The sequence below is a fragment of the Pelagibius sp. Alg239-R121 genome (genome assembly GCF_947331435.1).
Lineage (GTDB): Bacteria > Pseudomonadota > Alphaproteobacteria > Kiloniellales > Kiloniellaceae > Denitrobaculum.
The window spans coordinates 342083-399753 of the sequence record NZ_CAMZOF010000008.1; the positions used below are offsets into that span (position 1 = coordinate 342083).

General features: G+C 56.2%; 53 protein-coding genes (2 of these 53 running past the window's edge). 15 read left to right on the forward strand and 38 right to left on the reverse strand.

Going from position 1 to position 57671, the window contains the following annotated elements:
• On the reverse strand, positions 1-603 hold the 5' portion of the coding sequence (locus QMZ18_RS25850) for an ornithine cyclodeaminase (protein ID WP_282609264.1). The gene continues 456 nt to the left of window position 1, outside the view; only the first 603 of its 1059 coding nucleotides appear in the window; the start codon lies at positions 601-603; its stop codon lies off the left edge, out of view.
• A 214-nt stretch (positions 604-817) separates the two neighbouring features.
• On the opposite strand from QMZ18_RS25850, the gene QMZ18_RS25855 reads away from it, so the two are divergent.
• From QMZ18_RS25855 to QMZ18_RS25865, 3 genes are all read left to right on the forward strand, one after another.
• Complete coding sequence (locus QMZ18_RS25855) at positions 818-1261, forward strand: Lrp/AsnC family transcriptional regulator (protein WP_282609265.1); 444 nt, start codon at positions 818-820, stop codon at positions 1259-1261.
• Positions 1262-1350: 89 nt separating this feature from the next.
• A complete protein-coding gene (locus QMZ18_RS25860) occupies positions 1351-1983 on the forward strand; it encodes a 2-hydroxychromene-2-carboxylate isomerase (RefSeq protein WP_282609266.1) in 633 nt (210 codons plus the stop codon).
• Between the two features lie 58 nt (positions 1984-2041).
• A complete protein-coding gene (locus tag QMZ18_RS25865; protein WP_282609267.1) occupies positions 2042-3061 on the forward strand; it encodes an isopenicillin N synthase family oxygenase in 1020 nt (339 codons plus the stop codon).
• Positions 3062-3129: 68 nt separating this feature from the next.
• Here the strand turns inward: QMZ18_RS25865 and QMZ18_RS25870 are convergent, their stop codons facing one another.
• From QMZ18_RS25870 to QMZ18_RS25910, 9 genes are all read right to left on the reverse strand, one after another.
• Positions 3130-7518 carry a translocation/assembly module TamB domain-containing protein gene (locus QMZ18_RS25870; protein ID WP_282609268.1) on the reverse strand — a complete coding sequence of 1463 codons (4389 nt, stop codon included), beginning with the start codon at positions 7516-7518 and terminating at the stop codon, positions 3130-3132.
• Between the two features lies 1 nt (position 7519).
• Entirely contained in the window at positions 7520-9433 is a 1914-nt protein-coding gene (locus QMZ18_RS25875; protein ID WP_282609269.1) for an autotransporter assembly complex family protein, read from the reverse strand.
• 279 nt (positions 9434-9712) lie between these two features.
• Entirely contained in the window at positions 9713-10243 is a 531-nt protein-coding gene (gene ppa / locus QMZ18_RS25880; RefSeq protein ID WP_282609270.1) for an inorganic diphosphatase, read from the reverse strand.
• Positions 10244-10356: 113 nt separating this feature from the next.
• Positions 10357-11010 carry an isochorismatase family cysteine hydrolase gene (locus QMZ18_RS25885; RefSeq protein WP_282609271.1) on the reverse strand — a complete coding sequence of 218 codons (654 nt, stop codon included), beginning with the start codon at positions 11008-11010 and terminating at the stop codon, positions 10357-10359.
• Between the two features lie 2 nt (positions 11011-11012).
• Positions 11013-11825, reverse strand: a complete 813-nt coding sequence (locus tag QMZ18_RS25890; protein ID WP_282609272.1) for an N-formylglutamate amidohydrolase — start codon at positions 11823-11825, stop codon at positions 11013-11015.
• Positions 11826-11828: 3 nt separating this feature from the next.
• Positions 11829-12725, reverse strand: a complete 897-nt coding sequence (locus tag QMZ18_RS25895) for a branched-chain amino acid ABC transporter permease (RefSeq protein WP_282609273.1) — start codon at positions 12723-12725, stop codon at positions 11829-11831.
• A gap of 3 nt (positions 12726-12728) precedes the next feature.
• Positions 12729-13436 (reverse strand): ABC transporter ATP-binding protein, encoded by a 708-nt coding sequence (locus tag QMZ18_RS25900; protein WP_282609274.1) that lies wholly within the window; start codon positions 13434-13436, stop codon positions 12729-12731.
• A gap of 23 nt (positions 13437-13459) precedes the next feature.
• Entirely contained in the window at positions 13460-14626 is a 1167-nt protein-coding gene (locus QMZ18_RS25905) for an ABC transporter substrate-binding protein (protein WP_282609275.1), read from the reverse strand.
• Positions 14627-14654: 28 nt separating this feature from the next.
• Positions 14655-16469, reverse strand: a complete 1815-nt coding sequence (locus QMZ18_RS25910; protein WP_282609276.1) for a branched-chain amino acid ABC transporter ATP-binding protein/permease — start codon at positions 16467-16469, stop codon at positions 14655-14657.
• 165 nt (positions 16470-16634) lie between these two features.
• On the opposite strand from QMZ18_RS25910, the gene QMZ18_RS25915 reads away from it, so the two are divergent.
• The 3 genes from QMZ18_RS25915 to QMZ18_RS25925 all read left to right on the forward strand — a co-directional run bounded on the left by QMZ18_RS25915 (position 16635) and on the right by QMZ18_RS25925 (position 19428).
• Positions 16635-17510: a MurR/RpiR family transcriptional regulator gene (locus QMZ18_RS25915; RefSeq protein ID WP_282609277.1), complete on the forward strand. Its 876-nt coding sequence runs from the start codon at positions 16635-16637 to the stop codon at positions 17508-17510.
• A 4-nt stretch (positions 17511-17514) separates the two neighbouring features.
• A complete protein-coding gene (locus tag QMZ18_RS25920) occupies positions 17515-18828 on the forward strand; it encodes a glutamine synthetase family protein (RefSeq protein WP_282609278.1) in 1314 nt (437 codons plus the stop codon).
• 144 nt (positions 18829-18972) lie between these two features.
• Entirely contained in the window at positions 18973-19428 is a 456-nt protein-coding gene (locus tag QMZ18_RS25925; protein ID WP_282609279.1) for a polymer-forming cytoskeletal protein, read from the forward strand.
• Between the two features lie 43 nt (positions 19429-19471).
• On the opposite strand, the gene fghA is transcribed toward QMZ18_RS25925, so the two are convergent.
• The 4 genes from fghA to QMZ18_RS25945 all read right to left on the reverse strand — a co-directional run bounded on the left by fghA (position 19472) and on the right by QMZ18_RS25945 (position 25152).
• The gene (gene fghA, locus QMZ18_RS25930; protein ID WP_282609280.1) at positions 19472-20320 is read right to left on the reverse strand and encodes an S-formylglutathione hydrolase; all 849 of its coding nucleotides are present in this window, start codon (positions 20318-20320) and stop codon (positions 19472-19474) included.
• Positions 20321-20364: 44 nt separating this feature from the next.
• Positions 20365-21474, reverse strand: a complete 1110-nt coding sequence (locus QMZ18_RS25935) for an S-(hydroxymethyl)glutathione dehydrogenase/class III alcohol dehydrogenase (protein WP_282609281.1) — start codon at positions 21472-21474, stop codon at positions 20365-20367.
• 231 nt (positions 21475-21705) lie between these two features.
• Positions 21706-23643 carry a methyl-accepting chemotaxis protein gene (locus QMZ18_RS25940; protein WP_282609282.1) on the reverse strand — a complete coding sequence of 646 codons (1938 nt, stop codon included), beginning with the start codon at positions 23641-23643 and terminating at the stop codon, positions 21706-21708.
• A 540-nt stretch (positions 23644-24183) separates the two neighbouring features.
• On the reverse strand, positions 24184-25152 hold the full coding sequence (locus tag QMZ18_RS25945) for a RimK family alpha-L-glutamate ligase (protein ID WP_282609283.1): 969 nt from the start codon (positions 25150-25152) through the stop codon (positions 24184-24186).
• A 234-nt stretch (positions 25153-25386) separates the two neighbouring features.
• Here QMZ18_RS25945 and QMZ18_RS25950 point away from each other — a divergent pair, with 234 nt between their 5' ends.
• Positions 25387-26190, forward strand: coding sequence for an alpha/beta hydrolase (locus QMZ18_RS25950; RefSeq protein ID WP_282609284.1), 804 nt, complete (start codon positions 25387-25389; stop codon positions 26188-26190).
• Between the two features lie 19 nt (positions 26191-26209).
• On the opposite strand, the gene QMZ18_RS25955 is transcribed toward QMZ18_RS25950, so the two are convergent.
• From QMZ18_RS25955 to QMZ18_RS25985, 7 genes are all read right to left on the reverse strand, one after another.
• Positions 26210-27133: a polysaccharide deacetylase family protein gene (locus tag QMZ18_RS25955; RefSeq protein WP_282609285.1), complete on the reverse strand. Its 924-nt coding sequence runs from the start codon at positions 27131-27133 to the stop codon at positions 26210-26212.
• Between the two features lie 22 nt (positions 27134-27155).
• Positions 27156-27539 (reverse strand): RidA family protein, encoded by a 384-nt coding sequence (locus QMZ18_RS25960; RefSeq protein WP_282609286.1) that lies wholly within the window; start codon positions 27537-27539, stop codon positions 27156-27158.
• A 106-nt stretch (positions 27540-27645) separates the two neighbouring features.
• Positions 27646-29043, reverse strand: a complete 1398-nt coding sequence (locus QMZ18_RS25965) for a TRAP transporter large permease (protein ID WP_282609287.1) — start codon at positions 29041-29043, stop codon at positions 27646-27648.
• Between the two features lie 21 nt (positions 29044-29064).
• Positions 29065-29613 (reverse strand): TRAP transporter small permease, encoded by a 549-nt coding sequence (locus QMZ18_RS25970; RefSeq protein WP_282609288.1) that lies wholly within the window; start codon positions 29611-29613, stop codon positions 29065-29067.
• Between the two features lie 133 nt (positions 29614-29746).
• Positions 29747-30739, reverse strand: coding sequence for a TRAP transporter substrate-binding protein (locus QMZ18_RS25975; RefSeq protein ID WP_282609289.1), 993 nt, complete (start codon positions 30737-30739; stop codon positions 29747-29749).
• Between the two features lie 303 nt (positions 30740-31042).
• The gene (locus QMZ18_RS25980; protein WP_282609290.1) at positions 31043-32413 is read right to left on the reverse strand and encodes a sigma-54 dependent transcriptional regulator; all 1371 of its coding nucleotides are present in this window, start codon (positions 32411-32413) and stop codon (positions 31043-31045) included.
• A 2-nt stretch (positions 32414-32415) separates the two neighbouring features.
• A complete protein-coding gene (locus tag QMZ18_RS25985) occupies positions 32416-34446 on the reverse strand; it encodes an ATP-binding protein (protein ID WP_282609291.1) in 2031 nt (676 codons plus the stop codon).
• Between the two features lie 253 nt (positions 34447-34699).
• On the opposite strand from QMZ18_RS25985, the gene QMZ18_RS25990 reads away from it, so the two are divergent.
• The 4 genes from QMZ18_RS25990 to QMZ18_RS26005 all read left to right on the forward strand — a co-directional run bounded on the left by QMZ18_RS25990 (position 34700) and on the right by QMZ18_RS26005 (position 38586).
• Positions 34700-36163 carry a sodium:proton antiporter gene (locus QMZ18_RS25990; RefSeq protein WP_282609292.1) on the forward strand — a complete coding sequence of 488 codons (1464 nt, stop codon included), beginning with the start codon at positions 34700-34702 and terminating at the stop codon, positions 36161-36163.
• Positions 36164-36356: 193 nt separating this feature from the next.
• On the forward strand, positions 36357-37574 hold the full coding sequence (locus QMZ18_RS25995; protein WP_282609293.1) for a serine hydrolase: 1218 nt from the start codon (positions 36357-36359) through the stop codon (positions 37572-37574).
• A 92-nt stretch (positions 37575-37666) separates the two neighbouring features.
• A complete protein-coding gene (locus QMZ18_RS26000) occupies positions 37667-38158 on the forward strand; it encodes a MarR family winged helix-turn-helix transcriptional regulator (RefSeq protein WP_282609294.1) in 492 nt (163 codons plus the stop codon).
• The gene (locus QMZ18_RS26005) at positions 38155-38586 is read left to right on the forward strand and encodes a GFA family protein (RefSeq protein ID WP_282609295.1); all 432 of its coding nucleotides are present in this window, start codon (positions 38155-38157) and stop codon (positions 38584-38586) included. Before QMZ18_RS26000 ends, QMZ18_RS26005 begins: the two co-directional genes overlap by 4 nt.
• Positions 38587-38607: 21 nt before the next feature.
• Here QMZ18_RS26005 and QMZ18_RS26010 read toward each other — a convergent pair whose 3' ends face one another.
• From QMZ18_RS26010 to QMZ18_RS26045, 8 genes are all read right to left on the reverse strand, one after another.
• Positions 38608-39141, reverse strand: a complete 534-nt coding sequence (locus tag QMZ18_RS26010; protein WP_282609296.1) for a GNAT family N-acetyltransferase — start codon at positions 39139-39141, stop codon at positions 38608-38610.
• Entirely contained in the window at positions 39111-39767 is a 657-nt protein-coding gene (locus QMZ18_RS26015) for a CDP-alcohol phosphatidyltransferase family protein (protein ID WP_282609297.1), read from the reverse strand. Before QMZ18_RS26015 ends, QMZ18_RS26010 begins: the two co-directional genes overlap by 31 nt.
• 3 nt (positions 39768-39770) lie before the next feature.
• Complete coding sequence (locus QMZ18_RS26020) at positions 39771-40160, reverse strand: hypothetical protein (protein WP_282609298.1); 390 nt, start codon at positions 40158-40160, stop codon at positions 39771-39773.
• Positions 40157-41104, reverse strand: a complete 948-nt coding sequence (locus QMZ18_RS26025) for a phosphatidate cytidylyltransferase (protein WP_282609299.1) — start codon at positions 41102-41104, stop codon at positions 40157-40159. The genes QMZ18_RS26020 and QMZ18_RS26025 overlap by 4 nt, the downstream gene beginning before the upstream one ends.
• Positions 41101-41742, reverse strand: a complete 642-nt coding sequence (locus QMZ18_RS26030) for a 1-acyl-sn-glycerol-3-phosphate acyltransferase (RefSeq protein ID WP_282609300.1) — start codon at positions 41740-41742, stop codon at positions 41101-41103. Before QMZ18_RS26030 ends, QMZ18_RS26025 begins: the two co-directional genes overlap by 4 nt.
• A 12-nt stretch (positions 41743-41754) precedes the next feature.
• Positions 41755-42582 (reverse strand): universal stress protein, encoded by an 828-nt coding sequence (locus QMZ18_RS26035; protein WP_282609301.1) that lies wholly within the window; start codon positions 42580-42582, stop codon positions 41755-41757.
• 242 nt (positions 42583-42824) lie between these two features.
• Positions 42825-43571 (reverse strand): ABC transporter permease, encoded by a 747-nt coding sequence (locus QMZ18_RS26040; RefSeq protein ID WP_282609302.1) that lies wholly within the window; start codon positions 43569-43571, stop codon positions 42825-42827.
• The gene (locus QMZ18_RS26045; RefSeq protein WP_282609303.1) at positions 43568-44392 is read right to left on the reverse strand and encodes an ABC transporter ATP-binding protein; all 825 of its coding nucleotides are present in this window, start codon (positions 44390-44392) and stop codon (positions 43568-43570) included. The genes QMZ18_RS26040 and QMZ18_RS26045 overlap by 4 nt, the downstream gene beginning before the upstream one ends.
• A 422-nt stretch (positions 44393-44814) precedes the next feature.
• On the opposite strand from QMZ18_RS26045, the gene QMZ18_RS26050 reads away from it, so the two are divergent.
• A complete protein-coding gene (locus QMZ18_RS26050; protein ID WP_282609304.1) occupies positions 44815-45942 on the forward strand; it encodes an acetoin utilization protein AcuC in 1128 nt (375 codons plus the stop codon).
• A gap of 34 nt (positions 45943-45976) precedes the next feature.
• Positions 45977-46441: a DUF192 domain-containing protein gene (locus tag QMZ18_RS26055; RefSeq protein WP_282609305.1), complete on the forward strand. Its 465-nt coding sequence runs from the start codon at positions 45977-45979 to the stop codon at positions 46439-46441.
• 17 nt (positions 46442-46458) lie between these two features.
• On the opposite strand, the gene QMZ18_RS26060 is transcribed toward QMZ18_RS26055, so the two are convergent.
• Both QMZ18_RS26060 and QMZ18_RS26065 read right to left on the reverse strand, forming a co-directional pair.
• Positions 46459-46920, reverse strand: coding sequence for a DUF6882 domain-containing protein (locus QMZ18_RS26060; RefSeq protein ID WP_282609306.1), 462 nt, complete (start codon positions 46918-46920; stop codon positions 46459-46461).
• The gene (locus QMZ18_RS26065) at positions 46917-47582 is read right to left on the reverse strand and encodes a class I SAM-dependent methyltransferase (protein ID WP_282609307.1); all 666 of its coding nucleotides are present in this window, start codon (positions 47580-47582) and stop codon (positions 46917-46919) included. Before QMZ18_RS26065 ends, QMZ18_RS26060 begins: the two co-directional genes overlap by 4 nt.
• Positions 47583-47818: 236 nt before the next feature.
• Between QMZ18_RS26065 and QMZ18_RS26070 the strand changes: the two genes are divergently transcribed.
• Positions 47819-49432 carry a peptide chain release factor 3 gene (locus tag QMZ18_RS26070; protein WP_282609408.1) on the forward strand — a complete coding sequence of 538 codons (1614 nt, stop codon included), beginning with the start codon at positions 47819-47821 and terminating at the stop codon, positions 49430-49432.
• Positions 49433-49491: 59 nt separating this feature from the next.
• On the opposite strand, the gene ehuA is transcribed toward QMZ18_RS26070, so the two are convergent.
• From ehuA to QMZ18_RS26090, 4 genes are all read right to left on the reverse strand, one after another.
• The gene (ehuA, locus tag QMZ18_RS26075; RefSeq protein WP_282609308.1) at positions 49492-50301 is read right to left on the reverse strand and encodes an ectoine/hydroxyectoine ABC transporter ATP-binding protein EhuA; all 810 of its coding nucleotides are present in this window, start codon (positions 50299-50301) and stop codon (positions 49492-49494) included.
• A gap of 25 nt (positions 50302-50326) precedes the next feature.
• A complete protein-coding gene (ehuD, locus tag QMZ18_RS26080) occupies positions 50327-50995 on the reverse strand; it encodes an ectoine/hydroxyectoine ABC transporter permease subunit EhuD (protein WP_282609309.1) in 669 nt (222 codons plus the stop codon).
• Between the two features lie 18 nt (positions 50996-51013).
• Positions 51014-51679 (reverse strand): ectoine/hydroxyectoine ABC transporter permease subunit EhuC, encoded by a 666-nt coding sequence (gene ehuC, locus QMZ18_RS26085; RefSeq protein ID WP_282609310.1) that lies wholly within the window; start codon positions 51677-51679, stop codon positions 51014-51016.
• Between the two features lie 174 nt (positions 51680-51853).
• On the reverse strand, positions 51854-52708 hold the full coding sequence (locus QMZ18_RS26090) for a transporter substrate-binding domain-containing protein (protein ID WP_282609311.1): 855 nt from the start codon (positions 52706-52708) through the stop codon (positions 51854-51856).
• A gap of 323 nt (positions 52709-53031) precedes the next feature.
• Here QMZ18_RS26090 and QMZ18_RS26095 point away from each other — a divergent pair, with 323 nt between their 5' ends.
• Positions 53032-53499, forward strand: a complete 468-nt coding sequence (locus QMZ18_RS26095) for an Lrp/AsnC family transcriptional regulator (protein WP_282609312.1) — start codon at positions 53032-53034, stop codon at positions 53497-53499.
• 34 nt (positions 53500-53533) lie between these two features.
• Here the strand turns inward: QMZ18_RS26095 and QMZ18_RS26100 are convergent, their stop codons facing one another.
• The 3 genes from QMZ18_RS26100 to QMZ18_RS26110 form a co-directional block, all read right to left on the reverse strand.
• Positions 53534-55900, reverse strand: a complete 2367-nt coding sequence (locus QMZ18_RS26100; protein ID WP_282609313.1) for a molybdopterin-dependent oxidoreductase — start codon at positions 55898-55900, stop codon at positions 53534-53536.
• Between the two features lie 34 nt (positions 55901-55934).
• Entirely contained in the window at positions 55935-57023 is a 1089-nt protein-coding gene (locus tag QMZ18_RS26105; RefSeq protein ID WP_282609314.1) for a diaminopropionate ammonia-lyase, read from the reverse strand.
• A 105-nt stretch (positions 57024-57128) separates the two neighbouring features.
• Positions 57129-57671, reverse strand: partial view of an SIMPL domain-containing protein gene (locus tag QMZ18_RS26110; RefSeq protein ID WP_282609315.1) — the 3' portion only. The gene runs 207 nt beyond the window's last position; the window shows 543 of its 750 coding nt (coding positions 208-750); its start codon lies beyond the right edge, outside the window — the gene reads right to left on this strand; it ends in the stop codon at positions 57129-57131.

The following is a 57671-nucleotide window of genomic DNA, read 5'->3' on the forward strand; positions in this document are numbered from 1 at the left end:
GACCGCTTCCTGTGCGGATGCGCAACGCACGATCTCGAAACCCTTGGCGCGGAGATTGCTTGCACATTTTTCGGTCGCAGCCGGATCGACATCGAAAAGGCGCAGTTTGTCGACACCGAGTACGGCCTTGAAACCGAGAGCCTGGAACTCGGACTGTGCACCGTTGCCGATAATTGCCATGCAGCGCGAGCCTTCCGGCGCCAGATATTTTGCCGCGAGCGCGGAGCTTGCCGCGGTCCGCAGGGCGGTCAGAATAGTCATCTCCGACATAAGGACCGGATAGCCGCTGTTGACGTCCGAAAGAACGCCGAAAGCGGTCACCGTCTGCAAGCCTTGCTGCATGTTTTTCGGGTGGCCATTGACATATTTGAAGCCATAGACCTCGCCGTCGCTGGTTGGCATCAATTCAATCACGCCTTCCGTGGAATGAGAAGCAACGCGTGGCGTCTTATCAAACAGTTCCCAGCGTTTAAAATCTTCTTCCAGATAGGCAGCAAGCCCAAAGAGGAAGGGCTCAATCCCAACGTCGAGTGCGATTTTCATCATGTGATCGACGCTGACGAAGGGAACGAGATTGAGATTTGGTAGTGCTGTATGTGTCATGGGATTGGCCGTTTTAAATCTGAAAATCACTGGGAGAGGGCGCTTTGCCCAAGGTAAGCGCAGCGTAAAATGGAATGGTGTTAGAAAAAATGGCAGTTTATTATAAAAAAATGAGCCAAAATTATCGATATGACAGAATAAATTGACGTTTCGTCAGATTCCGTAGAACTCTGCTCGTTAAACTCGGTTCAATGTGGGGCTTTCAGGGACAGCGATGAAGAGAAATCCGTCCATGCACATTTACGATGGGCTCGACCGCGAGCTCATCTCCCTATTGCGGAACGACGGTCGGGCACCGCTTTCAAAGTTGGCTGATGCGCTCGGTGTGTCGCGGGGAACGGTACAAAACCGGCTCGACCGCTTGTTGGAAAATGGAACGCTGCACGGCTTCACAATTCGGGTGCGCGAGGATTATGAAGCTGACGATATTCGTGCGGTCATGATGATCGAGGTTGCGGGGAAGTCGACCTCTCAAGTGATTAAGAAACTACGCGGCATGCCGGAGCTCCAAAAACTGCACACGACAAACGGTTCCTGGGATCTCGTCGCCGAAGTTCTGACAACCAATCTTAGCGAATTTGATCGGGTTCTTCGTGAAGTGCGAATGATCGACGGCGTTTTGAACAGCGAAACCAGCATCTTGCTAAGTTCGGTTTAGATGAATCCAAACGACTATGTAGTGAGCGGCCTCGCCGCGGTTTTCAGGTCTTCTTCGAACCTTCTTAAATTGCCAAGCGAGATTGAACGATGACTCAGCCCTTGGTTCCTTTCTATTTTGGCCTTGGAAGCCGTTACTCATACCTGGCATCAACTCAGCTAGAGCGAATTGAGCATCAAACGGGCTGTCGGTTCGAATGGTTCTCTTTGCAGTCAGGCGAATTAATTCGGCGCGCCAATGGCGGCCATTCCCCCTTTGGAGAGGCGGCCCCCTCGGGCCAGTACGACTGGGATTACCGCCAACGAGATGCCGAAGCCTGGGCCCGCTACTACGACGTTCCCTACCGTGAGCCTCGTGATTTCCGGATGGATCCGGCCGACCTCGCCAGAGCCTGCTGGGTAGCGGATCGCCATGGGCAGCTTCAAAGTATGAGCCGCCGCATCTTCGAGGCCGTTTTTGTAGAAAATTTGGCTGTTTCCAGAGACCTGCTGACTGATTTTGCAATGGCCATCGGACTCGATCGCCAAGACTTCATCAACGCTCTCGATAGCTCTTCTGTGATTACCAAACATGAGGCTGTTTTGCAGAGGGCAATCGGAAATGGTGTCTTTGGGGTGCCAAGTTTTCTCGTTGATGGCCAGTTGCTTTGGGGTAACGATCGATTGCCTCTGTTGGAGCACGCCCTGAAACGTCTAAGCGATAGTGAAGACACAGTGGTTTGATTGCTCAAAAAGCGAGAGCCGGCTTTGTAAGCTGAGGTTTTCACGCTAGAATCATCCCATGTTTAACTCTGCCAAAGATCAAAAAGGCTCTGCGCTTCCGATTATCGATATGGCGCCATTGTTCGGCGATTCCGACCAAGAGCGCGCCGAAGTTGCTGGGACCATTCAGACAGCCTGCCGCGATAGCGGTTTCTTTTACGTCACGGGCCACGGGATAGCGCAAAGGACATTGGACGAATTGGACGTTGCCAGCCGGCGTTTCTTTGCGCTGCCCACGAAGCGCAAGATGGCCATTGCCATGTCTGAGGGTGGGTTGGCTTGGCGCGGATTTTTTCCGGTTGGGGGAGAACTCACATCAGGACAGCCCGATATCAAGGAAGGACTGTACTTTGGGAGCGAACTGGCCTCGGATCATCCCAGGGTAAAGGCTGGCTTCCCATTGCACGGTGCGAACCTTTGGCCGGATGAAGTGCCGGAGCTGCGAAAAACAGTCACTGATTACATGGAGGCGACGACCCGTGCGGGGGCAGCGCTCTTGGAGGGAGTCGCACTCAGCCTTAATCTGGAGCCCAGCTATTTCGCCGCCCATTATACTGCGCAGCCCACGGTACTGTTTCGAATCTTCCATTATCCGGCGCCACCTGCCGAACGGGTCAATTCCTCCTGGGGCGTCGGCGAACACACCGACTATGGACTGCTTACGTTGCTTGCTCAGGACCGCCACGGTGGTCTGCAGGTGAAAACCCCTCACGGCTGGATCGATGCTCCGCCGATCCGGGGAACACTTGTCTGCAACATCGGTGACATGCTGGACCGACTCACTGGTGGTTGGTTCCGTTCCACACCACATCGTGTCCGTAATGTCAGCGGCGAAGATCGCCTGTCGTTCCCGCTGTTTTTCGACCCGGATTTTGTTGCCGAGATGCAGCCACTTCCGCAGCAGGCCGCCAGACCTGCTGAACAGGATGTCGCGCGGTGGGACGGCGCCGATCTTCAAGCCTTCAAAGGAACCTACGGCGATTATCTGATCGGAAAGGTCTCAAAGGTATTTCCAGAGTTGGGCGAGAAGGTCCTCTAGCTCCGGGAATTAATGGCTGACTCATGCTGCGCGTTGGGCACTGACGCACAGTAACAAACGTTCTCGGCTTAGTAGTCGAATTTCCAGAACACACCGACTCGCCCACTGGCGTCCTGTCCGACGTCGCTTTCGACCGAAATGTTCGGCGTGACTTCGACCTCAACCGTTACCTTGGTGCTGGTAGGGTCCGCCCCTTGGGTGACGCCGACGAAAACATCGTCGGTTACATATTTTCCGGCGCGGACTTCGACTTCGCCGCTTTCCTGGTTGGTACCGGCGGTCAGAACGTCCACGCCAACCGTCTTGCGCACCAGACCGATAATACCTTCGCCTGACCCAAGTTTTCCTGAAACCGACGCAACCGCTTCTGCGAGCTGAAGCGCCTCAACGGGAGACAGCTGCCCAGTCGACTTGCCGAACAGGACCTGAGCAAGGATTTCGTCCTGAGGCAGCTCAGGTTCGGAGGAAAGATTGATCTCAGGGCTTGATGCAGTCCCCGTAATCGCGACGATTGCCTTTAAGCCGTCTGCTTCGTAGACGGCCGACAGGTCCAGATCGGGATCAATTTCCTTGCCGCCAGCCAGAGAGACCTTGCCTTTTTGAAGGGCGAAGCTCTTGCCGGCGAAGGTAAAGTCACCGCGCACAGGACTCAGATCACCTTCAATGACCGGAGCGTCGGCTGTGCCTTTAATCTTGAATTGACCGGACCATTCGGATTCCAGGCCACGCCCACGGATGAAGACACGTCTGGGCATGGAGAGAGTCAGATCGAGATTTACGGTCGCTGGCGGGGAGGAAGATTCTTCGGTTTTTTCGGCTGCCTCAGGGTTGGTTTCGCCGGGGCGATTGCGCTCTTCCACCGGCAGATCGACAATCGAGGGAGGCAGAGCACCGCCAATGTTGATTTCAACGAGATCGGTGGTGACATCTCCATTGACGGATAGCTCGCTCGGCGTTCCAGACAGATTAATCGTGCCGCCGGCCTGAGCAAGAATATCGTCCCGACGTAGCAGGCGTGCCTTTGCCAGATTGGTCGTGAGTTCGATGCCGGGGTTGGTGCCGTCCCTCAGATCAATCTCGCCCTCGGCGGTAATTGTTCCGTCTTCAGAGTCCTTGGCAGAAAGTGACAGCACCACCTTTTCCGGTCCGCTCAAGGCTGCAGTGAAACTTAAATCCGTCAACAGCGTGCCCAATTCAAGGTTTTCGTACCGGCCTTCGGTCAGTGTCGCGGTTCCATCAAGCTGGGGACCTGAAATGCTGCCCGCCACCTTTACGTCGGCCGCGATTTTTCCGGCCAACAGATGCTCATCGATCGCGAGAAGTGGCCAGAGTGCCGCCAGATCGCCGCGTAGCGTCAGGCTCGCATCCATCGGCTGATTTTCCGGAATCCGCGCTACGACAGGATCGAGCGCAACATCCACCGGAACGGAACCTTTGGTCTTGATTGCCGTGTCTTCGAGGCCGGCGATGTCGCCAGAAAAAGTGAGACGACCGTCGGTCAGGTCACCCGCAAGCGTACCGTTCAGCGCAGGCAAATCCACAAAATCTTCTCCCCTTGGCTTCACATTCACCGCGGCGATCTGAAACTTTCCGCTGGCTTTGCCGGCCGCGAACCCGAAGCGAACCTGTCCGTCAAGCACGCCATCCGTGGCCAGCTGAGGATCAGCGAGCGCCAAAAGGGTGAGGGGCAGTTGGGTGAGCGAAAGATTGGTGTCGGCGGATGTTGCTCCGAGTTCAGCCGCTGCGTTGATCTCTCCCCCGTCAACGTTGAGTTTCAAGCCCTCCAAAAGCATTCCCTGTTCGTTCTGACGCAGGAGCAAAGGCTGAAGCAGTTCAATGGCCATATCTTCGAAACTTCCGTTCAAGCTGGCCAGCATGACGGTCGTAGACTGGGGCAGGAGTTCCACTTGACCGTTGCCCGAAAATTCCAGGGCAGGGGATGCAGATTTATTGATATCAAAACCGAAGGACACTGCTTCCGCGGTACCCCCGGCTTTCAGTTCCAGCGCATCGAGTCCGAACCCGCCGGCCTGGAAGTTGCTCCCAGTCGCGGTTGCTTCAAAGATCGGAGCACCCAAGAGATCTCGGGCTCGTGCCTGTGCCTTCAGATTTGCAAGCGACGGAGCGGCGCTATCACTTGGGTCAAGCCGCAAGCCTGTCGCATCCAATGTAATCGAGGCATCTTGCCGGGCGCCATTTGCAGCGAGCGTTGCAGAGAACTCGATCGCCCCAGAAGCGGCCTGGCCGGCGAGGCGGGCAAGACTGGTCAGATCCGGTATCTGACCGTCAAATGCTCCACTAACCGGGGACCCGTCCAGTGGAACAGAGACCTTGCCGGCGATCCGGTTTTCGGCATGCGTGAGGGTTAGGCCTGAAATATCGAGACGGTCACCATCAGCGAGCGCAAAGTTCGTCGCAAGCTCGACGGTCGCTTCCGAGTTTATAAGCCGGCTCTCTAAGCTGCCCTGAGGAGCAGACAGGAGCTGTGATACTGCGTACTCGCTTTCCAGTACACCGAGCGCAATACCATCCAGACTAAAGCCGGTTAGTTTCGTAGTGCCGGAAAGTCCAGGGTCTTCCAGAGTGCCTTCCAATTGACCGGCGATTCCGGCGGTACCGGCTAGAGCAACACCTGCTATATCGTTAAGCGCTGCCAGGTCCGGAACATGGGTTTCAAAACTGGCTTGGAGATTTTCAAGAGACAGGGGGATATGAGCAGTCGCCGTTGCTTTTGCGAATGCCGTGTTGAGTTCAAGCGCCGATATCCTCAGATCTTCAGGTGTTGCTTCAATCGCGGCCTGCAGGTCAACGACTTCTCCGATCAACTGCTTTAATTGAGCATCACCCGGGTCGAGGTCACCTGTTACGGCCTTGAGCTGAAGTGAGGCACTCTGCTCAAAGTCTTCGGTTGCTACGTCGGCGTCTAATTTGAGTTGGCCGGTCACAGGCCCGAGCAGAGACAGATCGTTGAGCAGGAGTGCAAACTTGGCATCTGCTTTGCGGCTTCGAAGCCCCGCTGTTCCTGCCCCTGACAATGTAAAACCAGCTCCAGTGGCTTCTATCTGCCGAGCCTCTGCGTGCTGATCAGGAACATCCAAGAGTAGGTCGAAATCGACGTTCAGGCGCTCCCCAAGGAGCGCGGAGGCTTCGGTTGGCAAACCGTTGATGTCTTCGATTCTTGCTGTACCTTGCAGAGGCAGGCGTTCGAGCTGTTCGAGGGAAACTGTGGTCTGGGCGTCACCCGCAAACTTGCCGAAGGAAACTTCCGGTGTGACCGAAAGACCTTCGGCCTGAAGAGCGAGCTCAGCCGAGAGCTTCTGCAGATTACCTGTAAAAGAAACATCGATTTGCGCAGTTTCGAACTCTGCAGGCGCTATCAGTGGGGTGATTGCCGCGTTGTCCGCGGTTACAAGCTTAATCTTCCCGGCGATAGCTTCGTCGGGTACCGCGAAGGTACCTTCGGCGTCGAGCCGGAAGGCTGATGACTGAACCGTCGCCGACTCTATCCCGATTTCTTGGTCTTTTCCCGACCAGGACAGAGTTGTTTCGATGTCCAAACGGGGCTCAGCCAGGGGCGCCATATCTTTGGGCAGGAGCCCGGTAACGCGCGTGCTGCCCTGCAGATCCAACTGGAAGCGCTCATTCTCTGTCAAGCCGCTGGCCTGCGTCGTCACCAAGAAGTCGGCGCTGACCTGGTCACCGGCCGTGCCGAGAATCTGTCCCTGCCAGGACGCGATAGAGCCGTCACCCAAGATCGAGAGCTCGACAGGAGGGACACCCGGAATTTGGAGCGTCCGTGCGATAAGGCCGTTTTCAGGCTCTGACAGGGCGATATCTACCCCGAGCGTTTCCTTCACAGGATGGAACTCGACCAGGCCTGTTAAGGATGCCTCGCCGCCTTCCAACTGCTGCAGGTCCAGTTTGCTGCGAACACTCTCCTCACTGGCGGCGTTCAAGGTCATCGCAAGACGGAATATGGCTTCCTGCCCGGCAAGCTCTTCTGTAAGTCGGATACGCGAGATTTCCAGGGAATTCAGGCTGACATCGACAGGAAGACTTGGGATGCCATCGGCACCACCGACATCAGGGCTTGGCGGCAATCTCGGTTCACGCAGGACATCCAGGCTCTGTAAAGCTACATCGCCGATCGTGACTCGTTTGTTCAACAGGTCGGACGGAGACCAGGACACAGTCAGATTTTCGGCGATCAACCAGTCGCCAGTTGGATCAGCTAAGGTGATTCTTGCTATTTGAAAGCTGGAAAAGAGACTGCCCTCGATCTTTCCGAGCGACAGTTGCAATCCACCTTCCTGGGTAACGGCGGTCTCGATCTGTTGCCGAAGCGCCTCGCGGCCGAAATCGGTTTGTGTTGCGCCGAAAAGTAACCCACCGGCAATCAGCACGAGCAGTAGGGGGGCCGCAAGCAGCGACAGGACGATGAGGCGACGGCGCGACATTCTAGAAGGCTTGGCCGAGACTGATGTAGAACTGGAAGGCGTCATCGATGTCGCTGCTGCGGCGGTTTACCGGTACGGCTACGTCGAGCCGTAACGGACCGACCGCGGTATAGTAGCGGAAACCGAGCCCCGCCGCCCACTGAAGCTCTTCCCCGAGGTCTGGCACTTCGTCATCGAAAACGTTGCCACCCTCGACGAAGGGCACGATGCCGATATCCTCAGCGACTTTGATCCGGGCTTCAAACCCGAGTTCCACGACCGAACGCCCGCCCAGCGGGTCGTTGTCATTGTCCAGGGGGCCAAGCGTGCGGAACTCATAACCACGGACCGAGCCGCCGCCACCGGCGTAAAAGCGCTTGGTGGCCGGAATATCGTCGGTTTCCTCGCCAGCAATGGAACCAAGCTTGCCGCGTGCGGCCAGAATCAGGCGATTATCGTCGATAACGGAGTAATAGGTGGAAGCATCGATTTCACCGCGTACAAAGTTCGTCGATTCAGTAAGAACTCCGACATAAGGCGTGATGGCGGTGCCGATGCGGAACCCGCTGGTTGGGTCCAGCAAATCATCGCTGGAATCGTAGCGCGCGGTCAGAGGCAGGCCGACCAGAGCAAAGGTGTCTTCGCCATCCTGATCGTCGATGATCGAGTATTCGAACGAGGTCCCCGCACCGAGCGTCCAGTTGTCCCGCCATTTTCTCTCAAGACCGATAAAACCATTAATTGTCTGTTCTTCGAAGGCATCGCTGTCTTCATGTTTGATGCCGGCGCTGGCCTTGAGGTCCTGGTCGAGCTGCCAGATATCAGGCTTGATAAAGCTGCCGGAGAGCTCCTGCCGAAGTTCGGCAATGATGAGATCTCCGCGCAGGCGTTCGGCCCGGCCGAAGATGTTTCTGTGTTCCCAGTAAAAGCGGGTTCCGGCGCCTTCACTGGACGAGTATTCGACACCGGCACCGATCGAGCGCCGCTCCCGCTCAACGGTCTCGACAATGACCGCAAGCTCACCGTCCGCGCCGACGTTTTCTGCTTCGCGGACCTTCACGGATTCGAATAAACCGGTTCCTGAGAGCTTGCGCCGCAAAACCGCCATGCGGCCGCGGTTAAAGATCTCGCCGCGAGGCCATTCGGCGAGACGGCGGAGGTAATCCTCCTCGACCTGTTCAAGGCCTTCGAAACTCAGAGCGCCGAAACTGGCAGGGGGACCGCCATCAATTGAGAGCGTGACGCTCATGGTCATAGTCGCATGGTCGACGACTGCCTTCTGATCCAGAACTTCAGCGCGCGGGAAGCCCAGGCTGCCCAACAGGCGGATCGCCTGGCGTTGTGCAGCGACAATGCTCTCGGCACGCGCTGCCATTCCCGGTTTGATGCCGAGTGCCACGGGATCGATAGGCGCGGGGTCAGGCCGACCGGCGACCGTCTGAAAATCGACCTTATAGCTTTCCAAATGAAACAGAGGACCCGGGGTTACGGTTATGGTGACCTGAGGCGCGGTTGAGGCTTCCTCAATCCGGGACGTGATCTCGTTGGCGTAGTGTCCCTCTGAACGCAGGACTTTGTCGAAAGCCTCGAGGTCTTTTTCGACGCGCCGTTCGAGGGCCGCAAAGCTGGCCGGGGGTTTCTCTTTCAATCTTTCCAGCTGGGAGGCTTCAAGCAACAGGGAAATGAGCGCATCATCTTCGGTACCGTCGATTTCGAGCTCATAGGCCAATGTATCTTCATCGGCTGTTTCGCCGCCCCCTTTCACGGCCTTGCCGGTCTCATCCGTGGCTTCGGGCCGATACCCATCCGAGGCATGTTCACCGGCCTTCTGTGCCAACGCCGGAAGGGTTCCATAGGCCGTCCCCGTCAGCATCGCTGTCAGAACCATCAAGAGTGGAAACTGCGGATGACGGGGTGAGAGAAGCGCGCCAAACAAGATAAAGCGCCTCAAGCGACGGTACAGAGAGCCGCAGCCCGATCCGTCAATTTGTTTCCAAATGACAAGATCATGCTCTAGGCGCCTGATTTGACGGAATTTTTATGTTTGGCGAACGAAGTCATTATCGCCAATGTAGCGATTAAGCCAGCTCGGGTACATACTATTGGTGTACGTGATTTTACGGATGCGCGAGGGCGCGACCGTCAGTCTTGCACCGGAAAGCCTGTCACTTTCCGGTGGTTGCCTTTGGTGGAAAAGCGAGAATTCAGATCAGCTTTATGATTCGCTTACGCGTTGAATGGCAGTTTCAATCATGCGGCTTGCTTCTTCGGCTTCTCCCCAACCCGTTACCTTGACCCATTTCCCCTGTTCCAGGTCCTTGTAGTGCTCAAAGAAGTGCGCGATCTGCTCGCGCAGGATCTGCGGCAGGGAACGATAGGATGTGACGTTCGAGTAGAAGGGATGCAGCGCGTCGACGGGCACAGCCAGAATCTTTTCGTCCTGGCCGGCTTCGTCTTCCATGATCAGCACACCGATTGGGCGCGCACGCACGATGGCGCCAGGCACAACGGCGTGGGTGCCGGCCACCAGCACATCGATGGGATCGCCGTCGTCGGAGAGCGTATGCGGCACGAAACCGTAGTTGCAGGGGTAGCTCATCGAGGTATGGAGGAAGCGATCCACGAACATGGCGCCCGACTCCTTGTCGAGCTCATATTTGACCGGTTCTCCGCCAAGCGGCACTTCGATAACGACATTTACGTCCCACGGCGGGTTTTGGCCGACCGAGACTTTTTTGAGATCCACGCTGCTTCTCCATCGGATCGAGAGAAATGTTGCAGTGCAATATGACGTTTTTCGCGAAGAATACAAGCTTCTCGAGCGCTGTAGGAGCCGCAGGTAGTGCTCAGGAGTGAAATTCAGCCTACGGCGAGCTCTTCAAGCAGGTCCGCAGTCGTCAACTGCCGGCAATAGCCCTTGATCGTCCGCAGAGAGTTGTCGTGACGCTCCTGATTGTATGTGGCACAGGCGTCCGGAACCAAGGTGACAAGATATCCCAGGTCGCAGGCGTCTCGGATTGCGGATTCCACGCATTGATCGGTGATCAAGCCGGAAATCACAAGTTGGCGGACCCCGAGATTGCGGAGGATGTAGTCGATGTGCGTAGACACGAAGACGCTGGAAGAGGTTTTGGGAAGCACGATCTCGTCCTCGCCAGGGGCAATCTCATCGATGACCTTGCCGTCCCAGGCACCCTTGGGGACATGAAAGCCGGTGATCTTATAGTCCAGGCTACGATCCCGTCCGTCCTTGGTCAGGCTTTCGATCGTGGTATAAAGCACCTCCAGTCCCGCGGTTCTGCAACCAGCCTGAAGCTTTTGCATATTCGGAATTGCAAGGCTGTGCAGCCGGTCGAAATAGTAGCCGTATTTGCCTGCCATTTCTTCGTCGGTGAGATCTTTGAACTCGCCGCCGTCCCGGCGTACGCACCAATTCTGAACATCAATGAACAGCAAAGCCGACTGATTTGCGATCAATGGTACGTCGCGGCTCAATGCCTGGGGTTGCGTCACAGTCAGACCGTCCTTTCTTTGATCGCATCGCCTATTATGGCTGCGAAAAGTCGAGCGAAGTAATTCTGGCCAACGGCCTCGGCGATCAAATCGTTGCGGATTTCCAGCAAAACGTGAGGAATGCCTCGTCCTTCGCCATGAACTGGAATGGTATAATCCGAACGATCGTCGATCCGATAGGGCTCGTTGAAAGCCGCGTGCAGCGTCGCATCATGGCGGTTCAGTCCTTGCATAAACTGTTCAGCCAATTCGTCGCTGCGGTTGTACAGCAGACCGATATGCCAGGGACGGGGCCCATCCCTACTGCGTAGCTGTGGCGTGAAAGAATGGACGGCGACGAGCAGTACCTCGCGGCCGGCAGCAGTTCGGGTCTCTATCTGCCGGCTGATTTCCTGATGGAAGGGGCGGTGGATGGCATCGAAGCGAGACTGTCGGGCCGTCGCATCGAGACCACTGTTGCCCGGTATTCGCGTTCCATCGCTGATCTCGGGCACAGAGTCGGGCGCCTCTACCGGCCGATTGCAATCGATCACAAGCCGGCTGAAAGACTGCAGAATCAGGACGGCGTTCAATGCCGTGTTGAGCCGTCTTGCAACCTGCGCAGCGCCGATGTCATAGGCGATATGACGGTCCATTTCTGTATCGGCGACGCCGAGATCGCCGAGAGCCCTCGGGATTTTCCGGCCAGCGTGTTCGCAGGTCAAAACCACGGGCGAAGAACTATCCGGATTGACCACCTCGAAAGGGGCAGGATCGCCTGTACCCAAGAGGCCATCTGACTGAGATGCGTCCCTGTGGTTTGCTCCTGCGGCCATCGATCAGACCTTCTGCGATCCAATGGCAGCCGCCGGTATCAGGCCATTCGGCCGCCAAAGTAACATCAAAACCACAATGCCAAGCCCGATCGGCTCCTTAAATTCGAGCAGATGCTCGGGAAGGAAAGCGGTTAGGTAAATCTCGATGAACCCCAGCATGAACCCGCCTGCTACGGCACCGGTCAGCGAGCCGAGGCCGCCCAGGATGGCGGCGATAAATGCCTTTAGAACCGGCACGAAACCCATTAAGGGATCGACGGATGCGCGCTGCGACACCCAAAGCACCGCTGCGACACCTGCCAGCATTCCGGAAAGGGCAAATGCGCCCGCAATGACCGCATTGGCCTGGACCCCCATCAGCTGCGCAATGGGGAAATCCTCAGCGGCGGCCCGCATGGCGATACCGACATCGGTGCGCTTAAGAAACCAGTTCAAAAACAGCAGCATCGCGATAGTAGTCGCAATTGCGAGTAGCTTGTTGATCCCGATCAGAAAATCGCCGAAAGCGATGCTCTCGGACAAAACGTCGGGGATCATCACCGGCTTGGAGCGTTTGGCGATTAGGTTCTGAAACAGGATCTGCAGAATGGCTGCGACCGCAAAGCTGGTCACCAGCATAGTGGCTGCAGAGGCATTGCGGACCGGGCGGAAGGCAACGCGTTCCATCATGACGGCCGCGCCTGCTGCCGCCAAAATGGCAAGCGGTGCGGAAATGACAAATGGAACCCCGGCAAGACCACAGTACATCAGGGTATAGCCGGAGATGGTCATCAGTTCGCCATGAGCAAAGTTGATCATGCCCATGATTGAAAAGACGATGGCAAGGCCGAGCGCGAGGAGCGCATAGGTACCGCCAAGGGCCACGGCGTTTATGGTCTGTTGAAGGATCAAATCCAGCACGTTTCAACCCGTTCCCAAATAGGCGTTTTCAACAACGTTCGAGGCCTTGAGTTCCTGTGCGGAACCGGCAGCAACGATTTCCCCTCCGGCCATAACGTAGCCGCGGTCAACGATATCGAGCGACATGGCCACATTCTGCTCCACCATCAGAATGGTGATGCCACGGTCACGCAGAGCGGAGATCAACTCAAAGATCGTTTCGACAATCTGTGGCGCCAGGCCGAGAGAGGGCTCATCCAGCAGCAGCAATTTCGGGCCGATCATCAGTGCCCGGCCGATGGCCAGCATTTGCTGCTGGCCGCCGGACAACGTGCCCGCGAGTTGTGTCTCGCGTTCTTTCAGAATCGGAAACAATGCAAAGACCTGATCGTAGGCCTCGTCGAGCTGATCCCGTTCGGCCCGGCCATAGGCGCCAAGGCGTAGGTTTTCGGCCACGCTCAGGCTTGCAAAGATCCGGCGTCCTTCGGGCGACAGAGTGATACCGCGCCGAACCAGAACCTCGGTCGGCAGCTTTGCGATATCCTCCGACAGAAATTCAATACGACCGGCTTTAAGTGGTGACAAACCTACCAGTGCGTTCAAGGTCGACGATTTGCCTGCCCCGTTGGCGCCGAGCAGAGCGACCAATTCGCCCTGCTCGACATCAAGATCGACCCCTCTGACCGCCTCGACGGCGCCATAGGCGACCTTCAGACCGGAGACCTTCAACATAACCGATGGCCCCGCGTTCCGGCCTACTGCATCCGGGGGGCGGGAATGAGATCAGCGTTCGGTGCCGGTTGGCCCACCAATTCACGGTCACCGCCTTTGACCCGCACCAGCGAAACTTCACGCACCGGCATACCTTGTGTGCCTTTATAGGTGATCAGGCTGGTGGCGCCCTGGACGTTTTCCAAGCCCGCAATAGCATCGCGAATTGCCGTCGGGTCCGTGCTGCCGGCGCCTTCGACTGCCGCCGCGATCACCTTGACCAAATCATAACCGATCGCATTAAAAACCGTCTCAGAGTCCTTGCCTGTCTTTTCCTTAAAGAGACTGTTGAACTTCTCCAGTTCGCTGCCAGGTGTTGCGTGACCGGCTGTCGTGAAGACGACGCCTTCGGCTACTTCACCCAACGAAAATGTCGTGGGGGAATCGATACCGTCGGATCCAATCACCTGCGACGTTACACCGGCGGCCCGAAGCTGTTTGATGAATGCAGGAAAATTGGGTTCGTAGGCCGCGGTCATGATGACGTCCGGCTGTGGCTTTAGCGCTTTGATCTTGGTGACTTCAGCCGAAAAGTCTTGCTGCTCGAGCTTATAAGTTGCTTTGCCGGAAATTGTGCCACCCAGCTTTTCGAAGACGTCACCGAAATAGAGCGGCAGGGTCGTATACTGGGAATCGGGCGAATAGAGCAGGTAGACACTGCGGTGGCCCTGATCATGAGACCACTGTGCCGAAACAGTCGCCTGGACATTGTCACCGGGGAAATTCGCGAACATGTAGTCGCCACCCATGATTGGCAGGGTTGGCGAAGAAGCACAGGTCGAAAAGGCCGGAATCTTGGCCGCATCGGCAATCGAAGCCGCGGCGAAGGCCGGATCGGCGTCACAAGGCAACACCAACACATTAACATCGGCGTCAACCAGTTCCTGGGTCGCGATCGAGGTTTGTGCGGCATCGGACCGCACGTCCTTGTCGATCGTCTCGATCATGATCTTACCGCCGATCCCGCCGGCCGCGTTGATCTCGTCAACTGCGATCCGAAAGCCTTCGACAACCGGTCCGTCGTAGGGCGCGAGACCACCGGTTTGAGCGGTGGCAACACCTATGGTTATTTTGTCTGCTGCCGCCGCGCCGGCGGCCAGTGCGGCGGTCATTGCCGTCCCGATTAAAAGTGAGTTCAAGAATCTATGCATAGCTAACGACTCCCTATTTTGCGTCTATTCAGGCCACATTCTCTTCGCGATGCTTTCGGCCAAGATACGCCGTAATGACAGCCGGATCGGATTGAACCTCCTCCGGTGTGCCTTCGGCAATGAGTTGTCCTTCGTTCAAAACGGTTACCCGGTCGCAGAGACTGACGATGAGTGGCAGGTCGTGGTCGACGATCAGAATGCCCAGTCCAAGTTCATCACGCAGGCGCCTCAGGATCTGCATGAGGGCGTCGGTTTCCTCACGGTTCATGCCAGCCGCCGGTTCATCTAAAAAGAGGTAGTTGGGACCGAGTGCGAGGGCGCGGGCGATCTCGACCCGTCGCTGATCGCCGTAGGACAGGGTATCCGCCTTCAATTGCGCCTTGTCGGTCAGCTCCATCCAGTCAAGTGCCGCCGTGGCGCGCGCCTGCGCCTGTGAAACCGGTTCCCGCGGCCAGTTGCTTAAAGCCGCCGCCAACACGTTCTGCCGTACGCTCAATCGCTCGAAAAGGCGGATGTTTTGAAAGGTGCGTGCGATACCCAGACCAGAGAAACGGTGTACGGGAAGACCGCTAATGATCTTTTCGCCCAAGCGGACACCGCCGGAAGAGACCGGAAGGACGCCAGAAATCATGTTCAAGAGAGTGGTCTTGCCGGATCCGTTAGGGCCGATCAGCCCGAGGATTTCACCAGGCCTCAGTGAAACCGACACCTGGTCCACGGCGACCAGTCCGGAGAACCGTTTGGTGAGGCTGTCGGCCTTCAGAGTTCCTGCTGAGCGCGTGGGTTCAAGCACAGAGGTGTTTATCTGCCCCGCGTTGGAGTTGAACTTGAGCAAACGGGGGAGAATCCGTTCATCCCATTCATCGATGCCTGCAAGTCCTTCCCGCTGTTTGAACATAACAAGCAGAATGATCAGCCCGATGCCAATCTGGGTTAGGCCGAAGACTTCCGGCAACTGGATGCCGAGTAACTGTACGCCCCCCTCAAGCCGCCGTAACACTTCGGTGACTACTGTGATGGTGACCGCGCCGACAACAGCGCCGGTCATCGTCGTCATACCACCAACAATCAACATTGCCAGCAAGGCAAAGGTGTCGACGAAATAGAATTTCTTGGGAGAAAAAGCGCCCAGAAAGTGCCCCAAGGCGACGCCGGCCAGTGCCACAAGACCAGCGCTTAGGACCCAGGCGAGCAAACGCTCTCGCTTGATGCCGATGCCGCTTGCCCCTGCAGCAATGGGATCTTCGCGCGATGCCCGCAGGCGCAAGCCTGGCACAGAATCCCGAAATAGGCGGGTCACCACCAGGGCAATTATGCACACTGTTGCGGCTACCCAGATTCCGGTTTCGCGCGGCACACCGAAAAAGGACTGGCTGCCGCGGGTGATGTCGCGCGCACCGATGATTACGCCATGGACGATGATCAATAGTGCCAGGGTGGCAATGGTTGCCGCCGAACCTTCGAGCCGGGAAATAATCAGACCGGTCAATAGCGCAACTGCCATCGCAAACAAGACAGCGAGGATCATTGCGGGCAAGAAGTCGAAATGCGCGTCGGCGAGGAAGGCGGGGAGGTTGGGCAGAGTCAGCTTCTTCATCTGCAGGGGGAGGGTGAGAACGGCCGAGGCGTAGGCCGCCAATCCCATGAAAGACAAATGGCCGAAACTCAGGATACCGGAATTTCCGCTGTAGAGTCCCATACCCGCAACTGCGGTCAGGCTGATGAAGAAGACAATCATCATCCGCTCGACGCCGCCACCGGCGGTACTTGCCAAGGCTGCGGTGGCGAACACAAGTAAGGTCGGCACGAGCAGGGAAAAGGTCAAAAACCTTCGAGGCAGCATACCCTAATCAAATCCCCCAAACTGGCAGGCGCGAAGCTAATTTTCTCGAGGCACCTTACGTCAACTGCAATGAAAAAATTGCTCTAAGTCAACGAAAATATTCTTTATTGACAAAATTTTTTCATTGGCAATGATGCTCCTTAACACGAGAGTTGGAGTGCAGGTTTGGCTTTTCTGCGCGATAAAATCGAGGAATTAGGCGCAAACTTGACGTCGAGCGAACGCAAGGTCGCGAGCGTTGTGCTCGCCGACTATCCTTTCGCCGGTCTGCAAACCATTCAGGAACTCGCCAAACTGACTAGCGTTAGTGCGCCCTCCATTACGCGTTTCGTCTCAAAACTCGGCTGTAACGGATATCAGGAGTTCCAGCGCCGGCTGATCGGAGAACTGAAAGAAAGTCATCGTTCGCCGGTGGATCTCAAGCTTACAGAAAACCCGGCGCAGGAGGGACGGTTCCTGGCCGACTACGCGGACCGAATCACGACCATGATGCAGGATATGGCTGCAGGTATCTCGCAGCCGCAATTCGATGCAGTCTGCAGCATGATCGGCGATCCGTCGCGCAACATCTTTCTGATCGGCGGCCGGATGAGCGACAGTCTGGCAACCCTGCTGTCAATGCATCTGCGCCAAATTCGCGGACGTATTTATCACCTGCCATCCAACCCGGAAATCTGGCCGGACTATGTGCTGCGGATGCGCAAGCAGGACGTCTTCGTGATTTTTGATTTTCGGCGCTATCAGACCAGCCTGACGGAATTGGCCCGGATCGTTGCGGAAAAACGCCAGGCACAGATCGTGACTGTAACTGATAGATGGTGGACGCCGGCATCGCGCCATGCGGCCCATGTGCTGGCGGTGTCGACGGAAAATGGAACGGCCTGGGACAGTCATGTCAGTGCCATGACACTTGTCGAAGCGATTATTGTTAAGGTGTCGGAACAGGATTGGGACGCGACGCGCAAACGCATAGGTCAGTGGGATGGTGCACGTTTGGCGGTGCCCTCGAACAGCCAGGAAGAACCGGACGGGAAGGGGTAACGAGGTGATACGTGAAGCTCTGGTGCTGGCCTGTACCAGCGATATAGCTGGAAAAGTACGGGGAAAAGCCTTTTCCGAACAGGATCTCGATAAGCGGCTGCAGCGCGGTATCGGCTGGACACCCACAAATGTCCAGATCACCTGTTTTGATGCAATTGCCGACAGCCCTTTCGGTGCGCTCGGCGATCTGGTTCTCATTCCTGACCCGGCAACGCTGGTTACGGCGGAGTTTGAAGACGAAAAGCCCGCTGAACGTTTTGTCTTTGGTGACATTCTGCAGACCAGTGGCGAAGCCTGGCAGTGCTGTACCCGTTCAATTCTCAAGGCGGCCCTGGCGCGCTTCGAAGCCAAGACCGGCTTGCAGCTGCTTGGTGCCTTTGAGCACGAATTCCATCTCAAGGGAGTAAGTGCCCCTCATGGCAGGGCTTATACCGCCGCTGGCTTCCGGGATCAGAGAGAGATGGGCGAAACCCTGACCGCATTGCTGCGTAGGGCGGGTTTGGAACCCGATACCTTCATGAAGGAATATGGCGTCGATCAGTACGAGGTAACGGTGAGCCCGTCACAGGGTGTGACAATTGCAGATCAGGCGGCGATTCTCAGGGAGCTTGTTTACATAACCGCAGAGCATTTGGATCAGCGGGCGAGTTTTACGCCTCTGCGCGATCCGGCAGGAGTCGGCAACGGCGTTCATATTCACATGAGCTTCCGCGACGCTGAAGGTAATGCAGCAACCTACGATCCCAATGGTACGCACGGGCTGAACCGTGTCGCCGGACAGTTCATCGCCGGCGTGCTCAAGTACCTGGACAGGATATTGGCGATTACAGCACCAAGTGTGGTGTCCTATACACGCCTCACGCCTCATCGTTGGAGTGCCGCTTACAACAATCTTGGGTTCCGGGACCGCGAAGCCTCCGTTCGGATCTGCCCGACCTCTGACGTGAGCGATATTGCGAAGCGGGATCAGTTCAACTTTGAGTTCCGTGCCGCCGATTCGGCTGCCAGCCCTTACCTCGCGCTTGCTGCGATTGTCCATGCGGGAACCCAGGGGATTGATGAAGGGCTCGATTGTCCGGCGGCTACCGAAGAAGATCTTTCCTTGCTGTCGACCGAGGAACTTACGTCGCGCGGCTACCTGAGATTACCGCAAACACTTGAAGCGGCATTGGAGAACTTCGGGTCCGATCCAATCGTGACAGAATGGTTCCCGGATGATTTTGTCGACGTGTATCTTCGCCACAAAAAGGGGGAGATCGCATTCCTGGAGGGGAAAACCGAAGCCGAGATCTGCGCTGCTTACGAAGAAACCTATTAGCAGCCGATAAAAATAGTGGGCGATCGGCCAACAATGACATCATTTTGCCCGATTTTTGTCCCATGTCATGCCGAAATCGCCTGCGTAGATTCGCCGGAACACAGCGATTACGCACGACTCCGACTCCAGTTCTCAGAGGCTTCAATGGTACAGCAGACCAACCCTTCCTTGCCCGCCCGTCTTGCCGGTATTCCCGGTGCCCGCGCACCTAGTGTCGTCTCAGCCGCACAGGAACGTTCGCCAGAGGCCTTGGCAGGGACGTTGGTGGTTGGTGCCGGAATCCAATTGAAAGCGGAGGTGAGTGCCTGTGAGGTGCTGCACGTCGACGGGAAGATCGAATCTTCCGGCCTGAAGGCAAAGACATTGAAGATTCGCAAGGATGGCATGTTCGTGGGCAATGCCGAGATTGAAACCGCGGTTGTCGCAGGCAAGTTTGAGGGCAATCTCAACGTCCTTGAACACCTGACCGTCAAACCGACCGGCCGGGTGTCCGGCAAGATCCGCTATGCCAAACTGACCATTGAAGAGGGGGGTCAGATCGCAGGCGATGCCGACATTCTAAAAAACGCGAAATATCAAAAGGAACGGGACCAGGCCTGAGACATCACGCGACGTCTCTAGAGCGGATGCGCCTGATCAAAACCTATCCCAGCAGCGCCGTTGCGTGGTGCCGCAGATGATCTTCCATGAAACTGGCGATGAAGTAGTAGCTGTGGTCGTAGCCCGGTTGCATGCGCAGTTCGACGGCCTGACCGGCTTGTTCGCAAGCTTCGACGAAAACCTGCGGCAACAGCTGCTCTGCCAGAAAACCGTCTTCAGCACCTTGGTCGATTAAAATCCTTGCACTGGAGATCGCAGATTTCACGAGTTCCGTGGAATCGTAAGAACGCCAGGTTTCTCTATCGTCCCCGAGATAGCCGGATAGAGCCTTTTCACCCCAGGGACACTGCATCGGTGCACAGATCGGCGAGAAGGCCGAGACCGACTTGTAGGTCTGCGGGTTCTTCAGATGGATCGTCATAGCGCCGTGGCCGCCCATGGAATGCCCCATAATGCCCTGGCGCGACATATCAGCCGGGAAGTGTTCGGCAATCAGTGCCGGCAATTCCTCGGTGATGTAGCTGTACATCCTGTAACGATCGGACCAGGGCGCCTGTGTGGCATCGACATAGAAGCCCGCGCCAGTGCCAAAGTCGTAGCTATCATCTTCACCCGCATAACCCGCACCACGGGGCGAAGTATCGGGTGCCAGAACCATGATACCGAGTTCAGCTGCAACCCGTTGGGCGCCGGCCTTGGTAGTGAAGTTCTCATCCGTGCAGGTCAGACCCGAAAGAAAGGTCACCATCGGCAGCTTTTCGCCGTCGCGAGCTTGAGGCGGCTGATAGAGAGAGAAATTCATGGTCCCGCCGCAGGCGGCCGACTCATGGCTGTAGAATCCTTGGGTGCCGCCGAAGCAAACCTGTTCGCTCCGAACCGTGAAGTCGGTCATGACGTTTCCTAACTCGAGTCCCTGATTTTTAGTCCGTTGCCGGTTTAATAGACGACAACGCCTCGGATCGACTCACCGGCGTGCATCAGGTCAAAGCCCTTATTGATATCTTCCAATGGCATGGTGTGTGTGATCAGGTCGTCGATATTGATTTTACCATCCATGTACCAGTCGACGATCTGTGGGACATCGGTCCGGCCCCGCGCGCCGCCGAATGCGGTTCCCCGCCAGGACCTGCCGGTGACCAGTTGGAAGGGCCGGGTCGCGATTTCCTGTCCGGCGCCTGCGACGCCGATGATGACCGAAACACCCCAACCCTTGTGGCAGCATTCAAGCGCCTGACGCATGACATTGACATTACCGATACATTCGAAGCTGTAGTCGGCGCCGCCATCGGTCAGATCGACCAGATAAGGCACCAGATCGCCTTCGACTTCGTTCGGATTGACGAAGTGGGTCATGCCGAACTTTTCGCCCATTGCCTTACGATCGTTATTCAGATCGACGCCGATGATCTTGTTGGCACCGACCATGCGCGCGCCTTGCAGGACATTTAGGCCGATCCCGCCGAGGCCGAAGACCACAACGTTCGCGCCTGGTTCAACCTTGGCCGTGTTGATAACCGCGCCGACGCCGGTGGTGACACCGCAACCGATATAGCAAACTTTGTCGAAAGGCGCGTCTTCACGGATTTTCGCAAGCGCGATTTCCGGCAGCACCGTGTAGTTGGCGAAGGTCGAACACCCCATGTAATGGTACATAGGTTCACCGTTCAGTGAGAAACGACTGGTGCCATCCGGCATCAAACCCTTGCCTTGGGTTTCACGAATTGCCTGGCAAAGATTGGTCTTTGGGTTCAGGCAGTATTCGCATTCACGGCATTCAGGCGTGTAGAGCGGAATCACATGGTCGCCCTTTTTCAGCGACGTGACACCTGGACCGACGTCGACGACGATGCCCGCGCCTTCGTGCCCCAGAATGGTTGGGAAAATGCCTTCAGGATCAGCACCGGATAGGGTGAACGCATCCGTATGGCAAAGGCCTGTCGCCTTCACTTCGACAAGGACTTCTCCCTGTCGGGGACCATCGAGTTGAACAGTCTCTATCGAGAGTGGTTTTCCGGCCTGAAGGGCGACGGCGGCGCGCACGTCCATGCGACTTCTCCCCATGCAAAGCTATTGTTGTTCGTATGGGTATACTTTGTTCGCGGAGCGCCGCGCAACCATTGGGCAACAAAAACGTCTTATCCCTTTGTCTAATAAGCCGGATCGGCCCGTGATCGGGATGTTTGCCGGTGCGATTTTAGATCTTTTGAGCTGCGGTTCATCCGATACTCCGGCTTGTGTTCCATAGACACCAACCGGAGCATGAAAGAGCGTGAAGGTTTAGGCAGCTCGAGATTCGCCCAAATTGAGGAATGCGCTCATCTTTTCACGCAGATTGTCTTCCACCTGGAATTTCACGTGCGTGCCCTGCGACGACAGGGTTACGACGGTCGCGGAGATGCCTTCGCTCAGTCCATCGATGAAAAGCGTAAGGTTTTCCTCAGTGTCGACGCCATTCAGTCCTTCGAGCAACGCACCACCCAGCGATATGTTGCTGAATTTGCAATCCGACCTGTTTCCGGCGACGACAACATGGCCCGTCCAGGAGCCCGTAACCCGCTCATCACCGCGTCGGTTGCCCACCGCAGATTCGCGAAGTTCGCGCAACACTTCGCCCATACGCTCATCCAAACAGCCGATATTGACTGACGTCTGTTCCGCGGTCTCCATGACGTTGCTCGAGTGCTGCTTGACTTCTTCAGTTTCGCCCGCAACGTCGGCTACTTGTGACGAGACCTCGGTCATGTGCTGGACCGTATTCTGAACACTTTCGCTGATCTCCTGAGTTGCCGAGCTCTGCTGTCCAACTGCTGCGGCGATGCTCTCGGAAATCTCGTTGATTTGCTTGATGGTTCCACTGATCGAACGAATTGCCCCCACGGCACCTTCGGTCTCGCTTCGAATCGCACCGATCTGAGTGCTGATTTCTTCGGTTGCCTTGGCCGTCTGACTGGCCAGGTTTTTGACCTCGGCCGCGACCACGGCAAAGCCCTTACCCATCTCGCCGGCACGGGCCGCCTCGATAGTGGCATTTAGCGCCAGAAGGTTCGTTTGCTCGGCGATATCCTGGATCATGTTGATGACGTCGCCAATCTTCTGCGCTGCGTCGGCCAAACCACCGACGGTCTGATCCGTCCGTTCCGCCTCTTCAGAGGCTCCTTGAGCGATGTTTGAAGCTTGGCTCACCTGCCGCGTGATCTCGCTGATTGATGCCGACAGTTCTTCGGTTGCAGAAGCAACCGTCTGGATTGAGCCACTGGCCCGGTCTGCGCCCTGGGCAACGACAGATGTCCGGTCGCTCAAACGGCCGATTACAGAGTTCATCTCCAAGGTGCCAGTCTTCATACTTTCGGCTTGCTCGTTGGTATCGGATACTGCCGCCTTGACTTCCTTATCGAGTGCATCCGCAATTCCCAACAGCTCGGACTTCAACTTTTCATCCTGCTCCGCCTTGCGACGGTCTTCTTCCGCTTTCATATGATCGATCTCGCCAGCGTTCTCTTTGAACACCAACAGAGCCTGCGCCATCTGGCCGATCTCATCGGCTTTCTGCGCGTAAGGCACATCTGTATCCAACTTTCCGTCGGCAAGCTTTGACATCACCTCCTTTATGTTGGTGATGGGGGTAACTGCCTGCCACTTGAGGAGAAATACGAGAGAAACAACGATAAGCAGGGTTATGACGACTGACGCGATTAGAGAGGTGTTTCTCATGGAAGCCATTGAATCCAGAGCTTCCTGCTTGCTCCATGCCATCGCGACATAACCAAGAAGGCTTCCTTTTTTCGCGTCGATGACTGGCGTCATTGTGATGATGTGATGTGCGCTGTCCAAGGTCAGGTGGGACTTATCTGTCAACGTGGCTTTATGGGTCGCTAGAAGCGAAGCAAGGTCAATGCTTTCGTAAATTTCCGACGTAAACGAAGACAACTCGGTTTGCTCTGAATCAGTTACCAAAACGTTTGCGAGATGCGAATTTTCCTCGGGATTGGTCTGTTCACTATAGACCGCGTCGATCTTGGCGGATTTTTTCCATTTAATGCCGCCTTCCATCTGAGCGGAGAGCAACAGCGTTTTATCTTGGTAGTTTTTGGAAAACTCGCCGGAAAAAAATGAGTGAGAGAGATGGCTCTGGACCAACAACAACCCAGCCATACCGACGATCAGTAGGAGCGTGATAGTCGATGCAATTCGAAGTGAAATCGATTTCTGAAACATCCTGCACTCCTATCCGTCTTTGTTCGTTGGTCGAATAACACGACCACTTCGCCATGCCGTTAACCGGATTCAGGCCCACCGAAGTCAGGACACGTAAAAGCCGATTTCTCACAGTTCCGGACACACCAATCGTCCGTGACGTCGCTTTGACCCCCGGCCTGCAGCAAAAAACATGAAAATGATGCTTCTTAGTTGTAAATATTGCTTTAACAAAACGCCGTGCGAGAAGGTTTGCTCCTGGCCGCAGGGGACTCAATGTCGCGACAACAACCTGCAGCAGGTATCAAATGTCCGTTTGAGTGGAGGTTGTTCCTTACGATCAAGGAAAGTGCCAGGATTTTGACATCCATGCCCTGTGATGAGCTGGCGATTTCTTCTCCAACTCAAGGCGAGTATTTGCTTTGAAGAATGGTGCCTGTAGTGAAATCTGGCCCTGTGCTGACAAAAAAACTGGACCAGGTTAGCGGGCGCAGCTGGTCCAGTGAGTACAGGGTTTGATTAAGGACCGATATTTCGCTTGGCGTCGACTTTTTTTGCCGGTTACTCGGCTGCTGCCACGTGATTCTGTACGTTCGACAGAAGCTGCAGTTCGTCGTGCAAGTAGCGCGCGATCGCTTCCATGCCGGTTTCCGCAATCTCGGCTTTGCGCTCGGCGTCGGCGTTATAGTTGGTGTTGGTATTTACGTCGTACGTGAAAGCCCGTCCTTTGGCGTCACGGATGAACTCAATTCCCGCGACCTCAACGTCGTTGGTCAGGAGGAACTTTTCGTAAGCCGCTATGAGCTCGGGGTCGACGTCTTCCACAATCTCGAAAGTGACAGCAGGGGCATCCGAAGCGGATTTATCGTCGAGAGCGCAAACATCTGCAGGGCAGAGTTCGAAACTTCCGCCGGTTTTAACGCGAACGGCATAGTGAAATCGCCCGCCGATGAATTCACAGCGGGTGATAAAAGCTTCCGGCGTCTGGATGTAATCCTGAACCAGCCAAATTCCATCAATCGGCGATTCTGGTTCGGCTTCCGCAGAAGATAGGTAATGTGCCGCTTCCTCTGGCGTTGAGAACAGGCGAACGCCAAGACCTTTGCCGCCACGGTTCGGTTTCAGGATAAACGGAGCTGGGGCAAAGTCCTCTGCTGCTTCTACGACTGCCTCGCGGCCGACGGCGACCTGGGTGCGCGGCGTTCTGATTCCTGCCCGTTCGAGCGCCGCATATTGTGCAACCTTGCTGACCTCCAGATAAAGTGCGCGGGGACCATTGATGACTCGTCGGCCATGCAGGGTCAGCCAGTTGAGGATGGCGTGGGTGAGTTCCGGCGCAAAGCGATGCCCGCGTGTATGTGAAGAGGCGCTCATTCGATTGTAAAACACGCCTTCAGGCGGTGGGCGGTCGAATACGACACGGCCTTGATCAAGCATCCATTCTTCTGCATCGACGCCTCGCTTCTCAAAGGCGGTGCGAAGAGGTTCCACCCACAAGGGGTTTTCATGAAGCACAAAGATCTTAGACATAAAATCCACATTTTATTTGTAAAATAAAACACACTTTCATCTTGATGTGTAAAATAAGAAAATTTACGCACAAAAACAAGGAAAATAGGAAAATCACAAAGTTGTTCCAAATTCGTTATCGAAACATTTTCATTTGATCGCTAAATAATGGGTCACGACATGAGGTTGTCTGCGCAGCTCGAGGATGACCGAAGGGTCAAAACGATGCCGGAAAGGACTGTCAGGGGTCTATTTATGACGTTTCTTTGGTTGGGACTGTTTGGCTATATGCTGCTTCTTGCGGCCATGTTTCTCTTTCAGCGTTCTCTTCTTTATCCTGCTGGCACGAGCCTGCCTGACATCGCAATGTTTGGGGTTCCCGGATTGCGCGAGGTCGAGCTGACAACCAAAGACGGTCTCATTCAAAAACACTGGTATGTTCCGGCGCGTGCGAAAGATGCGCCAACCGTTGTGGTTTTTCATGGCAACGCAGGACAACTTGCCGATCGTGTGCCGAAGTACCTCTTTTTCACAGAGGCGGGCTACGGAGTGTTTTTCGTTGGCTACCGTGGTTACGCCGGCAATGAGGGTTCACCCACGCAAAACGATCTGCTGGAAGATGCCGGCAGTGTTTTGGACTGGTTAGCGGAAGAGGGCATTCCTTCGGATAAGACGGTTCTCTACGGCGAGTCCCTGGGCAGTGGTGTCGCAGTCCAAACGGCTGCGGAACGCAAGGTTGGCGCGCTCGTGCTGGAAGCACCCTTTACCTCGGTCGCTGAGGTTGCGCAGTCCCACTATTGGTATCTGCCCGCGCGCTGGCTGATTTTGGACAAATGGAACTCGCTGGCACATGCCGACCAACTGACCGCGCCGGTTCTCGTGCTTCATGGCGAGCGGGATGCGGTAACTGACGTGCGTTTTGGCCGCCGTCTTCTCGAGGCAATTCAGGCGCCGAAAGAGGGTATTTTTGTCCCAGAAGCCGGACACAACGACCTCTACAGCTATGGTCTACGAGACCGGGTCACCGGCTTTATCGGACAGACGCTGCCGGCGCAGTAAGAACGCTGGGAGGCGTCGGTTAACTCGCGTTCCTATTCGGATAATGTTCCGCCCAGTGACGCGCGATATCATTGCGGCGACAGATCCAGACTTTTTCGTGACCGACCATATAATCCAGAATTTTATAAAGAGCGCCGATGCGTCCGGGCCGTCCCAGAAGACGAGCGTGAAGGCCGATTGTCATCATTTTCGGGTGAGTTTTACCTTCGTCGTAGAGGATATCAAAGCTATCCTTGATGTAGGTCACGAACTCCTCGCCGACTTGATAGGAGCGTTCCCCGCGCCCAAAGCGTGAATCGTTGGTATCGAGCGAATAGGGGACCAGCAGCAGGCCGGGAAAATCTGGCGACCAATATGGCAAGTCGTCGTTGTAAACATCAGAATCGTACAGAAAAGTCCCAAGTTCTGCGACGATACGTCTGGTGTTCGCAGACGGCAGACCTGCGTAGTAGCCAAGTGGCGCTTCTCCGGTCAGTGCCTTGACCTGTTCGATACTTTTGGAGATACAGATCCGCTCTTCGGCTTCACTCATCCCATCAAAATCGATCCAGCGCCAACCATGCGGTTGCAGGTCGAAGCCTGCGTCGATCATAGCCTGCAGAGCTTGCGGATGGCGTTCGCCGGCAAGCCCGATAAGGTTTACGGTGGCCGGGAGATCCCGGTCCGTAAAGGCTTTCAACAGGCGCCAGTAACCGACACGCGATCCGTATTCGTAACTGGATTCAATATTCAGGTCCCTGCGGCCCATGCGGGACTCCACCGCGACGTCTGACAGACGTTCCTCTGATCGGTCATCGCCATTCAAGATGCAGCGTTCGCCGCCTTCCTCGAAGTTGATGCAAAAATTCACGGCAATGCGGGCTTGGTCGGGCCAGGCGATTTTCTTTGAGTCCGCCCCGTAACCAATGAAATCACGGGTCGGAAGCTGATGAGGTTCATTCATCGCTTTCAATTTCTGCAACCAGCTATGGCTGGCGCGCGATGACGCGGATCTCGACGATCGCGTCTTCTCGCACAAAACCAGTAACTTCAATAGCGGTCCAGGCGGGATAAGGCTCCCGAATGTACTCATCACGTATCGACTTGAAGAGGTCCAAGTGGTCCCGCAGGCCGACATGATAACTTGTCATCTCTACGATGTGTTCGAAGCTCATGCCGCCGGACAAGAGAACGCTCTCGACCTTGGCAAAGGCATCGCGGATCTGTTCCGCTGGATCGTTGGAAAGAGTCCCATCCGCACGCGTGCCGGTGAATCCGGTAAAAAAGACAAAGCCATTGCAGAGCAGTCCCGGCGACATGTGCCAGTCGTCGTAATAACTCTGCAGATCGGGGGGTATAATTGCTTTCATGTTCATGCCGGCAGCATACAGCCTCTATCTGGGCTGAAAACAGAAAACCCAGACGGTTGCGGACCAACCGTCTGGGAAGGCATAAAACCGATGTTGGAAACGCGCCTTAGTTCACGAGCTGTGGCCCAAACATCAGGTTCGGCAGGAAGGTTGAAATCCAGGGTATGTAGGTGACCAGGATGAGGAACACGAACAGGATAGAGAGCCACGGCATGGCCGCTTTGACCACCTGCATCAGCGGCATACCGGTAATGCCTGAGGTCACAAAGAGGTTCAACCCGACCGGCGGCGTGATCATACCGATTTCCATGTTGACGACCATGATGATACCCAGATGGATCGGATCGATGCCAAGTTGAATGGCGATCGGAAAGACGACAGGCGCCACGATAACCAGCAAGCCTGACGGCTCCATGAACTGACCGCCTGCCAACAGCAGTAGGTTCACGATGATCAGGAAGGTCCAAGGTTCGAATCCCGCGCCGATGATTGCTTCGGTCATGACCTGAGGTATGCGCTCAGTGGTCAGAACATGGGCGAAGAGCAAGGCGTTGGCGATGATGAACATCAGCATCAAAGTGACTTTGCCGGCTTCGACCAATGTGTGCTGGGTATCGCGGTGAAACAGTGCAGGGACAAACTTGAGGCCGATCTGCCCTAGGTTTCGCGCCGCGCTGCCTGCAAGGGATTCACCATCCTTGCGCCAGGCGACACCAACCAGCGGCCCCATGTCCCGATAGACGAAGAGGGCTATGGCAAAGGCATAGACCGCTGCCACAGCCGCAGCTTCGGTTGGGGTGAAGACACCGCCGTAAATTCCGCCCAGGATAATGATGATCAGCAGCAGACCCCAGAACGCGTCACCGGCAGCCTCGAACATTTCCGAGAATCCGGCCCAGGGCTGCGCCGGCAGCCCTTTGATCCGTGCGGTAATGTAAATGCCGCCCATGAGCATCAGGCCGGCAAGAATACCCGGAATGACACCGGCCATGAACATACGTCCCACCGACACGTCCGTGGCAGCAGCATAGACCACCATCACGATGGAAGGCGGGATAAGGATGCCCAAAGTCCCGGCATTACATATGACACCGGCGGCAAATTCCTTTGTGTAGCCAACCTGCCGCATGCCTGCGATCACGATGGACCCAATCGCAACCACCGTTGCCGGTGAGGATCCGGACAGCGCCGCGAACAGCATGCAGGCGAAAACGGACGCAATGGCCAAGCCGCCGCGCACATGGCCGACGCAGGCGATGGCAAACCGGATAATGCGCTTGGCAACCCCGCCGGTCGACATGAAGGCCGAGGATAGAATGAAGAAGGGTATTGCGAGCAGAGTATAGTGCTCCATAGCCTCGAAGAGTTTCAAGGAGATGGAAGCAAGCGAGTCGTTCGAAAAGAATAGAATGATAACGAGGCTGGAGAGCCCGAGCGACACTGCGATCGGTGTTCCGATCAAGAGCAGCAACAGCACAAGGCCGAAGAGAACGAATGGTTCCATGGTCTGAGGTCCTTGCTGTCGTCAGGTCTTGGAAGTGTCATGGAGGGCCGCTTCCTGGACCTCCTTCACCGCGTCTTCGGCTTCATGGCCGGCTGACAGTGTCTCGCGTTTCCCGATCAGGATCAGGTAAGTCGCTTCAGCAAAGCGCAGAATCAGCAACACCAGGCCGATTGGCAGCATGGAGTAGGGAATCCAGCGCGGAATAGGCAAGTCTTCCGCTTCGATCCCAAATCGGTACATCTTGCTGATGTATTCCCAGGCACCGATGAGAAGAATCACGCCATATGCGAGGCAGCAGGCGGCAGCGATCAGCGTAAAAATCCGCTGTCCGCGTTTCGAGAATAGCTTGACGAAAGCATCGACTCCGAGGTGGGCGCCGACTTTTACGCCGTAAGACATGCCGAACAGCACGAGCCAGGCGAAAAGATAAGTCGTCAGTTCCAGAGCCCAGACTGCTCCAGAGTTAAAGACGTAACGTGCAATGACCTGCGAAAAGGTGACAAGAACCATGCTCGCGAGGAGTATGGCAATGACCGACTCCTCGAAGCGATTGATGATTTTACTCAGCATTTCTGCGCTCCCCCACGCAGGCTATCCCGGTCAAGACGTCGGAGCCGACTTACAGCATGACCGAAGTGGCCGGCCGGCGCTCCGAAGACATCACTTCGGACACACCGGCCGGCGTCGAAAACGAACTCCGGTGTTAGCTTCCGGAGTTCGAAGCTTGAGCGGCTTCGATCAGATCGGCGCCGATGTCACCCTCGAACTGCTTCCAGACCGGTGCCATGGCTTTGCGCCATTCTTCACGCTGGTCGTTGGACAGCGTGCGGACCGTGGTGCCGGCCTCGATGACCTTCTGCTTGTTGCCTTCGTTGATCTCGGTCGAGAGGCCATTCCGTTTGGAAGACACCTCAGCCAGGACTGCTTCCAGCTCGCCGCGAACATCATCGGGAAGGCCTTCCCAGAATTCAACCGAGGTCACGACCAGATAGTCGATGATGCCGTGGTTGGTTTCGGTCACGCCGTCCTGAACCTCGAAGAACTTCTTGGTGTAGATGTTCGACCAGGTGTTTTCCTGTCCATCAACAACACCCGTCTGCAGCGCACCGTAGACTTCCTTGAACGCCATCTTTTGCGGGTTGGCTTCAAGCGCCTTGAACTGTGCCTCAAGGACGTCCGAGGTCTGGATCCGGAACTTCAGACCCGAAGCGTCGCCAGGAACCTGCAGGGGTTTGCTGGCGGAAAGCTGTTTCATGCCGTTGTGCCAGTAGCCGAGGCCCAGAAGACCGCGGTCGACCATGCTTTTCAGCAGTTCCTGACCGGCTGCACCGCCCTGGAACCGATCGACGGCGTTGATGTCGTCAAACAGGAAGGGCAGGTCGAAGACCCGGAATTTTTTGGTGTACTTTTCAAATTTCGAAAGCGAAGGCGCCGCCATCTGCACGTCGCCGAGCAGCATTGCCTCCAAAACCTTGTTGTCGTTGTATAGCTGTGAGTTAGGATAAACCTCGACAACGACCTTGCCCGCCAACCGCTCGTTCACGGTATCGGCGAAAAGCTTGGCAGCTTCGCCCTTCGGGTGACCGCTTTCCGCCGTCACGTGGCTGAATTTGATGACAATTGGGTCGGCAGCAGCAGCGGCGTAGGCCGTCAGGCTGACACCGGCAAGGGCTATTGCCGCAACAAATTTGCGCATGGATCTAATTCCTTCCCTGGTTCGCATTTTGTTTTTTAGCCATCCAAAACAAATGGCCGTCTCCGTCCGCTTCTAAGCAACCGCCGTGCCAGAAACAGGGCCATCGCTAATCCGGATCATGAGTTGGAGTGTAACACCCTGATAGGACGAGAGAAACACTGATGGGGTGCCGGTCGCTCCCTTACATCCGTCGGAGTGTCAGCTGTGCCGCTGTGCGGATTTCCACACAGTCAATCACATGATATGTGCGGATTTCCGCACAGTCCGCGTTGTGACGACGCACCGGCCTGTGCTTATCTGGAGTCAGTCGATCAGATCGTCTCGCCGGATGCCGTGGCGTTTCATTTTGTCGTAGAGCGTTTTTCGAGGCACGCCGAGCGCTTCGTAGGTCGCCGTCACATTGCCGCGCTGCTTGATCAGTTCCCGCCGGATTAAACTGCTTTCAAAGGCATCGATCTGTTCCGACAAGGGCACGCGTGCAACGCTCACATACGATTCGACCTGTCCATCTGGTTCAAGCCCAATCCCCAGACCCAGCGTAAAGCGCTCTGCGGCATTCTGAAGTTCCCGGACATTGCCCGGCCAGCTGTGATCCAACAGGGTAGAGAAAACCTCTTGAAAACCGGCCGGTGGCGAACGGCGGTAGCGGCGGCTTGACTGAGTGACAAAATGCTGGAACAGCAGCGGGATGTCTTCAATCCGCTCCCGTAAAGCCGGGATCGAACAGTTTACGACATTGAGGCGGTAGTACAGGTCCTCCCGAAAGATGCCCTCGGTGCTCGCTTTCCGGAGATCTATTTTCGTCGCGGCGATGACGCGCAGATCCAGCGGCAGCGTCTTGTTGGATCCGACCCGTTCCAGCGAGCGCTCCTGAATCACCCGCAACAACTTGACCTGCAGATCCTGTGGCATGCTCTCGACTTCGTCCAGGAAGAGAGTGCCGCCGCTGGCATGTTCGAACTTGCCGATACGCCGCGAGGTCGCGCCGGTGAAGGCGCCCGGTTCATGACCGAAGAGCTCGCTTTCGATTATGTTTTCCGGAACCGCGCTGCAGTTGATTGCGACGAAGTTTCCGGAACTGCGGTCACCGAATTCATGCAGGCACCGCGCGACCAGTTCCTTTCCGGTGCCGGTCTCGCCCAGAATCAGCACGTCCGCCGAGACCTGAGCGATCGTGTCGACTGCCTGCCGCAGTTGCACCATGGCAGGGGAGCGGCCGATAAGTCGGGAGGCAAGGCCTTTGTGCGCGTCCAGTTCCTGCCGTAGTTCCCGGTTCTCCAAAACCAGCCGGCGTTTTTCATAGGCCCGCGAGACCACATCGACCAGCAAATCGGAGTCATAGGGTTTTTCGATGAAGTCGTAGGCGCCGTCACGCATGGCGCCGACCGCCATGGGAATGTCGCCATGTCCTGTCACCAGAACGATCGGGATATCCGGATCGATGCCCTGAGCGCGCTTCAGGAACGACAGGCCGTCCATGCCGGGCATCTTGATATCGCTGACGACTGCCCCGGTCCAGGTGCGCGAGAGTTCACGCAATGCGCTTTCAGCTGAATCCATGCAGATGACCTTAAAGCCGGCCAGCTCGATCGACTGTTTGGTCGCCATGCGCACATGGCGTTCGTCATCGATGACGAGAATAGGACCGGGATTATCGTCTTCGGATTTAGACACGACTACACGGCCTTCCGTTCTTGTTGCAGCTGTTCATCAAAGCGGGGGAGGGAGAGCGTGAAAACCGCGCCGCCATCAACGTGGTTGGAGGCGCGGATGCTTCCGCCGAAGTCCTTAACGATACCGTAGGTGATCGACAAGCCCAGACCAAGACCCTGACCGACATCCTTAGTCGTGAAAAAGGGATCAAATATCTCGTTGATATGATGAGCTGGAATCCCTGGGCCGCTGTCGCGGACGATTAGAGTGACGTCCTGGCCCACTGCTTCAACCTGTATAGTGATTAAAGGGTTTTCGCAGGATGTGACCGCATCCAGAGCATTGCCCAGAATATTACCCAATACCTGTTCCAGGCGCAGTTCATCGGCGAAAACCTGAACATCCGTGTTATTTCCGATTTCGAGCTTCACCGACATTTCGTCGATTCTCGACTGCAAAACTTCAATTGTTCGATCGAGCACAGATTGGAGAGAGATGACGGACTTTTGCGCCGGTGCATTGCGGGCAAAGGTCCGAAGTTGTTTCATCAACTGCGCCATGCGTCCGGTCAATTCGGAGATTAGACCGAGGTTCGAATGCACGTCTTCAAAGCGTTCCCGGTCGAGAAGCTTACGTGCGTTGTCAGAGAAGGACCGGATGGCAGTCAGGGGCTGGTTCAGCTCATGACTAATACCTGCCGATATATGCCCGAGGGCAGCGAGTTTTTCCGCCTGTACCAGCTCATCCTGCGTTTGCCGCAGCTCCTGTTCTGCACGCCGCCGCTCCTGGATCTGATCCTGGAGCATCCGGTTGCTCTCCACGAGATCCCGGGTTCGATCGTGAACACGGGTTTCCAATTCGCCGTAGGCAGCTTCCAGCGCCACCCGGCTTTGCTGCTGCAGTTCTGCCCGCTGGGTGAGGTTTCGTCTGCGCTGAATCCAAAAACCGCTACCCAATGCGAGGGCAATCAGTACGACACCCACAAGAATCGTCACTGTTGCGGTTTGACGGGGGATCGTGCTGATGTCAGCCAGAAAGTAAAGAGTCCAACCCAACTCGCGCATCTGCAGGTTCTGCAGCAGATAATTCTCGGTCCTCGATCCGCGGTAATTGGGTAAACTATCCGTGGTGGGACCGACTTGGACCATCTGAGCCCCCGAATCTGGCTCAGGCGCGTCGAAATCGGCCTCGGTGTCGTCAAAGGGGGCGATTTGGACGACCCGGCCTCCCGTCTTCAAGTTCCGGCCATAAACCAGATTAAAGGGGGTAATGGCTGCCTGATTGTAACGCGCCGATTGAACGGCTACGGCCGCAGCTTCGTTGATCTGTTGGCCGGCATCGCTCGATTTAGTGGCCGGCACGCGCCGATATCGCCAGCCAGGACGGCTTGATATAAAGATGATGCCGTTGTCGTCGGTCACGAAGAGTTCATTGCGACCTGTCGTCCACCAAGAGTCTTCAATGGCTTCAACACCTACAATGGCGACGACTACACCGCGAATGATGCCATCACGGCGTACTGGAGACGCAAAATAGTATCCGCGTTCATCCGAACCGCTACCTATTGCATAGTACCGACCGAGCCGTCCTTGCATTGCCGCCTTGAAGTAAGGTTCGCTGCTGAAATTTCGACCGATAAAATTCGAGGTCTGGTCCCAGTTACTGGCTGCCAGAGTAATACCCTTGGTGTCGAGAAGGTAACTATTGGATGATCCAGTCAGGCGATTGGAGCGCTCCAGAAGAGCATTGCTTTGAGCCAGAAACTCCGGACTTTCGGGGTGCGCCAACAATCCGGCCACGCTTGCATGATTGGCGTAAAGTGATGGAAGAAACTCATACCGCTCAAGTGACCGGCGAAGATTCTGCGCATAAAGATTGAGACTCTGACGGCTTTGCGCCTGTGTTTGATGGAGGAAAAAGTCGTAGCTGAGTTGCGCCGTTTGCCAGATCACAAGGCAAAATCCAACAACGAGAATGGCGAGCAGCACATTACGGCGCTGGAAAGTGTTGAGCGTTTGCGCCCTCTTACCAATTTGTTGCTTAGGTATTGTCATCGGTGCTTTGCGAGGCATCCTTTTCGTTCATACCAGCCAACAGAAACACCTAAAAATCCATGTATCCTGGCCGTGATGGGCATGCACATGACCCGTCGTTCATGCCGTCCAGTGGATTAACTTAGATCCCGGTCTTGCTTGGCGGCAAGCTTCCGACTAAATGAGCATGTGTCCCAAGGGTTTTCGCGCTCCGCCGAGACGTATAGACTTACCGCGGGGACAGCAGGGGTGAATTCAGGGGGGACAAACAATCGTGGCCAATTCATTTTTATCCGGGACACCTGTGCGTATTCTGATCGCGGGTTTGTCAATTCTGTGTGCTGGATCGACTGCAGCCATGGCGGCAGGGGCAGGTGCGCCACATTTGGAAGGCGCAACGCTTGGGTTGATCTGGGTCGCACCCTTTGCCGGCATCCTGCTTTCAATCGCAATTTTTCCATTGGTGGCGCCGCACTTCTGGCATAGCCACTTCGGAAAGATCTCTGCCTTTTGGGCTTTGGCGTTTCTGATTCCCTTCACAGCCATCAAGGGTTACGAGCTGGCTTTGTTCGAACTGCTTCACGTTGGATTCCTAGAATATCTGCCTTTCATCATTCTCTTGCTGTCCCTCTTTACCGTTGCCGGCGGTGTCCGCGTGACAGGCAAGCTGCGTGGGACGCCCGTCGTCAATACCGTCATCCTGTTGATCGGTACCCTCATTGCCAGTTGGATGGGGACGACCGGGGCTGCGATGCTGCTGATCCGCCCGATTCTCCGTGCCAATGAGTGGCGTAAGAACAAAGTTCACGTGGTCGTGTTCTTTATCTTTCTGGTTGCCAACATCGGTGGCTCGCTGACTCCGCTGGGCGATCCGCCGCTTTTTCTGGGGTTCCTGAAGGGCGTCGAATTCTTTTGGCCAACGACGCACATGCTCGTGCCAATGCTGCTGGTCTCGTCGATCCTGCTGGTCGTGTTTTTCATTCTGGACAGTTTCCTGTACCGGCGCGAGGCCGCGAGCGAGGCACCCGTCGAAGAGGAAGTGGACGACGGCACGCCGCAGGAGAAGCTTGGCCTGGATGGTAAAATCAATATTTTGCTACTCGGCGGTGTGGTTGCTGCGGTTCTGATGAGCGGCATCTGGAAGCCAGGTATCTCCTTTACGATTTTCCATGTGGATGTCGAACTTCAGAACATCTCACGTGATGTTCTTCTGCTTGCGATCGCGGGTCTGTCGCTGCTGGTAACCAGCAAGGATAACCGCGAGGCCAACGGTTTCTCCTGGTTTCCAATTGTTGAAGTGGCCAAACTTTTTGCAGCGATCTTCGTGACAATCGTGCCCGCCATTGCAATGCTCAAGGCCGGGACCGATGGCGCTATGGGCGCGATTGTCTCGTCGGTGAGCACCGAAGCGGGCGAACCGGTGAACGTCATGTATTTCTGGGCGACGGGTATTCTTTCGAGCTTCCTGGATAACGCACCCACTTATTTGGTGTTCTTCAACACGGCCGGTGGTGATCCCATCAATCTTATGGGTGCGGACTCGAATACCCTGCTGGCAATCTCAGCCGGCGCCGTCTTCATGGGGGCGAACACCTATATCGGTAATGCGCCGAACTTTATGGTGCGCGCCATTGCCGAGGAGCGCGGCATCGCAATGCCAAGTTTCTTCGGTTATATGGGCTGGTCTTGCCTCTTCCTGATGCCGATCTTCGTGCTGGTGTCCTTCATTTTCTTTTAGATAAGGCAGTACGAACCTATTCAGGCTTGAATTCACGACGGTGTTGGTCTCGAAATTCGTTTCCCGCGTCTGTTGAAAAACACTTCTCAGACGAGACAGATACGGAACGGACACGACTGGATCTGCGTGCTAGATTGCCGTTGATCTGATGCCCCTAAACATGGTCAGTGTGGAGGTTTTGGAATATGACAAGGTGATTAGCCATTCTTTCATCGGTCTATTTCGCCGGCTTTTAGTTTTACTGCTGATCATCGGTCTTAGCGCCTGTTCCCGCCATCAGGGGACCACCCAGCTGTGCGAACCGCCTGGTTCCAATGCCGAGGAACCCTCCGACGGACCCGCGCTCTATCATCCAATGGCTAAGCCACCAGATGCGGAGGATGACGGATGGCCCGTATCGAACCTGGAGGCTGAGGGTGTAAATCCCCAACTCGTGGGACAAATGCTCGGCGACATTAAAGCCGGTGAATTCACGAAGATTGACAGCGTTCTGATTGCGCGAAACGGCAAGCTGATCTTCGAAGCTTATTTCAATGGCTTTGGTCGGGACAGCACTCACGATACTCAATCGGTCTCCAAAAGCTTAGGTTCCGCATTGGCGGGCATCGCGGTTGACAGGGGGCTGATCACAGACGTTGATCAGCCTGTATCTCAGTTCTTTCCCGACCATTGGCCGCACATTCAAACCGATCGCGAAAAGAAGGATCGCATCACCCTCAGGCATCTCCTAACCATGACCCCGGGATTCGAAGCCGAGGAGAACTGGGGCATCGGTCCCAGGCGGACCGATGAAATGCGACGCACATCCGACTGGTATCGCTACGCTCTCGACATGCCGGCAGCCTGGGAACCCGGTACACGGTTTTCTTATAACTCGCCGACAGCTGTTCTCGTTGGCGGCGTAGTCGCGCAGGCAGCAGGCGAACCTTTACCGTCGTTCGCCAAAAAGCATCTCTTCGCCCCTTTGGGTGTGACCGATTACTGCTGGTCCATAACGCAAAGCGGGCAGGTGGCCACTAACAGTGGAATCTTCCTGCGCCCGAGAGACATGCTGAAATTTGGTCAACTCTACCTAAACCACGGGACCTGGCTCGGTCAGCGCATAATTTCCGAGCATTGGGTGAGGGAATCAACACGGAAACATGTCGCCTCCACTCGTCCTGACAAACCAAGGGTTAAATCAAGCCGGAGAGGGTACGGTTATCAGTGGTGGACCCGGAGGACACTGCCTGGTGAGGACGCGAAACTCGACCTGTATTTGGCGAGTGGCAACGGCGGCCAGAAGATATTCGTCTATCCAAACCTGCAGTTGGTTGTCGTCTTCACGGGCAGTCATTATGGCAAACCGGCCGGCCACGCACAGCCATGGAAGATTTTGGACCGCTACATTCTACCCGCTGTTCTTTTGTAGCGGCCGCACCGCCTGTGGTACCGCGAGGCGTCATCTAAATTGCGGAAGTGATTTATTGACATCTTAAATGTCATAATGACATATTAGATGTCATGAAAGTTCCGACAAAACTAACGGTTGATGCGCTGTACGATGTCATTCGACAGGTGCGTCCTCTATACAAGACTCTCGAGGCTTCTGTTGCATTAGAGTTAGCAAAAACGGGCATCACCGTCTCGCAACGCGCCATCTTGGAACAGCTTCTGGATCATGGTGCGGAAACGGTACCGGCAATCGGGCGGCGTTTGATGGCTCCACGTCAGTTCATTCAGAAAATCGCTAACGAGTTAATCACGCTCGGGCTTATCAAACGGAACGAAAATGTTGCGCATAAGCGTTCGTTACTGCTCAGTTTGACGCCTGAGGGGAACGCCATGATCACTCGAATCAAAGAACGCGAAGCCGAAGTTATGGCGCCGATTGCAAAAACTCTGAATGCCGCCGATATCGAGACCGCGCGTTCTGTGATGATTGCTATGACGCGGGCATTTAGTGCCCACAACGCGCAAGCCGAAACGCTCAAGGACAGTAAGGAGACGATATGACGATTCGTGAAGGTGGATGCCTCTGCGGCGCCGTGCGGTTCGAAGTCAGAGGTGAGCCGATTGTTGCCGGCGCCTGTTACTGCCGCGACTGCCAGTATGTTTCCGGTGGTGCTGCAGCATACGGGATGATGTTCCCTGCCGATGCGCTGACCGTGAAACAGGGTGAGATGAAGGCCTTCACCCTAAAGAGCGACAGCGGTGTGGATGTTTATCGCCATTTTTGCCCTCAGTGCGGTGTACATCTCATATCGCACAACGGCGCGCATCCGCAGTTTCGGGCGATTAAGGCCGGCGTTCTCGACGACCCAAGTTGCTTTGAATCCGAAGGCAGTATTTGGACGTCATCGGCGCAACCCTGGCACCGGATTGATCCAGACCTGCCCAGCCGGGAAAAGAATCCCGATATTGACCCTGGCACCGCAAACTAGGAGGTGTCGAGATTCAGGAGGTCATCTGGTGAGCAGATAGCGATAGAAGCGCGTGTCCACGGCCATCTTTGGAAAAGCTGCGGGCAGGTCAGCTTCATCGAAGAGATCAAAACCTGTCTTCTCATAGAAGCGATGCGCGGCAAGGAAGCTGCTTGTCGTGCCCAGATAAACTTCGTCGAGGTTCTTGTGCCGCGCATGGGACAGGAGTGTCTCCAGTAATTTAGTGGCGACACCTACTTCTCTGCCTCGGTAAGCCTGCTTCACGAACATCTTTCGGAGTGCAGCCTGGCGTTGACCGAAGTCGATTAAGGCGATCGAACCCACGACATCGCTGCCATCCAAGGCCACCCAGAATTCACCACAGCCTTTGCGGTAGGTGCTGGCAATATTCTGCAGGTCAGGTTGATCTTCGTAGGTGATTGGAATAGCGAATTCGTCTTGTTGTATCGGCAGGATAAGATCGCGCACGCCCAAGAGATGTTCGTCCGCGTAGGGCAAGATTCGGATATTCATCAACTCGACCGTTACTCCGCTGCCTGTTTGCTCATCAGCCATGCTCTTAAACGTGCCGCCCGGCGCAGCGACGTAACACAGGCGCCGATGGCAACGAGCCACAATGCGATCATTAGAACTTCATTCTGGCCATTCCATAAGGGCTCGAACGCCGCAAGAACCGCTGCAAGCGTAATAGCTGCCATGCGGTGGGGCTTTGCCATGGGGCCGCAAAAATCTGCCGGCATTCCGTTGGCTCCACCCAACTCCCGCACATAAGCAGTCAGAACCGCGAAAGCCGCCGCAGCCCAACCCAGGGCCGGTTCGCCAACGCCGTATCCGACACCGACCAGAATTAGAATGTCGGCAATACGATCCGGAAATTCGTTCCAAAAGGCGCCGTCGGGCGCGCTTTTTCCGGCCTCAATGGCGAGCATGCCGTCGAAGAGGTTGCAAAGCAGCCGCAACTGGCAAAAGACGGCTGCAGATATCAGCAGAATTGCGCGTGTGGCGTTTGCATCGACTTGGCCGGAAGTCCAGAAGGCGGCACCTGCAATAGCGGCCGCCAGCATACTGCCCTGAGATACCTGATTGGGGGACAGCGAGGTCTTGGCCAATGCCTGTGCCAGGCGCTTTGCCCAGCTGGTATCGCGGCTGGCCAGCGGACGTCGCGACTGATTTTCAGCCATATCTTAGGGTCTCCGAGCGGTTTGCCGGGAATAGTTGTAGATCACCGCGTAACTTGTCGCGACGGTCATGGGCAACGAGATCGTTGCCAGAATCTCTGGTGTTCCACTCGCTTTATGGATGGCAAGGAGAACGCAGGCCGACACGCTGCTGGCAATCAAAGGCGGTAACCACAAACGTTTTGAGCCTGAAAAGCGTGCGGCGAGGCGGTCGATGATCGTTTTTAACGTTAATGTGAGACAGGCTGACAGAGTGCCCTGCACAACACCCGCGACCACAGGCTCGGGCATGGGATGCGCACGATTGGAAAAGACAGCCCAACTTCCCATTCCTACAAAGGCGAAGAGAACGTGCGTAACACTATGGCCGGCAACTCGCCGTATGAGGGCGTTCAAGGCACCCACCAATAGCGGACAAGGTGGAAGAAGATTGGCGCCGAAAAGACCACTGAATCGAGCCGGTCGATAAATCCGCCATGCCCGGCAATCAAGTGTCCCCAGTCCTTGATACCGCGGTCGCGTTTAATCGCTGACATGACAAGGCCACCGAAAAAACCCATCAAAGCGATCACCAACGACAGCAACGCCGCCTGAAAAAAGGAAAAAGGCGTAATCCACCAGAGCGCGGCGCCGACCAGCATGGCGCTGAGAATACCGCCCACAAAGCCTTCCAAGGTTTTCGACGGTGAGAGTTCCGGCGCGATTTTCCGGCGGCCATAGAGCTTACCCCAGACGTACTGCAGAACGTCGCTCGACTGGACCACGACGATCAGAAACGCGATGAGCAAAACGTTCCGTCCTTCGTAACCGGGGATGTCCAGGCTGAGCAGAGCCGGAACGTGAGAAGCGCAGAAAACGCAGATCATCAAAGCCCATTGCGTTTCGGCGACCCGGTCCAGGTAGTTCTCGGTGTCACCTCGCAGGGCTGCGACGATGGGCATCAGCAGAAAGGCGTAAACCGGGATGAAGATCGAATAGAGGCCGTACCAGTCGATCCAGATAAGTCCGTACTGGATCGGTAGAACCACGAAGAACGCGCTGGCAAGTGCCCAATGATCTGCGCGGCGGGTGTTTGTCAGTGTCGCGAACTCCCGTAGGGCCGCAAAGGAGCAAAACGCGAAGAGCAGCATGACGCCGGTCCGACCACCGAGGAAGGCGATGCCCATGAAAATGACCATAACCCACCAGGCCTGGATCCGGGCGTTGAGGTTCTCGATAACGCTGTTTGAGCCATCAGGTGACAGGCGTCGCTGCAGGACGTAGCCGATTGCAGAAGCAATCACAAGGATGGTGCCGATGCCGCCAAGAAGCATCATGAGATCCGAATGGAAGCCGGTCATTTGCGGCTTCCTTCCGTATCAGGCGAGAGCGACAGGAGAGCCGACTCGGCGCGGGCAATGAAATCCGCCTTGCTTTCTTCCACGGCGACACGAAGGGGCCCGCCAAAGGTCACGGTGCAAATCAGGGGGATGGGAACCAACTCACCCTTTGGCATGACCCTGTTGAGGTTCTCGATCCACACGGGGACCATCTCAACAGCGGGACGGGCTTTGGCTAGATGATAGAGGCCCGCTTTGAAGGGCAGAAGCGGCTCAGCCGTTTCGTTGCGTGTTCCTTCGGGGAACAGAATGAGCGATGCGCCGCCGTCGAGTGCTTCTGCCATGGTCTCAATGGGATCACCTGTCCTGGTTTCCCGGTCCCGGTCGATCAGCACGGCGTTAAACACATTCCGGCCGATAAAGCGCTTGAGAGTGGATTTGAGCCAATAATCCGCACCGGCAACAGGCCGCGCCGTGCGGCGTAACCGAAACGGCAAAACCGTCCAGATCAGGATGAAATCGCCATGACTTGCATGATTAGCGAAGTAAATCCGCTGCTTTGCAGTGGGCTCGACGCCCAGCCAGATACCGCGGACGGCCGTGATAAAACGGGCGAAGAGAACAATGGCCGTGCCGACGAGGCGTGCCAAGAGGCTCATCGTCTTAGCGCACTAGTGGGAAATGACGACAGGACGTTCGGTGGTCTTGAGTATGTGATCGGTGACGCTGCCCATGATCAGCTCCCGCAGGCGCGAATGCCCGTGGGCACCGATGACAATGAGATCCACGTCGCAGCTATCAGCCACATCCAGGATTGTCTGGCCAACGGATTCCTCATAGTTCGCGATATTCTGTGTGTCCACATTAACGCCGTGACGCTCAAGATACTTTGCGACTTCGTGCAGTGACAACGCATCGTAGGCGTCGGGAGCCACGGTCAGCACAAAGACTTTATCGGCACCAATCAGCAATGACATATTGTCGCGGACGGCCCTGACCGTTTCACGGGTATCCTTCCAGGCCACCAGGATACGTTTTCCAATGGTCTCGATGTTTTCATCGCGGGGAAGAACGAGAACCGGCAGGCCGCTATGCAGCGCAAGCTCTTCCGGCAAACGCATCCGGAGCCGGTCCTCCAGGCTGTCGTAAGTCGGCTGACTGGCGATAACCAGATCTGCCGCATGGGCATGTCTGGCGAGCAGGTCCAGATGATCGCCTTCGGTGGTGATCCAGCTGTATTCAATATTGCTGCGTTCGCAGCGCGCATCAAACTCTTCTTCCAAAGCCTCTGCCGTTTTACGGGCCTGGGCCGTTGCTTCTGAAAGATAGGCAGCCGACGCACCGCGCCCAGTGATCTCTGCCGGCATGCCGATCGGTGTGGTGATGAACAATGCCGTTACATGTGCCTTGCGTTCCTCCGCGAGCGTCAGGGCGACCTCTAGGCGTTTCAGGTGTTCTTCATCATCGGCGAGATGCACCAGGATCGTCTTTACAGTCATCTTCTTCCCTCTTACGCAGGACTATCCTTTAGAGTCTGATCGTCGTTCGCTGGATCGGCGAAACACACAATTCATTCTCTATCTCATGTCGTTAGAGGGCGAGTCATCTTCTCGATTAATTTCGTCAAGTATGATCGCACTCTATGCCGGTGATCGCTTACCTATCTGATTACCGCCTAAAGCAAGCTAACGAGCGACGAAGCTTGACGCAACCTGTCCGTAGTCTGCGGGCGAACGCGCCTTTAGAGCGTTTTATCCGCTTGCCATGGGATTAAAAGCCGAAGACCACGGTCGATGGAGAAGTAGAGACAAACCGCAAAGAGTGCGAGAACAAGGAGTGCAGCGAACATGACGTCAACCTGCAGGCGCGCGTTTGCGTGCAGCATCAGGTAACCCAACCCGGCACTCGAGCCGACCCATTCGCCGACAATGGCGCCAATTGGGGCAACGGACGCTGCAACCCGGAGGCCTGACGCAAGGGCCGGAAGGGCCGCAGGAATGCGGATTTGGGTCAGGGTGCGCCAACGCGAACCACCCATGACTTGAGCGAGGTCAAGCCACCCGGGTTCGGTTCGCCGCAAACCGTCGTAAAAGGCGACCGTGACGGGAAAATAGATGATCAACGTCGCCATCGCGACCTTGGAGGCCAGGCCGTAGCCGAGCCACAGCACCAGGATCGGCGCGAGAGCAAAAACCGGAATGGCCTGGCTCACCACCAGGACCGGCAAAATCCATAGTCTTGCGCTTCGAAAATTGGCGATGACCAGGGCAGAGGAACAACCAAGAAGCATCCCCAGGCCAAGACCAAGTAGAATTTCGGATATGGTCACGCCCGCGTGCGACAAAAGCAGGGGCCATTGCGCAAACAACGCCGACAGAACCGAAAGCGGGGCAGGGAGGATAAAGGCTGCAACGCCGGTAATGCTGACCAACAGCTGCCAGACAACGAGAAGACCCAAAAAGATGATGACGGGGCGCAGCAGCTTCATTGACCGGCCTGAATTTGCGCATTCGACGAAGCGGCTCGTGCCTGATGCTTTGCCGCGGTCAGCCGCTCCATGATAGCGGCCTGCAATGCTGCAACTTCGACAGTACCTGCATCGCGCAACGGTTCGCTCGGCGGGTCGATCGGGGTTTCAAAGCGCGCTGGTGAGCCTGTCAGTAACAATAACCGGTGGCCAATGCGCAAAGCCTCAAGGGGGTCGTGCGTAACCAGAAGTGTTGTTTTCCCGGCAAGCAGGCTCGACGCGAGTTCCTGAAGCTCGAAACGCGTGATGGCATCGAGTGCGGAAAAGGGCTCATCCATCAGAACAATCGGGCGGTCTTCCATCAAGGTCCGCGCCAGTGCCACCCGTTGGCGCATTCCGCCGGAAAGGCTGGCAGGTCTGCTTTTTTCCTGTCCGCGCAGACCGACGCGTTCCAGCAGAGCGCTCGCGCGGCCACAATCGGGACGCACGCCGCGCAGCCGGCTGCCTAGCATCACATTGTCCAGGACGTTCAACCAGGGGAGCAAAAGGTCCTGCTGTGCCAGATAGGCGACATCCGCCTTGGAGCCCTCGGTACCGTTGAATAGCAACCGGCCCGAAACCGTTGCCTCTGCACCGTTGCCGCTTAAGCCGGCGATGTACCGCAGCAAACTGGACTTGCCGACACCTGATGGCCCCAACAAGCAGGTCATGTGTCCAACTGGGAGGTCGAGGTCCAGGTCTTCGAAAACGACTTTGCCCTCGTAGCTCAGACTCGCGCTGCGCAGACTGATTCCAGAAATGGCATTCTGTACGTTGTTGGAAGGGGCGGAAACGTCGGTCACAAGTTTAATACCAAGGAGCGTTGATAATGACGCATAGAGATTGTTTACAGGGGGCTTCGGGTAGGAGAAGGGACGCAGGCGATGCAGAGCATCGGCCAGATCTTTCGACGCCCTCTGTAGGTTCCTGTAGTCAACTGAAACGGCGACTTTGCACGACTTTCGGACTGCGTCCCGCGCGGCTTCCGATGCCCAGCATCGCTGCGCCGCACGCTCCTATCCGAAAGACGCGTAAAGACGCCTCTATGAGTCATTATCGACGCTCCTTGGCATAACTGCTCCGCAGGGTAGGGCTCCGGCGCTTGACCTTGAGCAGGCCGCGCTTAGGCTATTCAGTATTGGCCGACTATGGCAGCCGATCCAGGGTGCGGCAAGCTGGTGCGTGAGGTATGGAAAATGCCCCGAAAGGGCGTAGGTACAAGTCTTTGACGCGAGAACCGCAATTCATCGGCAGTGAGATCTACCGGCGTTCAACATATGGCATGCGTCACCCGCTTGCGATCCCGCGCGTCTCCACCTGTATCGATCTCTGCCGTGCAATGGGCTGGCTGCCGGACCGGCAGTACCATGATTCTCCGCTTGCCACGGATGAACAGCTGGCGCGTTTCCACACACCGGACTATATCGCCGCGCTCAAAAGGGCAGAGGCCGACCAGACCTTAAGCGCAGAAGAGCGCGAGACCTTCAATCTTGGACGCAACGGCAATCCGATCTTCTCAGAAGTCTTTCGCCGTCCGGCAACGGCTTCAGGCGGTTCGATTCTGGCTGCCCAGCTCGTCGCGAACGCGGGTGTTGTCTACAATCCTGCCGGCGGTACGCATCATGGGCGCCCTGACCACGCCAGCGGTTTCTGCTTTTTCAACGATCCTGCTCTTTGCATTCTCGAACTCTTGGATAAGGGAGCCGAACGGGTGTTCTATCTGGACGTCGATGCCCATCATGGCGACGGTGTGCAGGACGCCTTTGGTGAGCGCGGCAACGTCATGACCCTTTCCGTTCACGAAAATGGTCGCTGGCCAATGAACGCCAGGGAAAGCAATGGATCAGGCACGCTAGAAGACCGTGCCGGCGGCATGGCGAGAAATCTACCGGTCCCGGCGGACTTCAACGACAGTGAGATGGATTACATCATGGAGGCCTGTGTTCTGCCTTTATTGGACGAGTTCGGGCCGGACACGATTGTCCTGCAGTGCGGTGCCGACGGCCTGGCGGATGACCCCATGAGCCGTCTGGACCTGTCGAACGGGGCGCTTTGGCGCGTGGCGGGCAGGCTTTTGGGCAGAGCAGGTAAATTTATCGTGCTTGGTGGCGGCGGATATAATCCCTGGTCGGTTGGGCGTTGTTGGGCGGGGATTTGGGCTGTGCTCAATGGTTACGATATTCCAGACCGTCTGCCTGATCCCGCCATCGAGATACTGCGTGCACTGAGCTGGCGGCACAGCAAAGGACGCAATCCACCGGATTATTGGATGACCACGTTACTGGATCCGGCACGGCCGGGACCGGTCCGCCCGGAGATCAGGGATATTGTCGCCGAGGTCTTGAGACCCTAGGTTGAAGGATAAGCCAACCTGCCTGGATTTTACGATGACCCGTTCGCTCTGCCGCCTGATTCTGATCACCATCTTTTCGTTCACCGCCTCGGCGGCTTCGGCGCAAAGCGGCCTTGCCAGTTTCGAACGGGACGAATTGACCATCGTGACGGAGGAAGGAACTGAACATATTTTCGACATTGAGTTGGCCGTCGATCCCAAGCAGCAGGCACAAGGCCTGATGTTCCGGCGTCAAATGCCGGCAGACGCCGGTATGCTGTTCATCTACAAGCCATCGCGCGAAGCCGTCATGTGGATGCAGAACACCTTCCTACCGCTCGATATGCTGTTCATAAAGGCGGATGGGCGCATCGTGAAGATCGTCGAGCGCACGGTCCCGCAATCGCACAAACGCATTCCTGCGGGTGAAGCGATCACCGGGGTTCTCGAACTGAACGGCGGCACCGTCTCGCGGCTGGGCATCAAGACCGGCGACCGTGTAGAGCATTCGAGTTTTTGATGCAGCGCAGACAGTCCTTACGCGCTGAAGCGTTCGCGCAGCAGCACAAAAAGGCTGGACTCCTCTGTGACGGGACAGCGGTAAATCCCGACGCCGCCAAGGACCTTTAAGGCGATGGCCGCCGCGTTCCAGGCATCATCTTCAACAGCGTCGTCCCACACCGGTTGGGCAAAGAATTTCAAGCCTGAGCTTTCGGTCAGCTGTTTCAGCTTTGCGGTTTCGGCGGAAAAGGTCTCCAGGATGGACTCATTCGCCCAACCCCACATCCAACTGTTATTGGACAGCGACCCGATGGCAATGGCGTCGAAGGTCAGCGGCGCTTTACCTTCGGCGGAAAGGGTGACTGTGGCGCTTTCCTGGTCCATGTGCCAGTGACGGCCCTCGAGATCGAAATTGCGTTCCAACTGGGTTTGAGCACTTTCCAGCCCTTCCCAGGCTTCGGAAGCAAAGCTGTTGATCTGCTCCTGAGACCAAGTCATGTGCATTTCCTTGCCAATGTCAGGCCGTCTCCGATTGGCACCAGCGAGAGGTCGACGCGCGTATCTTCCTTCAGCACTGCGTTCAGTGCCCGAATAGCCCGGGTGTCGTCGCTGTTGTCGTCTTCATTCACGACCGAACCACCCCAGAGCACATTGTCGATCGCAATCAAACCACCCGGACGAACCAGCTTCAGGCAGCGTTCGTAATAGCTTGCATAGTTGGTTTTATCGGCATCGATGAAAGCAAAGTCGTAACTGGCTTCCTGGCCGTTTGCCAACAAACTATCGAGACTATCGACCGCCGGTCCAATCCGCAGGTCGATCTTTCCGGCAACACCTGCTTCTTTCCAGAAGGGCTGGCCAACCGAGGTGAACGTCTCGCTGACGTCACAGGCGACCAGCTTGCCGTCTTCGGGCAGGACGCTGGCCACCGCAAGCGCGCTGTAGCCGGTGAAGGTACCGATTTCCAGTGTTTTCCGGGCGCCGATCAGCTTGACCAGCAACTGCATGAACTGACCCTGCTCGGGGCTGATCTGCATACCGGCCTCCGGCATGTTTTCCGTCGCCTGGCGCAGGCGGGCAAAAAGATCCGGTTCACGCAGAGAAACAGTGAGCAGATATCTGTAAAGACTGTCATCAAGACCAATGGAGCGTGTCGACATGAAGCTGTAATCCCGAAACGGTGTGAGCCGAACCTTAACCTTTTGCGTAAAGGTTAAAGCAGGTATGGAGGACTGATAAGGGAATTCGAGGATTTACGCGCTACAAAGATCTGGAGACGGCCTTCATTGTTTGAATTTCCGGCGGTTTCGGGTCATAGAAGGGCCGAATTGACGGTTCGCCCCTCTATGGTTGGCTGAGAACCGAAGCAACGGAGCAGAATTTGTCTATGAACGACATGGCGGTTACGCCCGCTGAAGCGGGGACGGTCAGCATCGGCGAGGCGGCAGGCAAGCGGCGTACCTTTGCCATTATCGCGCACCCGGACGCCGGTAAAACCACGCTGACCGAAAAGCTGCTGCTGATGGGAGGCGCGATCCACCTCGCCGGCCAGGTGAAGGCCAAGGGTGAGGGACGGCGGGCCCGTTCCGACTGGATGAAGATCGAGCAGTCCCGGGGCATTTCGGTAACCACTTCGGTCATGACCTTCGAGTACCGCGATGTGACCTTCAACCTGCTCGACACGCCGGGCCATGAAGACTTCAGTGAAGACACCTACCGCACCCTGACGGCGGTCGATTCCGCGATCATGGTCATTGACGGCGCCAAGGGCATCGAGGCTCAGACCCGTAAACTCTTCGAGGTCTGCCGTCTGCGCGACGTACCGATCATCACCTTCATTAACAAGATGGACCGGGAAGCGCGCGACAACTTCGAAATCCTGGACGAGATTTCCGAGATCCTGGCCCTGGACACCACACCGATGTCCTGGCCGGTCGGCATGGGCGGAATTTTCCGCGGTTGCTACGACATGCGCGAACAGAAAATGATGCTGTTCGACGGCGCCAAGGACTCAAGCGAACTTACCGACGTAATCGATGCGCCTCTGGACGATTCCAGGCTCGATGCCGCTTTGCCCGAGGATCAACTGGCACAGGCCCGCGAAGAGATTGAACTGGTCCAGGCGGCCTGTCCCGAGTTCGATCTGGAGAGCTATCGCGCCGGCCACCTAACGCCTGTCTTCTTTGGCTCGGCCCTTAGATCCTTCGGTATCAAGCAACTGCTCGACGCCGTGGTTGACTTTGCACCGTCGCCACGGCCACAGCCGACGGATGCGCGCGAGATCGAGCCGGGCGAAAAACCTGTGACCGGGTTCGTCTTCAAGGTCCAGGCCAATATGGATCCGAACCATCGGGACCGGATCGCTTTCATGCGCCTTTGTTCCGGTAAGTTTAAGCGCGGAATCAAGATGCACCAGGTCCGGACCGGCAAGTCGATCGGTATTTACAATCCGATCCTTTTCTTTGCCCAAAGCCGCGAACTGGCCGAGGAAGCCTGGCCGGGCGATATCATCGGGGTTCCCAACCACGGCACGCTGAGAGTTGGCGACACTTTGACCGAAGGCGAGAACCTACGCTTTACAGGCATTCCCAACTTCGCACCGGAAATCCTGCGCCGTGTGCGCTTGGACGATCCTATGAAGGCGAAACACCTGCGCAAGGCGCTTGAGAGTCTGGCGGAAGAGGGCGTTACACAGGTTTTCCGCCCTCTAATCGGCGCCGACTGGATTGTCGGCGTGGTTGGGCAATTGCAGATCGACGTTCTCGCAACCCGGATCGAAAGCGAGTACGGCATCAAAGTCGGCTTCGAAGCCGCGCCCTTTTACTCGGCTCGCTGGGTCGACGCCGAAGATCCGGCAGAACTCAAACGCTTCCTGGATCGTCATCAGAGCAGTGCGGCCGAGGATCGTGACGGTGCGCCGGTCTACATGGCCCGCAATAGCTGGGATCTGAACCGCGCGATTGAGGATTGGCCGAAACTGAAGTTTACGGCAACCCGCGAACGTTCGTAAGACAAGCTGGATTCAACACCCGCGATCAGTAACGCCCTTTGATTAGTAACGCCCTGAATTCAGTTGGCGTCCAGCACAGCGCTCAGAAACTGCTTTGTTCGTTCGTTCTGCGGATCGTTGAAAATCTGATCGGGCGTACCCTGCTCGGCGATCTTGCCTTCGTAGAAAAAACAAACCCGGTCTGAAATCTCCCGAGCAAAACCCATTTGATGGGTCACCATCAGCATGGTGAGCTTATGTTCGCTGTTGAGCGCCCGGATGACGTTCAAGACTTCGCCGATAACCTCCGGGTCCAGGGCTGAGGTCACTTCGTCCAACAGCATGACCTTCGGGCGCATGGCAAGCGCACGGGCAATCGCGACGCGCTGCTGCTGACCGCCGGAAAGCCGCGTCGGATGCTGATCCTTCTTCTCCAACATCCCAACCATATCGAGCAGGTTTAGGGCACGTTCTTCCGCCTCATCGCGTTTCATCCCAAGAACGTTTATCGGGGCTTCAATACAATTCTCAAGCGCTGTCATGTGGGGAAACAGGTTAAACTGCTGAAAGACCATGCCGATGTTGGTGCGCTGCGTACGCAGGTACTTCTCGTTGGCGAACTCCAGTTGCCCGTTTCGCTCCATATGACTGAGCGGCTTTCCGTCCACATAGATGACGCCTTCATCGATCTTTTCCAGCGTCATCAGCATACGCAGCACGGTGGTTTTTCCGGAACCCGAAGGCCCGATGACTGAAACCATTTCGTGGGCGCCGACATCGAGGTCGAGATTGTCCAGTACCGTCAGATCCCCATAGCGTTTTGTGACCCCTGAAAAGCGCACGAGCGGGCTTCCTTCGGGGAGTTCCAGGGGATGATTTTGCGTACTCATTTAATCTCACCTTCAAACACAGAATTCATTTCGTGATACCCATGGAACGGCCCACGTACCTTTCGAACTTTCTCAACCAGGCTGCTGTAGGCAGAGAGATGATCAGGAACATGAAGCCAACCATTGTATAGGGTTCCAGGTAACGGTAGGTCTCAGCGCCGAGCGCATTCGCCGTATGCATTAATTCGACCACGCCAATGGTCGAGAGCATGGGCGTGTCCTTGAATATACCCACGAGATAGTTCCCCATGCCCGGCAGGCTGGCGGGAAGCGCCTGGGGAATGAGCACCCGAAAGTAGGTCCGCGCGGGACTGAGGTTGAGCGCCCTGCAGGCTTCCCATTGACCGCGGGGAATGGCCTCCAGGCCGCCGCGGTAAACCTCCGACAAATAGGTTCCGTAATGAAGACCGATGGTCAGCATTGCAGAGACCCAGGCTGACAGTACGAGACCAAACTGAGGGGCGACAAAGTAGACAAAAAACAGCTGAACGATCAGGGGAGTGGAGCGAATGAACTCGACACACTCCCGCACAATCCAGTTGCAGAGGCGGAACTTGGTTCTCTGCCCCAGCAAAAATATCAGCCCGACGACAAGCGCGATGGTGTAGCCGATACCCGCGGCGAGCAGGGTATTCAGCATGGCACTCAGCATGCGGGGCAAAATCTCTATGGTAAAATCCCAACGCCATTCCACGGTTCGTATCCTTTTCTTCTAGGCCTTACCGACTTTTCGCGCGGCCAGGACTTCCAGCCAGCGTAAAAAGGGCGTGAGAACAAAGCGGGCCATTGCGTAGTAGACGATGAGGGCGGTTCCGAAAGTCTGAGCCGACAGCCAGGTGGTCGCGTTGATCTGTTTCGCGACGAACATCAAATCAACGACGGTGATAAGCGCAACCAGTGCCGTCGCTTTGAGAAGCTCCACCATCAGGTTCGATGCAGGTGGCAACAGGATCGGAAAGGTCTGCGGGATGATGATCCGGCGCATGCGCTGGCCTGGCGACATATTAAGTGCGACGGCAGCCTCCCATTGTCCCTTGGGAACGGCTTCGATCGAGCCACGCACAATCTCGGCGCCGTAGGCACCGAAATTCAGACCTATCGCAATGAAGCCGGATTCGAACGCCCCTAGTTTTATGCCCATGAGCGGCAGGACATAGTAAATCCAGTACAGCTGGACCAAGAGGGACGTACCTCTAAAAAATTCGATATAGACTGTCGCAATACCCCTGGTCACACCCAGCCGAGACAGCCGCATTAAACCAAAGACCAGCGACACCACGATGGCGAGGGCCGATGCGCAAACTAATTGCAGGGCGGTGATATAGGCTCCGCCCGCTAGCTTCGGGAGATATTCGATTACAAAATCGAGATAGGACACAAAAGACACCCTCGCTTTCTGTCCTGAAAATCCAAGACAGTCCTAGGCTCAAGATCGACCTGTTTACGATCTGTCAGCACCCAGGCCTTCGTCAGTTAACCGCGCGCAGAAAACGAAGCGGCAAACAAGCTTGCCGCTTCGTTCTTTATCGAGTGGCACGAAGCCTTTGGCCGATTACCTGTTAGCGCAGGCAAATGCCGTAGAAGCGTCCGGACCGGGCAGCTGATATTTGGTGTAGCCATAGGGCTCGACCGCCGCCATCCACTTTTCACCGCCGATGACCTTGGCCATGGCCGTATTGAAAGCGGCGAGGAAATCTGTGTCGGCCTTACGCATTCCGATGCCGACCCAGTTCTGAGTCCATTTCGGCAGCTTTGCAGGATCCGTTACTTCAAACTTTCCGTCAGACTTTTCGACGTGCTCCTGCGCACCGAAGAAGGTTTGGATTGCCGCATCGGCGCGGCCGGCCTTCATCGCGGCCAGGATTTCGACTTCACCGGCAACCAGCATCATCTGATCTTCGGGAACGCCTTCCTTCTTGGCGGCTTCCACGGTGTTGAAACCTGCACCGGTTACAAGTCTTGCGCCGGACTTGATGACGTCTTGATAGGTGTGAATATTTTTCGGGTTCCCGGCCGGAACCAAAAAGGCGTCGCCGAATAATCCAATCGGATCCGAGAAGTTCATGTTCTCGCAACGGCTTTTAAGGATGTACATGCCGCCGGTCACGATATCGTACCGGTCCGCCTGTAGTCCGGGAATCAGGCCGGCCCATTCGTTTACCGAAGTTTCGTGCTTTGTGATGCCCATCTCTTCCAACACCACCAGGGTAAGGGCATTGACGAAGCCCAGGGCCTCTTTGTTGTCGCCGGGATAGGCCCAGGGAATGGCGGTTGCGAAGCCAAGTCGAATGGGCTCGCCGGCAGCGATACGATCGGTCAGCTCATCTGCTTGCGACGCCACAGGGCCGCCAACAACGATGGCGCTGCAGATAGCGGCAGCGGATAGTGATTTAATGAATTTTTTCATACTTAGGTCTCCCCGTTTCTACGTGATTGCCCCTGGCCCGGTCTCTTGTTCTTGCGTGTTTCGTATTTTGGCTTACAAAAGTTGCAAATCCAAAATACGAAACAACCCCAATATTTCCACGATAAGAACAGAGCATTCGGATCAAAGAACGTTTGGTGTTGTGGTTAGGTCATGTTTCATATCACGCTCGTTTGCGCGATCCGATATTTGGAAATATTCAAGACGAAAACATTGTAACGTTCGATTACGCCTATGAGGTGTCACCATCAAATTTAATATGAGAAAATTTTTCACCTTTTAAAATAATGTGACATAACAAGGTCATGACGAAATCGAATCCCGAGGACATAACAATCCTGCGTTTGTTACAGGCGAACGCAAGAGAACGGCTTGAGACAATCGCGAGTGAAACCGGATTGTCGGTTGCGACGGTGCAGCGCCGCATCAAATCCCTGAAGGCAGAAGGTGTCATTATGGGTGAGGAAGCGCTGATCTCACCTGAGGCGGTCGGCTACAATATGACCTTTTTGATTATGGTCGAGTTAGAGCGCGAAAGGCTGGATCAACTGGATGCTTTCCGCCGGAAGACAAAAACGGAGCCGCAGGTGCAGCAGTGCTACTACATAACCGGTGAAGCGGACTTCGCATTGATCGTTCTGGCCAAGTCGATGCAGGATTTTGAAATTCTCACTCATCGACTATTCTTCGCCGATACCAACGTGAAGCGGTTCAGAACGTCGGTCGTTATGGACCGCACCAAGGTCGGCCTCACCGTTCCCTTGTCAGACTGACGTATTAGAAGCCCAGTGACGGCTTTGACGATTGTTAGAAGGTAATGGAGGGCGGAACGAAAGCGGTTACTTCCGGTGCGTTGCCGTGCCAGCGCTCGACCTCTACCAGACAGGTCATTGCACCGGGGCCCTGAGCCAAAGGAGATGTCGGTAGGTCGGCGGTGAGGACGTTGGGATTACCGTGTTTGCAGCAGTCGGGATCCCGGTCCCAATCAGGATCGTACCAGGCACCGGTTGCGATGGACACAACACCCTGGCGCAAGTCGGGATCGATCTGTGCGACGCTCAGACAGGCGCCGCGTTTGTTAAAGAGGCGCACGAAATCCCCCTCAGCAATCTGACGCCGGGCCGCATCGGCAGGATTCAAGCGGCAGGGTTCACGACCCTTTACCTTACCGGCGCGGCTGTGCGCACTGTGATCGAGTTGGCTATGTAAGCGCTGGGGCGGCTGGTGAGAGATGAGATGCAAAGGGAATTGCCGGGCGAGATCTGCACCGAGCCATTCCTGCGGTTCGCACCATACAGGGTGCCCGGGGTTATTATCGAGTTCAAAACCGGCAATCGTCTTGCTGAAAATCTCGATCCGGCCGGAGGGTGTGGTAAGGGGATGAGCCTCAGGATCATTGCGGAAGGCCTTCAACAACACTTGTGCTTCTGCCGGGGACTCAAGGCGAATGACACCTTGCTCGAGGAAGGCATCGAATTCAGGAAGCTCATGCCCTAACTGGCGACCGCGCGCCCGCGTTTCGCGGTATAATTCGCGCAGCCATTCTTCTTCATTGCGGCCCTCGGTAAAAGCGTCCCTGAAGCCCACTTCACTGCAACCCTCACCCCGCAAACGTTCCGCCAGGGCTGCGAAGATATCGTGATCGTTGCAGGCGTCGCGGTAAGGTTCGGCGACCTGACGCATCGCCATCATGTAGCTGTCGCGCGGAGAACCGGAAAGGTCGTTGCGCTCCAGAGAAACCGTCGCCGGTAATACGATATCTGCATGACGGGCAATCGGAGTCCAAAAAGGCTCGTGCACGACCACCGTTTCGATACGCTGCCACGCCCGGCGTAAGCGATTAAGATCCTGATGGTGATGAAAAGGGTTGCCACCGACCCAATAGACCAGGCGAACGTCGGGATACTGCAGGTTCTGTCCGTTGTATTGAAAGGCTTCTCCCGGGTGCAGCAGCATGTCTGCAATTCGCGCCACTGGGATAAAGCTCTCAATAGAGTTCTGCCCAGTGGGCAATGCCGCCCAGGGCAAATGTGAGCGATTATTGCCGATCCCGTTGACCGCACCGAGACCGAGCGCAAAGCCGGTTCCCGTTTGACCGATGCCGCCTAGCATGGCAGCCAGTACCACGAGCATCCAAAAAGGTTGCTCGCCGTGCTGTTGCCGGGTCAAGGACCAACTCGCACAGACCATTGTGGGCGTCGCGGCCATGCGACGTGCCAGAGCGACAATCGCTGCGGCTGGGATGCCGGTGATCTTTTCCGCCCAGCTTGCAGTCTTTGGCGTGCCGTCCTTTGTTCCCATCAAGTAAGGCACAAAGTCGTCGAAGCCGGTGCAGTACCGGTCCAGAAAGGCTTTGTCGTGCAAATCCTCGCTGACCAGGGTGTGGGCAAGCGCCAGCATCATGGCAACATCGGTGTTCGGCCGGATCGGGAACCATTCAGCTTGAAGTTCGCTCATGGTGTCCGAGGCGGCGGGGCTGACATTGACGAATTCCACCCCAGCCTGCCGCGCCGCCAGCATATCCTGTTGCTGGCTATGGCATCCGGTCCCGCCGGAGTTCACCTGTGTGTTGCGTAAGGCCATGCCGCCGAAAGCGACCACCAGTCCGGCGCCTTCAGCGATGGATCGCCATGATGTGTGCTCGATCAGCAACTTTTGCATCGGCCCCACCACGTGGGGCAGGATGACTTCGGCGGCAGCGTAGCTGTAGGAATCGCGGGATTTGCTGCAGCCGCCGAAGAGATTCATGAACCTGCGCAGTTGACTCTGGGCGTGGTGAAACCGACCCGCGCTCGCCCAGCCGTAGGATCCGGCGTAGATTGCCTCGTTACCCCAATCGTCGCGAACCCGGTTCAGCTCCCGCGCGACAAGATCCAACGCCTCATCCCACTCCACGGCGACGAAAGCATCACGTCCGCGCAGGCTGCGGTCGCCGCCGGGACCGTGGTCCAGAAAACCTCGACGCACCATGGGTTTTCCAATACGGCATGGACCTTCAAGAGTATCCAGCATTGCATTGCCGATGGGCGAGGGTGCCGGATCATCGTCAAACCCGAGAAGCTTCACCGGTTTGCCGTCTGCAACAACAACCCGATAGGCACCCCAATGGGTCACGGCAATCGGATGTTGTGAATCTGAAGCCGCACCCTCCGTTATCTCAATATCTCCAGCCATGATCCTGCTGTTCCCCAAACCAACTCTCGACGGCTCACTCTCCTCCCGTAGAGCCTTCCGATACAATGAGCAAGCAACGACTATCCATCCCGGGTGCAAACTCCTGGATGGCGGCAAGAGGCGCAGCCCCGCTGGGGGTAGTGGCAACACCGTGGTCTGCCAGCGTCTTTACGGCCGCGAGAGCGGCAGCGTCAGTGACGGTGACAAAGCGGTCGGCATCACGGCGAAGAGATTCGAAGCTGATCAGTGATGCATCCTTGCAGTCCAGCCTGCCCATATTCGACAGGGGACCATCGGCACGGGTCAGGCAACCGGCTTTAACGCTTTCCATCAGGCAGGGTGCAGCTTCCGGCTCAACCACGACAATCGTCGGCTGCTCGTCCCAGAATTCACGAATGTGCCCGGCGACAGCGGCTGCAAGGCCGCCGACCCCTGCCTGAAGAAAGACATGTGTAGGCCAGCTACCATCATTTGCGAATGCCGTGCGGCATTCTTCCGCAAGCACGCTGTAACCTTCCATGACCAGGGCCGGGCGGTCGATGTAACCTTCCCACGAGCCATCGGCTAATAGGAGCCAGCCCTTCGCATCTGCTTCCTCGATTGCATAGGCGACACTGGCTTCATAGGTTCCATCGACACGAACCACCTCCGCATCCAGTGCCCGTATCCGATTGGCAAAGTCCTCGGGTACCGAAGAGGAGAGAACTATAACGGCACGTGATCCAAACACCCGCGCGCCAGCAGCGACGGAAAGGCCGTGGTTTCCCGCGCTTGCCGTGATGAAAGTCATGGCTCCTGCGGTATCTCTGGCCTTTGGGCTCGTTAGATCAGCCACGCCGGCCGCATCGGAGATCATCTGAGCGACGGCAAACGCGCCGCCCAGGGCCTTAAAGCTGCCGAGCCGCATCCGTTGGGTCTCGTCCTTGGCCCATAGTGTGTCTATTCCAAGTTCTGCGGCGAGGCCTGACAGGCTATGAAGCGGCGTCGCTTCGTAGGCGGGACAGAGCCGGAGCATGGCAAGCGGACGATCGGCATTGACCCTGAACAGGCGTGGCGCGGTCGTTTGAAGCGGGGAGTTGATATGCTGCATCATCCACGCATGATAGCGAGCAATGCTGCACATGAATTTTCGATTTTTAGATTTTTTAGAGAAAATTTCTCAACGTTTGTTCACATTTTGCCGCAAAGAGCGCATCTTGATGGAAGCCGGTTGCCTCGGCATCTTGTCCTATTCCACCAATTGATAGCGAACGCTGCTGACTACGCGGATGACTTTGTGCCGTTCGAAGCGCTCGTCATAATTGCCGTCGCGAGCCAAAAATTGCACCACGCCTTGGTTGGCCGATGCGATCTTGCCGATCGAGCTGCCCGAATCCTCTGCAAACCGCTGGGCGGCCTGACGCGCGCTTTGGGTCGCTTCGGCAATCATTTCCGGCTTGATCTCGTTGATCCCGGTAAAGATGTATTCAGCACGCGGAGTTTCACCATAATCGCCTTCGCCCAGAAGAACGCCGCGATCGAGGAGAACCGGTGTGTTGGTGGTCAGGCTCGCGATAGCGCCGATGTTTTCGCTGCGTAGTCGTACCGCGCCCGATGCGACGTATCGCACCTGCTCGCGCTGTTCACCGTTTATCGTCAGGAAGTTTCGTTCGACCCGGAGAGTAAAGGGCTCAACCGTCAATTCATCGCGCTGAAGTCCGCCTTCTTCAGCGAAAGCAATAACTGTATCGCGGGCTTTGATGGCCTCTGCAACGGCTGCCTTACGTTCTTC

What these genes read in the sequence shown, in the direction of transcription:
- QMZ18_RS25855 (WP_282609265.1), top strand. Translation starts at nt 818, where the DNA reads ATGAAGAGAAATCCGTCCATGCACATTTACGATGGGCTCGACCGCGAG.
- QMZ18_RS25860 (WP_282609266.1), top strand. Translation starts at nt 1,351, where the DNA reads ATGACTCAGCCCTTGGTTCCTTTCTATTTTGGCCTTGGAAGCCGTTAC.
- QMZ18_RS25865 (WP_282609267.1), top strand. Translation starts at nt 2,042, where the DNA reads ATGTTTAACTCTGCCAAAGATCAAAAAGGCTCTGCGCTTCCGATTATC.
- QMZ18_RS25870 (WP_282609268.1), bottom strand. Translation starts at nt 7,518, where the DNA reads ATGTCGCGCCGTCGCCTCATCGTCCTGTCGCTGCTTGCGGCCCCCCTA.
- QMZ18_RS25890 (WP_282609272.1), bottom strand. Translation starts at nt 11,825, where the DNA reads ATGGCCGCAGGAGCAAACCACAGGGACGCATCTCAGTCAGATGGCCTC.
- QMZ18_RS25900 (WP_282609274.1), bottom strand. Translation starts at nt 13,436, where the DNA reads ATGTTGAAGGTCTCCGGTCTGAAGGTCGCCTATGGCGCCGTCGAGGCG.
- QMZ18_RS25905 (WP_282609275.1), bottom strand. Translation starts at nt 14,626, where the DNA reads ATGCATAGATTCTTGAACTCACTTTTAATCGGGACGGCAATGACCGCC.
- QMZ18_RS25910 (WP_282609276.1), bottom strand. Translation starts at nt 16,469, where the DNA reads ATGCTGCCTCGAAGGTTTTTGACCTTTTCCCTGCTCGTGCCGACCTTA.
- QMZ18_RS25925 (WP_282609279.1), top strand. Translation starts at nt 18,973, where the DNA reads ATGGTACAGCAGACCAACCCTTCCTTGCCCGCCCGTCTTGCCGGTATT.
- fghA (WP_282609280.1), bottom strand. Translation starts at nt 20,320, where the DNA reads ATGACCGACTTCACGGTTCGGAGCGAACAGGTTTGCTTCGGCGGCACC.
- QMZ18_RS25935 (WP_282609281.1), bottom strand. Translation starts at nt 21,474, where the DNA reads ATGGACGTGCGCGCCGCCGTCGCCCTTCAGGCCGGAAAACCACTCTCG.
- QMZ18_RS25940 (WP_282609282.1), bottom strand. Translation starts at nt 23,643, where the DNA reads ATGTTTCAGAAATCGATTTCACTTCGAATTGCATCGACTATCACGCTC.
- QMZ18_RS25945 (WP_282609283.1), bottom strand. Translation starts at nt 25,152, where the DNA reads ATGTCTAAGATCTTTGTGCTTCATGAAAACCCCTTGTGGGTGGAACCT.
- QMZ18_RS25950 (WP_282609284.1), top strand. Translation starts at nt 25,387, where the DNA reads ATGACGTTTCTTTGGTTGGGACTGTTTGGCTATATGCTGCTTCTTGCG.
- QMZ18_RS25955 (WP_282609285.1), bottom strand. Translation starts at nt 27,133, where the DNA reads ATGAATGAACCTCATCAGCTTCCGACCCGTGATTTCATTGGTTACGGG.
- QMZ18_RS25960 (WP_282609286.1), bottom strand. Translation starts at nt 27,539, where the DNA reads ATGAAAGCAATTATACCCCCCGATCTGCAGAGTTATTACGACGACTGG.
- QMZ18_RS25965 (WP_282609287.1), bottom strand. Translation starts at nt 29,043, where the DNA reads ATGGAACCATTCGTTCTCTTCGGCCTTGTGCTGTTGCTGCTCTTGATC.
- QMZ18_RS25970 (WP_282609288.1), bottom strand. Translation starts at nt 29,613, where the DNA reads ATGCTGAGTAAAATCATCAATCGCTTCGAGGAGTCGGTCATTGCCATA.
- QMZ18_RS25975 (WP_282609289.1), bottom strand. Translation starts at nt 30,739, where the DNA reads ATGCGCAAATTTGTTGCGGCAATAGCCCTTGCCGGTGTCAGCCTGACG.
- QMZ18_RS25985 (WP_282609291.1), bottom strand. Translation starts at nt 34,446, where the DNA reads ATGACAATACCTAAGCAACAAATTGGTAAGAGGGCGCAAACGCTCAAC.
- QMZ18_RS26000 (WP_282609294.1), top strand. Translation starts at nt 37,667, where the DNA reads ATGAAAGTTCCGACAAAACTAACGGTTGATGCGCTGTACGATGTCATT.
- QMZ18_RS26005 (WP_282609295.1), top strand. Translation starts at nt 38,155, where the DNA reads ATGACGATTCGTGAAGGTGGATGCCTCTGCGGCGCCGTGCGGTTCGAA.
- QMZ18_RS26010 (WP_282609296.1), bottom strand. Translation starts at nt 39,141, where the DNA reads ATGGCTGATGAGCAAACAGGCAGCGGAGTAACGGTCGAGTTGATGAAT.
- QMZ18_RS26015 (WP_282609297.1), bottom strand. Translation starts at nt 39,767, where the DNA reads ATGGCTGAAAATCAGTCGCGACGTCCGCTGGCCAGCCGCGATACCAGC.
- QMZ18_RS26025 (WP_282609299.1), bottom strand. Translation starts at nt 41,104, where the DNA reads ATGACCGGCTTCCATTCGGATCTCATGATGCTTCTTGGCGGCATCGGC.
- QMZ18_RS26030 (WP_282609300.1), bottom strand. Translation starts at nt 41,742, where the DNA reads ATGAGCCTCTTGGCACGCCTCGTCGGCACGGCCATTGTTCTCTTCGCC.
- QMZ18_RS26035 (WP_282609301.1), bottom strand. Translation starts at nt 42,582, where the DNA reads ATGACTGTAAAGACGATCCTGGTGCATCTCGCCGATGATGAAGAACAC.
- QMZ18_RS26040 (WP_282609302.1), bottom strand. Translation starts at nt 43,571, where the DNA reads ATGAAGCTGCTGCGCCCCGTCATCATCTTTTTGGGTCTTCTCGTTGTC.
- QMZ18_RS26055 (WP_282609305.1), top strand. Translation starts at nt 45,977, where the DNA reads ATGACCCGTTCGCTCTGCCGCCTGATTCTGATCACCATCTTTTCGTTC.
- QMZ18_RS26060 (WP_282609306.1), bottom strand. Translation starts at nt 46,920, where the DNA reads ATGACTTGGTCTCAGGAGCAGATCAACAGCTTTGCTTCCGAAGCCTGG.
- QMZ18_RS26065 (WP_282609307.1), bottom strand. Translation starts at nt 47,582, where the DNA reads ATGTCGACACGCTCCATTGGTCTTGATGACAGTCTTTACAGATATCTG.
- QMZ18_RS26070 (WP_282609408.1), top strand. Translation starts at nt 47,819, where the DNA reads ATGGCGGTTACGCCCGCTGAAGCGGGGACGGTCAGCATCGGCGAGGCG.
- ehuA (WP_282609308.1), bottom strand. Translation starts at nt 50,301, where the DNA reads ATGAGTACGCAAAATCATCCCCTGGAACTCCCCGAAGGAAGCCCGCTC.
- QMZ18_RS26090 (WP_282609311.1), bottom strand. Translation starts at nt 52,708, where the DNA reads ATGAAAAAATTCATTAAATCACTATCCGCTGCCGCTATCTGCAGCGCC.
- QMZ18_RS26095 (WP_282609312.1), top strand. Translation starts at nt 53,032, where the DNA reads ATGACGAAATCGAATCCCGAGGACATAACAATCCTGCGTTTGTTACAG.
- QMZ18_RS26100 (WP_282609313.1), bottom strand. Translation starts at nt 55,900, where the DNA reads ATGGCTGGAGATATTGAGATAACGGAGGGTGCGGCTTCAGATTCACAA.
- QMZ18_RS26105 (WP_282609314.1), bottom strand. Translation starts at nt 57,023, where the DNA reads ATGTGCAGCATTGCTCGCTATCATGCGTGGATGATGCAGCATATCAAC.